Annotated in this window: 43 protein-coding genes, 2 pseudogenes and 1 riboswitch; of the genes and pseudogenes, 29 read left to right on the forward strand and 16 right to left on the reverse strand. The window is 54.0% G+C overall.

The features are described 5' to 3' along the window. The 6 genes and pseudogenes from ACHZB8_RS12505 to ACHZB8_RS12530 all read right to left on the reverse strand — a co-directional run. A partial coding sequence (locus tag ACHZB8_RS12505) for a TRAP transporter small permease subunit (RefSeq protein ID WP_316860786.1) occupies nucleotides 1–197 on the reverse strand: 197 nt, incomplete at its 3' end. Between the two features lie 154 nt (nucleotides 198–351). Next, the gene (locus ACHZB8_RS12510) at nucleotides 352–648 is read right to left on the reverse strand and encodes a hypothetical protein (protein WP_316860787.1); all 297 of its coding nucleotides are present in this window, start codon (nucleotides 646–648) and stop codon (nucleotides 352–354) included. Nucleotides 649–688: 40 nt separating this feature from the next. Then, nucleotides 689–1,030: pseudogene (locus ACHZB8_RS12515) on the reverse strand (hypothetical protein); the annotation flags it as partial. After that, entirely contained in the window at nucleotides 990–1,289 is a 300-nt protein-coding gene (gene dctP / locus ACHZB8_RS12520; RefSeq protein ID WP_316860789.1) for a TRAP transporter substrate-binding protein DctP, read from the reverse strand. The pseudogene ACHZB8_RS12515 and the gene dctP (ACHZB8_RS12520), both read right to left, overlap by 41 nt. A 120-nt stretch (nucleotides 1,290–1,409) precedes the next feature. Beyond that, a complete protein-coding gene (locus tag ACHZB8_RS12525; RefSeq protein ID WP_316860791.1) occupies nucleotides 1,410–2,396 on the reverse strand; it encodes a 2-dehydro-3-deoxygalactonokinase in 987 nt (328 codons plus the stop codon). 77 nt (nucleotides 2,397–2,473) lie between these two features. Further along, entirely contained in the window at nucleotides 2,474–3,646 is a 1,173-nt protein-coding gene (locus ACHZB8_RS12530; protein ID WP_316860793.1) for an L-rhamnonate dehydratase, read from the reverse strand. 379 nt (nucleotides 3,647–4,025) lie between these two features. Here ACHZB8_RS12530 and ACHZB8_RS12535 point away from each other — a divergent pair, with 379 nt between their 5' ends. Next, nucleotides 4,026–4,670, forward strand: coding sequence for a FadR/GntR family transcriptional regulator (locus ACHZB8_RS12535; protein ID WP_316860852.1), 645 nt, complete (start codon nucleotides 4,026–4,028; stop codon nucleotides 4,668–4,670). Nucleotides 4,671–4,815: 145 nt separating this feature from the next. Here the strand turns inward: ACHZB8_RS12535 and ACHZB8_RS12540 are convergent, their stop codons facing one another. Then, complete coding sequence (locus ACHZB8_RS12540; RefSeq protein ID WP_316860795.1) at nucleotides 4,816–5,727, reverse strand: LysR family transcriptional regulator; 912 nt, start codon at nucleotides 5,725–5,727, stop codon at nucleotides 4,816–4,818. Nucleotides 5,728–6,107: 380 nt separating this feature from the next. On the opposite strand from ACHZB8_RS12540, the gene ACHZB8_RS12545 reads away from it, so the two are divergent. Then, complete coding sequence (locus ACHZB8_RS12545; RefSeq protein ID WP_316860797.1) at nucleotides 6,108–7,397, forward strand: MFS transporter; 1,290 nt, start codon at nucleotides 6,108–6,110, stop codon at nucleotides 7,395–7,397. 13 nt (nucleotides 7,398–7,410) lie between these two features. After that, a complete protein-coding gene (locus ACHZB8_RS12550; protein ID WP_316860799.1) occupies nucleotides 7,411–8,232 on the forward strand; it encodes a DAPG hydrolase family protein in 822 nt (273 codons plus the stop codon). A 424-nt stretch (nucleotides 8,233–8,656) separates the two neighbouring features. Here ACHZB8_RS12550 and ACHZB8_RS12555 read toward each other — a convergent pair whose 3' ends face one another. Together ACHZB8_RS12555 and ACHZB8_RS12560 are read right to left on the reverse strand one after the other, a co-directional pair. Further along, a complete protein-coding gene (locus tag ACHZB8_RS12555; RefSeq protein ID WP_316860801.1) occupies nucleotides 8,657–10,195 on the reverse strand; it encodes a family 43 glycosylhydrolase in 1,539 nt (512 codons plus the stop codon). Nucleotides 10,196–10,418: 223 nt separating this feature from the next. Then, nucleotides 10,419–12,098 carry an IclR family transcriptional regulator C-terminal domain-containing protein gene (locus ACHZB8_RS12560; protein WP_316860803.1) on the reverse strand — a complete coding sequence of 560 codons (1,680 nt, stop codon included), beginning with the start codon at nucleotides 12,096–12,098 and terminating at the stop codon, nucleotides 10,419–10,421. A gap of 329 nt (nucleotides 12,099–12,427) precedes the next feature. On the opposite strand from ACHZB8_RS12560, the gene ACHZB8_RS12565 reads away from it, so the two are divergent. The 12 genes from ACHZB8_RS12565 to ACHZB8_RS12620 all read left to right on the forward strand — a co-directional run bounded on the left by ACHZB8_RS12565 (nucleotide 12,428) and on the right by ACHZB8_RS12620 (nucleotide 24,767). Next, nucleotides 12,428–13,564 (forward strand): enolase C-terminal domain-like protein, encoded by a 1,137-nt coding sequence (locus tag ACHZB8_RS12565; RefSeq protein WP_316860804.1) that lies wholly within the window; start codon nucleotides 12,428–12,430, stop codon nucleotides 13,562–13,564. Between the two features lie 89 nt (nucleotides 13,565–13,653). Next, on the forward strand, nucleotides 13,654–15,258 hold the full coding sequence (locus tag ACHZB8_RS12570; protein WP_316860805.1) for an ABC transporter substrate-binding protein: 1,605 nt from the start codon (nucleotides 13,654–13,656) through the stop codon (nucleotides 15,256–15,258). An 88-nt stretch (nucleotides 15,259–15,346) separates the two neighbouring features. After that, nucleotides 15,347–16,378 (forward strand): ABC transporter permease, encoded by a 1,032-nt coding sequence (locus ACHZB8_RS12575; RefSeq protein ID WP_394706189.1) that lies wholly within the window; start codon nucleotides 15,347–15,349, stop codon nucleotides 16,376–16,378. Next, nucleotides 16,375–17,307 (forward strand): ABC transporter permease, encoded by a 933-nt coding sequence (locus ACHZB8_RS12580; RefSeq protein WP_316860807.1) that lies wholly within the window; start codon nucleotides 16,375–16,377, stop codon nucleotides 17,305–17,307. Before ACHZB8_RS12575 ends, ACHZB8_RS12580 begins: the two co-directional genes overlap by 4 nt. Beyond that, nucleotides 17,282–18,160, forward strand: a complete 879-nt coding sequence (locus tag ACHZB8_RS12585) for an ABC transporter ATP-binding protein (protein ID WP_316860809.1) — start codon at nucleotides 17,282–17,284, stop codon at nucleotides 18,158–18,160. Before ACHZB8_RS12580 ends, ACHZB8_RS12585 begins: the two co-directional genes overlap by 26 nt. Then, a complete protein-coding gene (locus ACHZB8_RS12590) occupies nucleotides 18,157–18,930 on the forward strand; it encodes an ABC transporter ATP-binding protein (protein WP_316860811.1) in 774 nt (257 codons plus the stop codon). Before ACHZB8_RS12585 ends, ACHZB8_RS12590 begins: the two co-directional genes overlap by 4 nt. Nucleotides 18,931–18,966: 36 nt before the next feature. Then, nucleotides 18,967–20,031 carry an Ldh family oxidoreductase gene (locus ACHZB8_RS12595; protein WP_316860812.1) on the forward strand — a complete coding sequence of 355 codons (1,065 nt, stop codon included), beginning with the start codon at nucleotides 18,967–18,969 and terminating at the stop codon, nucleotides 20,029–20,031. Next, the gene (locus ACHZB8_RS12600; RefSeq protein WP_316860814.1) at nucleotides 20,028–20,864 is read left to right on the forward strand and encodes an alpha/beta hydrolase; all 837 of its coding nucleotides are present in this window, start codon (nucleotides 20,028–20,030) and stop codon (nucleotides 20,862–20,864) included. Before ACHZB8_RS12595 ends, ACHZB8_RS12600 begins: the two co-directional genes overlap by 4 nt. After that, nucleotides 20,845–21,696, forward strand: coding sequence for an NAD(P)-dependent oxidoreductase (locus ACHZB8_RS12605; protein ID WP_316860816.1), 852 nt, complete (start codon nucleotides 20,845–20,847; stop codon nucleotides 21,694–21,696). The genes ACHZB8_RS12600 and ACHZB8_RS12605 overlap by 20 nt, the downstream gene beginning before the upstream one ends. Further along, nucleotides 21,693–22,676, forward strand: a complete 984-nt coding sequence (locus ACHZB8_RS12610) for a beta-propeller fold lactonase family protein (RefSeq protein ID WP_316860818.1) — start codon at nucleotides 21,693–21,695, stop codon at nucleotides 22,674–22,676. Before ACHZB8_RS12605 ends, ACHZB8_RS12610 begins: the two co-directional genes overlap by 4 nt. A 71-nt stretch (nucleotides 22,677–22,747) precedes the next feature. Then, nucleotides 22,748–23,884, forward strand: coding sequence for a mandelate racemase/muconate lactonizing enzyme family protein (locus tag ACHZB8_RS12615; RefSeq protein WP_316860819.1), 1,137 nt, complete (start codon nucleotides 22,748–22,750; stop codon nucleotides 23,882–23,884). Nucleotide 23,885: 1 nt separating this feature from the next. Beyond that, nucleotides 23,886–24,767, forward strand: coding sequence for an amidohydrolase family protein (locus tag ACHZB8_RS12620; RefSeq protein WP_316860821.1), 882 nt, complete (start codon nucleotides 23,886–23,888; stop codon nucleotides 24,765–24,767). 251 nt (nucleotides 24,768–25,018) lie between these two features. Here ACHZB8_RS12620 and tsaA read toward each other — a convergent pair whose 3' ends face one another. Genes tsaA through ACHZB8_RS12640 form a run of 4 tightly spaced genes read right to left on the reverse strand, consistent with a single transcriptional unit; the run spans nucleotide 25,019 to nucleotide 28,475 of the window. After that, nucleotides 25,019–25,474, reverse strand: coding sequence for a tRNA (N6-threonylcarbamoyladenosine(37)-N6)-methyltransferase TrmO (gene tsaA, locus ACHZB8_RS12625; RefSeq protein WP_316860822.1), 456 nt, complete (start codon nucleotides 25,472–25,474; stop codon nucleotides 25,019–25,021). 42 nt (nucleotides 25,475–25,516) lie between these two features. Beyond that, entirely contained in the window at nucleotides 25,517–26,311 is a 795-nt protein-coding gene (locus tag ACHZB8_RS12630; protein ID WP_316860824.1) for an ABC transporter ATP-binding protein, read from the reverse strand. Further along, complete coding sequence (locus ACHZB8_RS12635) at nucleotides 26,311–27,384, reverse strand: iron ABC transporter permease (RefSeq protein ID WP_316860826.1); 1,074 nt, start codon at nucleotides 27,382–27,384, stop codon at nucleotides 26,311–26,313. The genes ACHZB8_RS12630 and ACHZB8_RS12635 overlap by 1 nt, the downstream gene beginning before the upstream one ends. Then, nucleotides 27,381–28,475 (reverse strand): ABC transporter substrate-binding protein, encoded by a 1,095-nt coding sequence (locus ACHZB8_RS12640; protein WP_316860827.1) that lies wholly within the window; start codon nucleotides 28,473–28,475, stop codon nucleotides 27,381–27,383. The genes ACHZB8_RS12635 and ACHZB8_RS12640 overlap by 4 nt, the downstream gene beginning before the upstream one ends. Before the next feature lie 177 nt (nucleotides 28,476–28,652). Beyond that, a riboswitch (cobalamin riboswitch) is annotated at nucleotides 28,653–28,858 on the reverse strand. A 438-nt stretch (nucleotides 28,859–29,296) separates the two neighbouring features. Here ACHZB8_RS12640 and ACHZB8_RS12645 point away from each other — a divergent pair. Genes ACHZB8_RS12645 through ACHZB8_RS12670 form a run of 6 tightly spaced genes read left to right on the forward strand, consistent with a single transcriptional unit; the run spans nucleotide 29,297 to nucleotide 36,561 of the window. After that, nucleotides 29,297–31,564, forward strand: coding sequence for an FAD-dependent oxidoreductase (locus ACHZB8_RS12645; RefSeq protein ID WP_316860828.1), 2,268 nt, complete (start codon nucleotides 29,297–29,299; stop codon nucleotides 31,562–31,564). 36 nt (nucleotides 31,565–31,600) lie between these two features. Beyond that, a complete protein-coding gene (locus ACHZB8_RS12650; protein WP_316860831.1) occupies nucleotides 31,601–32,884 on the forward strand; it encodes an ABC transporter substrate-binding protein in 1,284 nt (427 codons plus the stop codon). A 23-nt stretch (nucleotides 32,885–32,907) separates the two neighbouring features. Beyond that, the gene (locus ACHZB8_RS12655; protein WP_316860833.1) at nucleotides 32,908–33,876 is read left to right on the forward strand and encodes a sugar ABC transporter permease; all 969 of its coding nucleotides are present in this window, start codon (nucleotides 32,908–32,910) and stop codon (nucleotides 33,874–33,876) included. Between the two features lie 3 nt (nucleotides 33,877–33,879). Next, a complete protein-coding gene (locus ACHZB8_RS12660; RefSeq protein WP_316860835.1) occupies nucleotides 33,880–34,716 on the forward strand; it encodes a carbohydrate ABC transporter permease in 837 nt (278 codons plus the stop codon). Nucleotides 34,717–34,729: 13 nt separating this feature from the next. Further along, nucleotides 34,730–35,440 carry a hypothetical protein gene (locus tag ACHZB8_RS12665; protein ID WP_316860836.1) on the forward strand — a complete coding sequence of 237 codons (711 nt, stop codon included), beginning with the start codon at nucleotides 34,730–34,732 and terminating at the stop codon, nucleotides 35,438–35,440. Nucleotides 35,441–35,454: 14 nt separating this feature from the next. Continuing rightward, complete coding sequence (locus tag ACHZB8_RS12670) at nucleotides 35,455–36,561, forward strand: sn-glycerol-3-phosphate ABC transporter ATP-binding protein UgpC (RefSeq protein ID WP_316860838.1); 1,107 nt, start codon at nucleotides 35,455–35,457, stop codon at nucleotides 36,559–36,561. A 153-nt stretch (nucleotides 36,562–36,714) separates the two neighbouring features. Here the strand turns inward: ACHZB8_RS12670 and ACHZB8_RS12675 are convergent, their stop codons facing one another. From ACHZB8_RS12675 to dctP (ACHZB8_RS12685), 3 genes are all read right to left on the reverse strand, one after another. After that, complete coding sequence (locus tag ACHZB8_RS12675) at nucleotides 36,715–38,445, reverse strand: DUF2264 domain-containing protein (RefSeq protein WP_316860839.1); 1,731 nt, start codon at nucleotides 38,443–38,445, stop codon at nucleotides 36,715–36,717. A 157-nt stretch (nucleotides 38,446–38,602) separates the two neighbouring features. Beyond that, entirely contained in the window at nucleotides 38,603–40,561 is a 1,959-nt protein-coding gene (locus ACHZB8_RS12680) for a TRAP transporter large permease subunit (RefSeq protein WP_316860840.1), read from the reverse strand. A 105-nt stretch (nucleotides 40,562–40,666) separates the two neighbouring features. After that, complete coding sequence (gene dctP, locus ACHZB8_RS12685; RefSeq protein ID WP_316860841.1) at nucleotides 40,667–41,656, reverse strand: TRAP transporter substrate-binding protein DctP; 990 nt, start codon at nucleotides 41,654–41,656, stop codon at nucleotides 40,667–40,669. A gap of 292 nt (nucleotides 41,657–41,948) precedes the next feature. Here dctP (ACHZB8_RS12685) and ACHZB8_RS12690 point away from each other — a divergent pair, with 292 nt between their 5' ends. From ACHZB8_RS12690 to ACHZB8_RS12725, 8 genes and pseudogenes are all read left to right on the forward strand, one after another. Next, nucleotides 41,949–43,133, forward strand: coding sequence for a glycoside hydrolase family 88 protein (locus ACHZB8_RS12690; RefSeq protein ID WP_316860842.1), 1,185 nt, complete (start codon nucleotides 41,949–41,951; stop codon nucleotides 43,131–43,133). Nucleotides 43,134–43,211: 78 nt separating this feature from the next. Continuing rightward, entirely contained in the window at nucleotides 43,212–44,255 is a 1,044-nt protein-coding gene (locus ACHZB8_RS12695) for a LacI family DNA-binding transcriptional regulator (protein ID WP_316860844.1), read from the forward strand. Nucleotides 44,256–44,623: 368 nt separating this feature from the next. Further along, a complete protein-coding gene (locus ACHZB8_RS12700; RefSeq protein WP_316860845.1) occupies nucleotides 44,624–46,009 on the forward strand; it encodes a DUF3754 domain-containing protein in 1,386 nt (461 codons plus the stop codon). Nucleotides 46,010–46,265: 256 nt separating this feature from the next. After that, complete coding sequence (locus ACHZB8_RS12705) at nucleotides 46,266–46,643, forward strand: BA14K family protein (RefSeq protein ID WP_316860846.1); 378 nt, start codon at nucleotides 46,266–46,268, stop codon at nucleotides 46,641–46,643. A 497-nt stretch (nucleotides 46,644–47,140) separates the two neighbouring features. Beyond that, nucleotides 47,141–48,298, forward strand: coding sequence for a bifunctional enoyl-CoA hydratase/phosphate acetyltransferase (locus tag ACHZB8_RS12710; RefSeq protein ID WP_316860847.1), 1,158 nt, complete (start codon nucleotides 47,141–47,143; stop codon nucleotides 48,296–48,298). A gap of 2 nt (nucleotides 48,299–48,300) precedes the next feature. Beyond that, complete coding sequence (locus ACHZB8_RS12715) at nucleotides 48,301–48,555, forward strand: phosphate acyltransferase (RefSeq protein WP_316860848.1); 255 nt, start codon at nucleotides 48,301–48,303, stop codon at nucleotides 48,553–48,555. A 48-nt stretch (nucleotides 48,556–48,603) separates the two neighbouring features. Continuing rightward, nucleotides 48,604–49,812, forward strand: coding sequence for an acetate/propionate family kinase (locus ACHZB8_RS12720; RefSeq protein ID WP_316860850.1), 1,209 nt, complete (start codon nucleotides 48,604–48,606; stop codon nucleotides 49,810–49,812). A 329-nt stretch (nucleotides 49,813–50,141) separates the two neighbouring features. Continuing rightward, nucleotides 50,142–50,403: pseudogene (locus ACHZB8_RS12725) on the forward strand (MCD, Malonyl-CoA decarboxylase MCD); the annotation flags it as partial.

A 50,403-nucleotide genomic window follows, 5' to 3' on the forward strand; every position in this document is an offset into this window, starting at 1 on the left:
ATTCTTGGCTCCATAGCTGATTGCAATGAAGACAAGCCAACGAATATGTAGCGAGCGAGTTCTTCCGACCATGACAAGGAATGCTGGACGACGTAGCGCATGAAGACCTGTATGGCCATGACGATCGTCATGGCGCAAAGTAGGAAAATGCTGAGATAGAGTTCAAATTTTTCTTCGATGATCCGCAGGATGGACATCGGAACCTCCTGAAGCGAGATGCCGAGTTTGCCTCATGATTTGACGGAACCTGCATTCAATCGAACAGCAGCAGAAAACCCTCAAATATGTTGATTGCGCTCGACTTTGGTGGCTTGCGGATGCATTGATCACAATTCACCCGCAAGCAGTAGTTTATTGCATGATTTGATCAAGATAGTCGGGATGATCCATGTTTGATTTCACAAGATCGAAAATCTTGGCATCCTGAACAATCTTCTGCCATGCGGCTTTGTCTTCATCTGTCAGCTCAACAACGGTCGTGCCGGCTTTCTTGAACTTTGCCAGGATCTCTTTCTCCAGTTCCTGCGAGCGCTGGCGCTGGAAAGAGGTTGTTTCGGTGGCCGCCGTGCGCAGCAATTCCTGCTGTTCCTTGGTCAGAGACTCGAATTTTTCCAGATTGATCAGCATGGACATATGGCGTGTAGACATGCTGGGTCAGGGAAACATACTGCTGAACATCCTGGAACTTGTTGCCATCAATAATGCCTAACGGATTTTCCTGTCCATCGACGGCACCCTGTTGCAGGGCAGTGAAAAGCTCGACAAATGCCATAGGTGTTGGATTGGCCCCGAAAAGCCTTCCAGGCGGCGAGGTGTACCTGATTTTCCATGGTGCGGATTTTAAGGCCTTTCGTGTCCTCTGGGAGTTTTTACCGCAACCTTGCTGTTGGTCAGATCGCGGAAACCATTTTCCCAAAAGGTCAGGCCGAGTACACCTATTTTCCCTCATACCTTCCAGGATTGCTTTCCCCGTAGGTCCATCTAGCCGTTCATAAAGCCTGGGCGGGGTTGAGAAACAGGAATGGTGCATCAAAGAGATAGAAGTCTTTATAAACCGTCGCCATGTTGCTGGTCGAAATCACGGAAATGTCGATATCGCCAAACACAGTGGTTTCCGCCATCACGCGATCATCACCCAACTGATTGTCAGGGAAATAATTGATCTTGATTGAACCGGCGGAGCGTTCTTCAACGATTTTCTTGAAAAGCTCCCCTGCCTCTTTGGCTGAAGGGTTGGTCCCGTTGCCAAATTTAAGCGTAACATCGCCAGCAGAAGCCGAACATGTCATTCCTCCCGCCATGGCGATCATGGCCTGCCAGGGCTAATCCGAGCATCCTTTTCATACTACTTCTCCTATAAGTAAGTTGAATTTTCCATGCCAAAACGCAGAACCAAGAGATCTCCTCCATCAGGTTTTGACATCTGGAACCAAGCCAACAGCCACCGCAAAATCAAAGAGTCCAACAGGGGCTGTGTTATGAAGCTGACGTGCTCCCCTTATTCCGAAATATTCGAGAGCCAGTCCATATCTTTCCGCAAGATGGTCGGCACCGATGATAATGAGGGGAGACTTGGCCTCGATCGCCTCCGCCGCAAATCGGCGCGCATTGCAGACTTCGTGCCCGATAAGAAGACCGGACAGAAAATCGTTCAGGACATCCTTGTCGATTTGTCCCATCAGACCGCATGTTCTGGTCGCAAAAAGCAAATGGGTAAGATCGCTGCCAGCTGCCTGATCAGAGACCTGAAGTCCCCTTTTGAAGGCATCTTCAGCGGCAATTCTGCGATCCGTCGTCTTTTCGACCATGAGGCGCCCCAAGATGGAATGGTGGCGCAGGATTGAGAAAATCTCACCCGTCATGTATGTGGCGAAATTCATGATCCGGGCATTTTGAGTGATGATCCATTTGGAGTGCGTTCCCGGCAGGACCGCCAAAGAAGTCTCCCGTAGCTCCGGATGCAGATGAAGAGCTCCGGCGATCTGGATTTCTTCTCCCCGAATGATGTCGGGTGCCGAGCTTTCCGAGACTGACAAGACGCCAGGCGCGATGTGAATCTTCGAGTTGAAGGGACCGTCAAGTTCGATTGCCTGGCTGGCAAGCTTGGTCACATCAGCGGGGCAATCAACGTAAGGCGCTTCTCTCCATCCCTGAGCGCTGCCAACCATTCCTCCGGCAACGACCGGCAAGCCCGGAAAGTGCGTCAGCCAATCGGAACAGAGATCATTGAAGGCTTGCTCAAATCCACGAGCACCCGGCGCGGGCAAATTCTGAATTCCGTGGTCACTGGACCGCTCTTGCAAAATTTCACGTCCGGACCCCATCAAATAGCCGCGTAAACTGGATGTCCCCCAGTCCAGGGCGATTAGAGAGGGTTTCACGATTGTCTGGCTCATCACGGTTGCCCAATTTCTCGCAAACCCCTCACCGAAGGGTACCAAACCCTATCGGTGAGAGACCTGGGAGGAACCCCTTATTCGAAAATTTGGAAATGCTGGAGATGCTTGTCCGAGATTTCAATACCCAGACCCGGAAGCTCGTCATCAAGATTGATCCTGCCGTTGACCGGCAGTGGATCTCCCTCGAACAGGTAGTAGAAGAGTTCGTTGCCCACTTCCACTTCATTGACCGGAAAGAACTCCGAAATCGGGCAATTGAGATTGGCCATGGTCAAATGGTAGTTGTGCATCATGCCAGCGTGCGGAATGACAGGCACCTGATGTGCCTCTGCCAACTGATTGACCTTTTGTGCTGCGGTAATGCCCCCAACACGGTTTGTGTCATATTGAATGACGCTGATGGCACCGGCATCCAGCAATTGCTTGAATCCGAACAAAGTGAATTCATGCTCACCACCGGAAATGGGAATAGGCCCTTTAAGATTCAGTTTTGCATAGCCCGCTATATCGTCAGGCAACACCGGTTCTTCCAGCCATCGCACATTATATTCAGCGAGCATCGGGATCATGCGCTCGGCATATTCCAGCGTCCATCCCATGTAGCATTCGACCATGAGATCGATGTCGGGACCAACGACATCACGCACGGTTCTGAGAAGCTCTATATTTTTGCGCATGCCTGATGGCCCGTCCAGAGGCCCCCAACCAAAGCGCAGCTTCATCATTTGGAAGCCCTGGTCGAGATAGCTTTGCGCCTCTTTGGCCAAACTGTCCAGGGGCTGACTGTAAAGCTTGGACGCATAGACCTGAATGTCCTTCTTGGTCCGCCCTCCCAGCAACTTGAAGACAGGCTTGCCGACAGCCTTGCCCATGATATCCCAGATCGCGATGTCAACCGCAGATATAGCAGCCATTCCAATGCCCTTGCGCCCCCAAGCCATGGTGCTTCTGTACATGGCTTGCCAAATGGCCTCGAAATCAAAAGGGTCGCGTCCGATTGCTATTGGTGCAAGATACTGATCGATGATTTCCTTTGCAATCTTGGGTGCGAGTGCACAGTTGCCAATTCCGACTATGCCGTCATCGGTTTCGACCTCACACACCAGCCAGTCATGAAATCTGAACGATCCCATCGTGTCCGACAAACTGTTTAGCGCATCCATTGGATTGACGCTCAAATTCGGACGAGCTGGAGCGGTGGGTCCAGTCCATCGGTAAACTTTCGAGCGTATTGCTTTAATCTTCATATCTTTTCCGATCTTCAATGCTTGGGCTCTGCACTTCTGAGCAAGTGTCGCAAGACGAAGCTAGAACGAAGGGGAGGGTGCTGCTGTTGTGGAGGATCTCCATTTGCCCCAATCAGTATTGCCAGCAGAATGAGGCAAGCTGATTTGGGCGAGAAACCATGCCCGGCAACTCTCCCGCTTCGGCAACGGGCTTGGGTTGTTTGATGCTCGCAAGATAGAGAGAAAATATTTGTCTAACAACTTGGTATTATTACATATGTATACAATTGGTTATTAGACAAATAGATTTGAGGGATGAAACCGCTTCGGATTCGAGGAAAAAATGAGCGCTGGCAAAATACCCACCATGAGTAGAACCGAGATTCCTTCAACAATTGCGATGGATATTGCCAATCAGATCCGGTCGGGAATTTTGGTGGCGGGAGATAAGCTTCCGACAGAAAAACACCTTAGTAATCAATATTCTGTGAGCAGAACGGTTGTGCGGGAAGCTATTTCCCGGCTCAAGTCTGACGGTCTTGTTGTCTCCCGTCAGGGAAGTGGCGTTTTTGTTTCCACCAATGAAATGCGAAATTCTTTCAAGATCGACAACAGTGACATGAGCCGGTCGGATGTGTTGGCCCTGTTTGAATTGCGTCAAAATATCGAGGTTTCCGGGGCGCGTCTGGCTGCTGCGCGACACACGTCCAAGGACATAAAGGCCATAAAGCAGGCGCAAGAGGCCATTATTCTGGCCAAGCCTTGGAGTGAAGATGAGGTTCGTGCCGATCTTGATTTTCATTACGCCATCGCATTTGCAACCCAGAATAGCTATTATGCTGATTTTATGGCGTTTTTGGGCAGTGTCCTTTATGAAAATGTGAAGGCCGCGCGTATTGAAAGTGGTGATCCTCTCATCAAGAAAGTGACCGTAGAGGAGCATGAACGCATATTGCAGGCCCTGTTAAGGCGCGATCCTGAAGCGGCTGGCAGCGCAATGATGAGCCATTTGCAAGGGGCTATAGCGCGTATGGCGCACGAATGAAAAATTAAACTGACAAATTATTGGGGTCATGCGTTTGTCTTGAATTTGTCAGTTTAATGTGAGGGGGCGTATTTCGGGCCTATTTCACAAGAGCCAACAGGTTGGCCCGGCGGGCAATGCGCCCATCCTTTCTGCAACATTCATTTCATGATGAGAAGTCTGTTTCCAATCCTGCCGGGACGGCAGCTTGGCGGCACTCGACATTTTCCAGAACAAATCGCTTGAGTGCGCTATTTGCCTTGGACAGGTATTTTCCTCTCTTCCATGCAAGACTCAGTTCAACGTAAATCGGCTTCTCCAGCGGGCGGGTCGTGATGAGTTCTTCGTCTCTGACGCCCGATTCAAATATCGGAGAAATGCCGTAGCCCTGGCGAATGATATTCTTGATGAGGGGCAACAACTCGCTGGTAAAGGATATTTTCGGAACCACATTTTCAGTTTTGCTGATCTCTTCAATCAGCATCCTGTGATAATGGCTGAGAGCCAAGTCATGGGAGAGCAATTCTCTGGCGCTGATAGAGGAATTGGAAGCCAATGGATGATCGATCGCCATGCCAATAACGATTTCTTCGCGCAAGATGATTTCGTGATCGAGTTCAGGTGTAAGATACTGGCTGGCGACAACACCAATGTCCAACTCGTTATTGAGCAATTTGTCTCTGATATTCAGCGTCATGTCATCAACATCATTAATCTGGATATTGGGATATTTATGCCGGAAAGCCATCAGGATTGGCGGGAAAAAATAGGAGCCGATCATGCTTGGCATGCCGATTGTCACTTCCCCGACCGCCAACTCGCCAAGATATTTCATGGACAATTTGGCATCCTCAGCTTGCTGTAGGATCTGGTTACAATGTTGCAGAAATTCCAGACCTTCAAACGTTGGTGTCACGCCATTTTCCTTGCGATGCAGTAACTGGGTGTCAAGCTCGTTCTCCAGTTTCTTGATCGCCATGCTGACCGCTGGCTGAGCAACATGCAGGAGCTTCGCCGCTCCCGTAATCGACCCGGTTTTGGAAATTGCCGCGAAATAGACCAATTGCCTCAATTCCATAGCCACGCACTCCCTTACAAGTCTCTGATTCTTCTAGGCATAAACAAAATATTGTAGAGGCATAATTTATATATATTTTATTTATGATCAAGTATGAATTAGCTTTGTCTCGTGAGGAATAGAACGCCCGGCCAAATAAAGACCGGGTCTGGATAATAAAAAGAGCTCGGCGGGAGGAAAACGCTTATGTTCAAGGGAGTCAGCGCAAAGGCTTTCTGTCGCAGTTTGGAACCGACATCATGATGATGAGCGTGTTCAAAGACTAACCATCCAATATACGCATCCGCTTTAGTTGGCGTCATGGAATTCAGCGTCATCCGGAACGCATTGTTCTGGTTTGCCGTGCCTCTATGCGCAGCTGTGAGTAAGGAAACTTGGAAATGACAACAAAGACGACAGAAACACTCGTATCTCAAAGTGGCAAGGTGAAACTGAATGCAAGTCCGCGCGGATGGAGCATTCTGTTCATGTGCCTGGTGGCCTATTTTATTTCAGGTGCACTCAATACCGATGGACTGAATATTTTCGTGAGCGCGCTTAGCAGCGAACGAGGTTGGGCAAGGTCGGACATGCTGGTCTGGTCGACCTATGGCGGATGGATTGGTCTCATCTGTGCCTATTATTTCGGAGAAATCACCTCACGCTTTCAAAAAGGCGCTCAATGGGTGATGGTTGGAAGCCTCGTTGTTTCAGCCATCGCCTTCTATTTCTACGGCAATTCAGACAATTACACCATTTACGCAATTTGCGTGATGGCGTGCTCAGCCATGAGCCTTGGCTATTCGTTCGTCGCCGTCAACGTGATCCAGACCAACTGGTTTCCGAAGAAAAAGGGGTTGGCACTCGGGATCTCGACCATGGGCTTCCCGATTTGCACAATGATGTTCCCGGCAATTGCGCACAATCTCATCCATGCAGTGGGGCTCGAGGGCATGTTTACGGTCGTGGCGATTTTCGTGGCCCTGTTTGCCGTTGTAGCATTCCTGTTCTGCAACAGCTCTCCAGAGGAAGTGGGACAATATCCGGACAATGAGAAAGTCAGCCAGGAACAATATGCAAAGGACAAATTGGAAATAGCCACCTACCAAAGCCCCTGGACCGTCAGAAAACTGGCGCGTGAAAAAGTATTCTGGTGCGCCAACATCGGACTTGGACTGATGTGGATGGTGACCGTTGCCATTGTCAGTCAGTTGGTCGCAAGGCTTGTTGGTGCCGGATATGAACGCGGTGCGGCAATCGGCATGCTCTCCATAATGGGATTCTTCGGGATTTTCGGGTCTTATCTGTGGGGCTGGATCGACCAGAAAGTGGGAACCAGGAATGCTGGCCTGCTATATTGCACATGGTACGCCATTGCTCTGGTTCTGCTGATCTTCATGGCAAACGAGATCGTGATCTATCTGGCTGTCTTCATGGTTGGTGTCTCGGTTGGAGGCATCGGCAACCTGATGCCTTCAATGACAGGAACCATTTTTGGCCGGAAAGACTTCGCAGCAGCCAACAAACTGGCCAGCCCGATCCAGTCGGGCATCCGGTCCTGTGCCTTCCTGTTTGTGGCAATGAGCCTGAAAATCACAGGCGATCTGACCGGTGCCTATATTGGTTTGATTGGCATCTGTGTCCTCTCGTTTCTTCTGATTTCACAAGTCAAACCAATCAATGAACAATAGAGGAATACTGAGTATGACTTTGTCTGAGTTTGAAAGAACCAGGCCGTACGCCAAATATTTTGATCTTCCATATCCCGATTTACCCGATGAAGTCATCGAGAAGATGTCGAGCCCCATGGATCCTTCTTTGGCACTCCGGCTTGATGACAGAAACAAATTGCTTGACCCCGGCTACATGCCGGGGGAAATCGGCTATTGCATTATGCCGGACGGCAGTGGCTACATCGCTTCCCTGACCAAAATGCCGGGTGTCACATTGCAGATGCTTGAATGGTGGTTTGCCTGGCACGGTATTGAAAGTCTGCGCTACAAGATCTGGGATCCGAGAGATCACTACAAGGCCAGAGTTGCTCCCGAACATTTGGCCAGGCGACTCGACAATTCGCTGAGCTGGAAAGAACGCAACTGGAATACATCGGATTTCGTTGTTGAGAATGTCGGTGATGGAACCCTGGCGCTAAGAATTTCGTTCCGCTCGCCGGAATCATTCGGATTTGACATGCAAAGGTTCAATAGTCTCCCCGTGACGGCCATTTGTGCACATTCCGGTCCTCCCCAATGGGATATTCCGAGAACCACCTTCATCCATTTTGCGCGCGAAGTGGAAGGTGGCATCGAGCTCAGGAGCCGCTTCTGGCTGGGTTGGATGATCGTCAATGGTCGGGCCGTGCGGACAGATTTTGAAGTGGATGCAACGCGAGTAAAAGGGCTGTCCAATCATTCGCCTCAGGAATTCCATCGCCTTGCAGCCATGCTGCCAGCGCTTTGCAGAGAAAATCATGATCGTCAGGACAAGGCTGAAGACTTCGAGATGCTTGACTTCTGTAACGCCTGACCCCTGATCTGCTTCCCCCAGATGTGGCAACTTCTGGTCCTTTGATACCCCAGTTTCACAGCATCACAAGAGCCACAAGACGTCTCCTCTCGACAAGGCAGCATAGGTCGAGAGGGGATTTCCGTTTTCGAAAAGCCGGTGTCCAGACCGCGATCTGGCACAAGTGGAAAATCAGTTTCTGACCAACATGTCGATAAGGCTGGGGCCAAGATTGTCGTCTATCAAGCGGCAATCGGCGAGGAGATCCCTGTCGCACAGAAAGAACAGCTCAATTGCAACAGGGCTATTCTGAGGAGGGCGTCATCAAAAGGCTGGTATCCATTATCTTCCGCCAGAGGTTCGTGGCTGTCGGAGAAGAGAAGACTGGACGCAAAAAGGGCGTGTGCCGCAGCCGTGCGACTTCTGGCCTGATCACCGTCCGCGCTCAAGGAAAGGCGCGGAAGGTGAACTTTCTGAAGATGGCCTTGGTGCCTTCTCCGGTCGCATAGATGGCCGGTTTGAGCATTTGAAACCCGCCGGACACATTATGGTGATAGCCCGACACTTCCATTCCGCGATCAAAACGCTGCCAAGTCTCCCCGTTTGACGAAGTGTAGATACTCACAATATGGCGCTGATTGCGCAGGCGGACAAAGAGCCGCAAGCCATATTCGTGCTGAACGCGGGTTCTTTCGCGTCCGTATTGATGCGTCACGAAATGATCTTCGCGAACGCCGATTCCGCAATAAAGGCTGCTATTGTAGAAAAGCAGCAATCCCGCCCCACCTTCTGGCTCGATTTCGATCTCGCAATCGACCTGATAGGACTGGTCGCCAACGATACAGGTCAGCGGCGATGAATTGCTTGGAGCCGTTCCCCGTCCTGCCAGTTCCAGCGCGCTATTGTGATAGCGCATTCGTTCCTTTTCATCGGGAGCGGGATTGAAGAAACACCATTGAATGCCATATTTGTTGATGAGGAAGGTGTCTGACAGCGGGAAGCCATGAGGCCTGTCGATTGTCCTTTTTGCGGCAGGAAGCGGCACGGGAAGCGGTGCAGACAGATCGTCGCCACCAAATTCCGGCCAACCGTCCTCTGTCCAGTAAACCGGTGCCAGCAGCGTTTGCCGTCCCAGGGTCCAGAACCCGTTTTCGTATCCGTGCAGAACCGACCACCAGTCTCCATTTTGGAGAGAGACAAATGTTGCATGGCCTCTCGACCACCATTTTTCTTCGATATTCTGCGTTCGGACCACCGGATTTCTGGGGTGATTCTCCCAAGGGCCGTGAATGGACTTGGACCGTGCGACGATCACCATATGGCCTGTCGGAGGCCCCGCCGTGCCACCAACTGCGGAGATCAGGTAGAAATAGTCGCCATGCTTTGCGATCTTTGGCCCTTCCTGCGCATAGCCCTCCACATCCCAGTCATCGGGGTAACGCCAGCCATCATAGACATGTTCCGCCAGTCCGACCGTTGCAAGCCCGTTGTCGGACAGGCGAATGCGATCGCCTCGCGACAAAAAGAGCCATCGGGATCCATCCTCGCCAACAGCATGACCGGGATCGATATGGGTCGGCAAGTGCAGGTCGATTGGATCCGACCAGGGCCCCTCGATATCATCGGCCCATATCACCCAGTTTGTCTTTTTGCTCGAGGGGGATGAGGTCGGCTTGGTGGCGATGTAAATGTAAAACCGACCATCATGCTTGATCAGCTCGGGTGCCCAGACGGACCCCACATTCTGGTGCAGGGCCGAGGTGAGAGGTTGCCAGTTGATCAGGTCACGCGAATGCCAGATCGGTAGACCCGGATAGGTCTCGAACGTCGAGTAGGTGAGGTAAAAATCATCCCCGTCGCGAAGAATGGACGGATCAGGGTGATCCCCCGATAGGATCGGGTTGAGAAAAGTACCATCGCCTTGATCTGCTTTTCTTTGACCTTCAAATCCGGGGGATTGCCTCCCGGAAAGGGGTTGATTCATGACGAATGCTCCCATTTGTTATTGACCTGCCCTCACGCCGTTTCATGCCACATCATGAAGCATCGCGAAATAGTCTCCACACTCTGCGTTGACTGGTTCAGAGCGGAAAAACAGGTTTGTTTGATATGCTACACTCTTTCTGCAAACAGGCAATCAGCAGATTTTTCACCTTCATTCCACCCCTTGAAGACATGGTCGCAACATTGAAAATATCTTTTTAATATCAGCTATTTGAGATTTTTTCCGCCAGTTGGGTGCTCATGTCTGTGCAGAGGGTAAAACCCGAAAGCTTGGCATTTCCGATCACGTCACGCCCGACCCCGAGGCGCGCACTCGTAATATAGAGATTATTGAGGTCTCCGCCTGCAAAAACAAGCCCTGTCGGATGTGGGACCGGCAAGGGCAAGACCTCCTCGATCTCTCCGGTTTCGGAAAGGCAAGCGATCCCCCAGCCATCCTTGAGTGCGATCCAGACCTGATCATGCTTGTCCATCGTCAGGGCACAGGGGTTTCCTGACCCCCTTGGAATGCGTCCCAGTATCAGCGGAGCATCGCGCCCTCTTCTCATCTGATAGATCAGGCCTTCGTCCCGGCTGAGGGCATGCAGAAACTTCCCGCTGTGACTCCAGAGCATGGCGTCGATTTCCCGCGAGACAGACCAGTATTCGACAAAGCCGCCATCAAAGGAAAGAGTCCCGATCCTTGTCTGATCATCCTGATGCTTGCAGGCCCAGAACTGACCATTCCTTGCAATACAAAGCGCATGATACTCTTTCCAATACGGCCGATCGATCTGCTGGCACCCGACATCGACTTCCGCATGATACCAACATCCTTCGCTCACAATCTCGATGCCGCCTTGGCTGACAGGGACCACCTCGACAATCGGTCCTGGCAGGATGCCAATCGGCTGCGGATCTTCACCCATTTTCATGGCGTAAACGGTCGGGGCCAGTCGATCGACCCAATACATGCAGTTTTCCGCCTCGATCCATTGCGGCTTGTCGCCATAGAAAAGAGCATCTCCAAGCGGAGTTACTGAAACTTCAGAGCTATGCTCTGCTCGTGACTTGTGATTTTGCACCAGAAGACTGATCGCACGCCCTGTCTCCATCACTTCCGGGGCTAGCTGCTCTATCCTTTCCTTTGTCATGCGATAGGTCGGCCCGGCTATGCTGATCGACGCCACGGCATTGCCATTCACATCCAGAATTGGCACACCAATACAGCGCATGCCTCTCACATTTTCCTGATCATCAACGGCAAATCCACGCTGTCGGATGATGTTGAGACTGAGCCTGAGAGCATTCTTCTCGACAATCGTGTGCGGGGTTCGCTGTGTCAGCTCGAGCGTCGAGAGCATATGCTCCTGTTGCTGAGAGGGCAGAAAGGCCAACAGGGCTTTGCCCTGACTGGAGCAGTGCACCGGGTTGGTCCCGCCGATATCACCGGCCGATCTGTTTGCATGGGTGCCAAGAGACCGTGCAAGAGAAACCATTTCATGCCCGATCAGCGTTCCAAGATAAGTGGTCTCACCTGTAATTTCGCGTAGTCTGCGCAATTCATCTGCCGCTATGCTGGCCAGATCCTGCTTTGCCCAGACATTCTGCGCAAGATCAAGGAAATGAAACCCCAACAGAGGACCGGCGCACCCCTGTTCCATACGAATGAAACCGCGTGCATTCAGGGCCGCAATGATGCGATAGACCGTCGATTGAGGAAGTCCCGTGCGTTTGCCCAGTTCTCTGGCGCTGAGTTTTCCCGGTGCCGTGCCAACAAGATCAAGTATATCGCAGGCCTTGTTTATGAGCGCGGCTCCCCTGACATCCTTGCTCGAAGAGGATTTCAAGCCAACGGCATCGGGCTCCTTCCTGATCGTTTTTTCTTCTGGCTCTGTCGCCATGGACCCAACCTCACCTGTCAGCATAAGCGCTTTGTCTTTCACGTGAGAATAATCTGCTCTTGTAACTATTCCTATTCGACCAAAAAATAAAATTTGGAAAGCATTCTCACATCGTGAGAAAATCTCAAAAAGAAATTCACCGCAGCCCACCGTCACACCACTATGTGATTGACCAATTTCAACTTCTGAGCTGATGTTCCGGAGGTGCCGACGTTTGGTTTTTCATTGCTCCAGATGTGGCGCGAGGTCTGGAGGACAAACTCCAGGGCACTCATACAAAGATGGCGGCAACAGTTTGCAGCGCAGGTGTCAAGGTTCGGGAGAGATTGGTGAAAATCGAAAGAATAGACGTGACCTACTTTTCTTACGAAGCCCCAAAGGCAAAGAAAAGCCCGGTTGACACCATGGTTCAACACGCCTTGCTGACGCTGGTCTCATCCGATGGTCATGAAGGGTATGCTTTTCAGAGCCCGGATGTCATCCGCCCTGCGATTGTCAACGAATTCATTCGCCCAATCCTCCAGGGAGAGGATGCCTTTGCCCGCGAGATGATTTGGCAGGCATTGCAGCGCAAGCAACGTGGAAGTGCTGGCCGCATGACAGACAAGGCGCTCAGCTGTGTCGATCAGGCCATGTGGGATTTGGCGGGCCGTGCCCTGAACCAGCCGGTGCACAAGCTGATCGGACAATACCGCGACAAGGTTCCGGCCTATGCAAGCATTGCCGGTGGCGACAATATTCCCGGTAGTCTGGCGACACCTGAGGATTATGCCCGATATTCGGTTGAGCTGGTGGCCAAGGGCTACAAGGCGATCAAGCTGCACAGCTGGACCCCTTCCATCAACGAACTTCCTGATCGCAAAAGAGAAGTGGCGGCATGCAGCGGCGTGCGCGAGGCCGTAGGGCCGGACATCGTGCTGATGCTGGATGGCTATCACTGGTACAGCCGCAAAGACGCTCTTTATATCGGTCACGCCCTGGAAGAGCTTGACTTCCTGTGGTTCGAAGAACCCATGGAAGAGGCAAGCATGTCATCCTATGCGTGGCTTTCCGACAAGCTTTCCATTCCGGTGATCGGTCCTGAAACAATGACCGGAAAATACCACACCCGAGCCGAATGGGTCCGGGCCGGGGCCTGCGACATCCTTCGGGCAGGCTTCTTGCGCTCGGGAGGATTGACCCCGGTTCTCAAGACCGCCCATCTGGCCGAAGCCAATGGCATGAATTGCGAGTTGCATGGCAGCGGTGCCGCCAGCGTGTCGCTGCTCATGTCGATTCCCAACTGCGAATATTACGAGCGAGGGCTGCTGCATCCTGCGAGCGACTATGATCGCCCGCCACCTTATCTGAATGCCACCGCAGATCCCATGGACAGAGAAGGTTTTGTCCATGCCCCCACCCGGCCGGGTTTGGGGGAGGATATCAATCTGGATTACATAAAGGCCCATAAAATAAAGGAAATTTGAGGAGGTACTATCAAGACCATTGGGAAGTCTGAAGTGATTTCCCAGTTAACCGAAACGAATGATCTCTGGGAGGAGATCGGGAGGATATAATGAATTTGAAGACTCTGCTTCAGGCAGCAGGTTTGGCCACAGTGATGGCCATGACGCCGTTGGCTACACAAGCGGCGACTCCGAGTAACCAGCTCGTTGTTGGCGTCTCTCTGGTTACCATGGTTTCCCTTGATCCGGGCGCAATGAGCGGCCGCCAGTCCGTCGAGGTCAACACCAACGTCTATGACACGTTGATCACCGCCGACTCGGCCCAAAAGGGTGTTTTTCACCCGAGCCTTGCCACGAACTGGGAGCTTAACGAAGCCCGCGACGCCATTACGTTCCATCTGCGCAAGGATGTGAAATTCCACTCCGGCAATCCGCTTACCGCGAAAGACTTTGTTTTCTCGATGAAGCGGGCCATGGAACTCGGTATTGGCGGCTCCAACGTTCGCGTCTTTGGCTATAACAAAGACAATATCGACGCCATGATCGAGGCTCCGGACGACTATACGGTCATCGTCCATTTTCCAAAGCCAACCGACCCCAACCTCATTCTGGGCGTGATCGCTGGCAAGGGCGTTTGCATGGTCATCGATAGCAAACTCGCCATGCAGAACCAAAAAGATGGTGACTATGGCCAGGCTTGGTTGACCACGCACAGTGCAGGCTCAGGCCCGTACATTCTGGACCGCTGGGACGCCAACAGCATGGTCATTCTGAACCGGAATGATGCCTATTGGGGCGGCAAACCGGAGATGAAACGCATCATCTACCGTCATATGCCGGAAAGCCAAACCCTGCGTCTTGCCCTCGAACAGCATGACATCGATATTGCATGGGGCATGTCGGTTGCTGACCTGAAAGCGGTTCAGAAAGACGAAGAGCTGGTTACTGCGAAAGTCCCGAGCGGCCATGTCTTCTATCTTGCCATGAGCATGAAAGACGAAAAATACGCCAAGAAGGAAGTGCGCGAAGCCGTTCGTCATCTGATCGACTATGAAGGCATCAATAACACCATTCTGCCTTTCACCGGCACGCTCTATCAGCGTCCGATTCCGGCAGGATTGCCTGGCGCTCTTCCAAATCCGATGTATAAGTTCGATCCGGATCTGGCCAAAAAGCTTCTTGCAGACGCTGGCTATCCTGATGGGTTCAGCACTTCCATCCGCGTTTTGTCCACCTCGCCATTCGTGAATGTCGCAACAGCACTTCAGGCATCGCTGGCAAAAGGTGGCATCAAGGCTGAAATCATGACCGGCAACGGCGATCAGGTCTATGGTCCTATGAAAGCCCGCAAATATGAAATGATCGTCGGCCGCGGTGGTGACCGCACCGGTGCCCATCCATATACCAGTCTGCTTTCCATCGTCTATAATCCGGACAACTCGGACGAAGCCAAACTCTACACCTTGCAGGCATGGCGCACATCCTTCCAGGATACGGCCATCAACGAAGAACTGCAAAAAGCACTTCTGGAGCCAGATGAGAAAAAACAGGCAGACATGTATGCCGATATCCAGAAACGCTTCGAGGAAGACATCCCTGCTCAGCAGATCATCTCCATGGCCTATGACACGGTTGTCTATCAGAAGGATGTCAGCAATTTCATCGGACATCCTTATCAGAACACCAGCTATCTTGAAGTAAAAAAAGAACGATAAGCCAGCTACCGGGGCGGTCTTCTGACCGACCCGGTTCCCATTGACCGCAGGGTCCGCAGGGACTGTGCGATCGCTCAGGAGTTCAGAAATGAAAATCCCCTCAATGCCGGGACGGGTCGGAGGTGTTATCAGATTTGTCGTTACGACGATCATAACACTTCTGCTGCTTGCAACCCTTACCTTCTTCCTTGGGCAAGTCATGCCGGTTGATCCGGTTGCCCATCTGGTAGGGCCCGATGCCGATTATGAAACCTATCACGCAACCTATCTCCGACTTGGTCTGGATCAACCGATCTGGGTGCAGTTCAAGCTCTATCTCGGACGTATTCTGACAGGCGACTTTGGCACTGCCTTTCTGACCGGCAATTCCGTTCGTGCGGATGTCATTCGTGTTTTCCCTGCAACGATAGAACTGGGCACACTGGCTGTCATCATCGGGGCTGGCCTTGGCATTCCCCTGGGCGTGTTGGCTGCTGTCCGCCGCAACCGGCTTTCTGATCACATCATTCGCGTACTAACCCTGCTTGGCCACTCGGTTCCGATTTTTTGGCTGGGCATGATGAGCCTTCTGCTTTTCTATTCCCACCTGCACTGGGTCGGCGGTTCAGGGCGTGTCGATATCTTCTATGAAGGCATGGTCCCAACCCGCACGGGCCTGCTGCTGATCGATTCCGTCATGGAAGGCGACTGGGAAGTCTTCGAAAGCGCGGTTCGCCATATCATTCTGCCTGCCGCCGTGCTCGGGTATGCCTCCATGGCGTCTCTGTGCCGGATGACAAGATCCTTCATGCTCGAACAGCTTGGCCAGGAATATATTATCGCAGCGCGCGTCAAGGGGCTTTCCAACTGGCGCGTCATCTGGGGGCATGCCTTCCGCAATATCCGGGTGCAACTGCTTACGATCGTGGCGCTGACCTATGCGGCCATGCTCGAAGGTGCTCTGCTCATCGAGACAATCTTCTCATGGCCCGGCTTTGGTCAGTATCTCACGCATAACCTTCTCATGGGCGACCTGAACGCCATGATGGTTTGCGTCCTTCTTGTCGGCCTGATTTTCATTACGCTCAACATCATCACAGACCTTTTCTACAAGGTCTTCGACCCGAGGACCGCACGATGACCTCGCAAATAACAACCGCAGAAGACTTGCAGGAACAAAAAAAGAAGAAATCCTTCCTGCTCAGAACAGCCCGCTCACCCAGAGAGGCACTGTTGCAGCGTGTGGCGCTCGGCTTTCTGGAATTTACCTCCAACAAGCTGGCATTGATCGGTGCATTGATTGTCATTGGCCTCATCATTGTTGCCATTTTCGCACCGACCATTGCGCCCTTTGATCCCAATGAACAAAATCTTTCCATAGCCCTACAGGCGCCTTCGTCGGCCCATTGGTTCGGTACCGACGAATATGGTCGGGATATTTTCAGCCGTATCGTCTTTGGCTCAAGGATCACGCTCTATATCGTGACGCTGGTTACGGTGACGGTCGGCCCGATCGGCTTGGCAATCGGAGCGTTCTCCGGCTATTACGGCGGCATTGTCGACGTTATCGTCATGCGCATCACAGACCTGTTCCTCTCGTTCCCCAGCCTCATCCTGACACTGGCCTTCGTGGCCGTGCTTGGTCCGGGGCTTGAGCAGGCCGTGCTTGCAATCGCCCTCACTGGCTGGCCTCAGATTGCCCGCCTTGCCCGCGTTGAAGCCCTGACCATTCGCAAGACAGACTATGTTGCAGCCTCCCAGCTACAGGGTGCGTCCGATTCCCGGATCATCTTTCGCGACATCATTCCGATGTGTCTGCCAAGCGTAGTCATTCGTGTCACGCTGAATATGGCCAGCATCATCCTCACAGCGGCGGGGCTTGGCTTCCTCGGTCTGGGTGCCCAGCCACCGGCGCCCGAATGGGGCGCCATGACCTCCACCGGAAGACAATATATGCTCGATAGCTGGTGGGTCGTAACTTATCCCGGGCTGGCCATTATGGTCGTCAGCCTTGCCTTTAACCTCTTTGGCGATGGATTGCGTGATGTCCTTGATCCCAGAAGTAACTGATCACTCCCCTCTTATCGAGGTCGAGAATTTGTGGGTCCGCTACAAGATGCGCCACCTCACAATGAACGCTGTCCGAGGTGTTTCCTTCCACCTCGGGCGGGAGAAGCTGGCAATCGTGGGGGAGAGCGGATCTGGCAAGTCGACGGTTGGTCGCGCCTTGCTCCAGCTTCTTTCGGACAATGCCGATGTGACAGCTGATGTCATGCGCTTTGGTGATTTTGACCTCAGAACGGCGAGTGAAAAGCAGATGCAGAAAATTCGGGGTGCGCATATCTCGATGATTCTGCAAGATCCGAAATATTCGCTCAACCCCGTCATCACCGTCGGAGAACAGATTGCAGAGGCCTATCGTGTACACACCAGGGCCAGCCGCAAGGAAGCCAAGGCCCGCACCATCGAGATGATCAAGGCCGTGCAGATCCGCAATCCTGAAAGGGTCTATGATCTGTATCCGCATCAGGTTTCGGGCGGAATGGGACAGCGCATCATGATTGCCATGATGCTGATCGCTGAGCCGGACATCATCATCGCGGACGAACCGACCTCGGCACTTGATGTGACCGTGCGGCTTCAGATCTTGGCCATTCTGGACGATCTGGTTCAGGATCGGGGCATCGGCTTGATGTTCATCAGCCACGATCTCAATCTTGTGCGCTCTTTCTGCGACCGGGTGATCATTATGTATGGCGGCCAGATTGTTGAAACGATCGCCGCCAAGGATCTGGATAAGGTGCAACACCCCTACAGTCAGGGACTGTTGAATTCCTTGCCATCTCTGGAGCATCAGCGTGAATTCCTGCCGGTTCTGGATCGTGATCCGGCATGGATGCAACAGATGGAGGTCAGAAAATGATTGAATTAAGCCATCTTGATCTCAGTTTCGGAGAAGGGTCGAGTGCCCAACAGGTCCTCTCTGACGTCACATTCAATGTGCTGGACGGTGAGGTTTTCGGCCTCGTGGGTGAATCCGGTTCAGGCAAATCAACCGTGCTGCGCTGCATCGCCGGGCTTTACGATCACTGGACAGGCACCATCACGGTCGATGGCCATCCGGTCGATAAAAATCTCGGCAAGGAGCATTACCGTAAGGTGCAAATGGTTTTTCAGGACCCTTACGGGTCTCTGCATCCAAAGCGATCCATCAATTCGGCCTTGATTGCTCCGTTGCAGATCCACAAGATTGGAGATGAAGACAAACGCATTAACGAGGTCCTCGATCAGGTCGGCCTGCCTCGTTCCTCTCGTTTCCGCTATCCCCATCAGCTTTCGGGTGGGCAACGCCAGCGTGTCGCCATTGCACGCGCTTTGATCCTTGAGCCTCAATTGATGCTTCTGGACGAACCCACCTCGGCACTGGATGTTTCGGTACAGGCCGAAATCCTCAACCTGCTTGTCCAGATCCGCAAGGAACGTCATCTCAGCTATGTCATGGTCAGCCATGATCTTGCGGTGATCACCCATCTTTGCGATCGGCTGGCAGTCATGCGTCAGGGCTGCATCGAAGAGGTTCTGAGCAAGGAGGCCTTGCTCACTGGCAAGATGAAAGTGGATTACACCAAAACCCTCTATGAGGCCAGTCGCAGCTATGACCGGGCCATGGCCAACCAGTTGGAAACAGCCTGAGACAACAATCGAGACCGGAGCTTAAGGAGAAGAAATATGAGCGACCAAGCCAAGCTATATCAAGCCGATAGTCTTCGGTCCTTTGCCAGGGAACTATTACAAGCTGCCGGCTTGTCGGCCTCCCTCAGTCCGTCTGTTGCTGCGGTTCTCGTTGAGGCCGATCTGATGGGACACGACACCCATGGCCTCGCGCTTTTGCCAGCCTATCTGGCCTCGGCCACATCTGGCGGCATGACACTGGATGGAACGCCGGACGTCATCAGTGAAAAACCAGTGGCCGCTTTGTGGGATGGCAAGCTCCTTCCCGGGCCATGGCTGATAACGGAAGGCTTCCGACAGGCCATGGACAAGGCCGCAGACTATGGCACCTATTCTCTGGCCATTCGCCACAGCCACCACTCAGCATGTCTTGTGGCCTATCTGGGGCCGGTCATCGAGCGGGGAATGATCGGCCTGCTGACCGTGTCAGATCCATCAGAGCGGTGTGTCGCTCCTTTTGGCGGCTGCGCCCCGGTGCTCTCGACCAATCCGATGGCAATCGGCTTGCCTGCCGAAGGAGGGGCAATCATGCTCGACATGGCCACCTCTGAAACAACGAACGGCATGGTGAAACGGTTCTATACCGAGAATAGGCAATTTGAGCATGATTGGCTGATCGACACAGAAGGCAATCCCTGCCGAGATCCCGCCATCCGCTTTGCAGAAACGCCAGGAGCTATCATGCCGCTTGGCAACTTCTCTTCCGGCCACAAGGGCACCGGCCTTGGTGTGATGGTGGAAGCGCTTTCCCATGGCTTGTCCGGCAATGGACGCCATGTCGACCCGAAAGGCTGGCAGAACAATATCTTCCTGCAAGTCATCGATCCGTCCGCCTTTGCCGGATTTCCGAGCTTCAGTTCTGAAATGGGTTTCCTGAGCAGGGCCATTCAATCCTGCCCTCCTGCGGATGCAAAAAAGGGGGCTCCTCGCGTGCCCGGACAAAGAGGTCTCGCCATGCGTAAGGAGCGCCTTGGCAACGGCATCCCTCTGTCTGACACCATTCTGTCTGAACTTCTGCCATGGGCTGACAAACTTGGCGTTTCCGTGTCGGGGGTGAAATGAACGATATGTGGGCGCAAGAGCAATATATGACCGCTTCTGACGGAGTAAAAATTCACTTCCGGGACAGTGGTGGTTTTGGCATCCCGGTCCTGTTCGTCCATGGCTTTACCGCCAGCATTGGTGGTCAGTGGGGCAAGCCCGGGCTTATCGCAGGCATGCGTGAGAAAAACTGGCGAACCATTGCGTTCGATTTGCGTGGTCATGGAAAAAGTGACCGTCCCCATGGCTATGAATTCTATGCCGGAGACCGCATGGGGCTGGATGCTTTCGAACTGCTCGACTATCTCGGCATCAGCACGGCTCATATTGTCGCCTATTCCCTGGGTGCTCATATCATGACCTCAGCTTTGCAGGACCGCCAACACTGGGCGCAAACACTCTGTCTGGGCGGCTCTGCCGGTCGCTGGAACTGGTCTGAAGAACTGACCAGATTCAGCTATGAAGATGCGGATGAGCTGGAAACCGGCCATATCACCAAACATATCCTCAGGCAGATGCCAAAGGACAAACCCAAACCAAGCGCCGAAGAGCTTGAGGCCTTGTCAGTCAAGAAGCTTAAAGGAATGGATGCCGTGGCACTGGCCGGTGTCAAGCGCGCGATGCCCGATCAGGCGATCACACGCGAACAGATGACCCGGCTGTCTATGCCCATCTTGGGCATCGTTGGCACCAATGATCCTCAGCTAGCGGCATTTCGTGAATTGGCTTCCTTCCACAAGAAGGTTGAATTGGTGGAAGTTGAAGGAGCGACCCACGGCAATTGTCCGGGTCGAAAAGAAGCGCTGGACGCTCTCGACCGGTTTTTGAAAAGACATGATGAAAGAAAGGCCTGATGCGATGCGGCGTATCTTATTGACCGGCGCGGCTGGCGCTATCGGCAGTGTTCTCGCAAAACAGCTCCCGAAGGAAAATGAAATCTGGCGTTTGAATGATATCAAACAACTGGGCGAACCGGGTGCGGATACCATCGAACATATGTCAGGGGATCTGACAGACTATGATTTTGTGCTGGAGCTGTGCAAGGATGTCGACACGATCATTCATCTGGCAGGACAGCCGAAAGAAGGGCCATGGCCGAGCCTTTTGGGTCCCAATATCATCTGCTCGGCGAACCTTTGGGAAGCTGCCCGCGTTAATGACGTCAAGCGGATCATCTATGGCAGTTCCAACCATGTGAATGGCATGTATCCCACGACATCGATTCTGCATGGCAACGAGTCGACCCGACCGGACTCCCGTTACGGTGTCACCAAAGTGTTCGGAGAAGGGTTGGCGAGCCATTATTCAGACAAACACAATATTTCCACTTTCGTGATCAGGATCGGTTCCTTTCAGCTCAAGCCACGTTCGCTGCGAGAGCTATATACCTGGATATCACCAAGAGACATGTGCGCCCTTGTTCGTACCGGACTTGAAGCCAAATATCGACATGCCATTGTATTCGGCATCTCTGGCAATAGCCGATCCTGGTATGACAATTCGCTGGCTTTCTCACTTGGCTACGAGCCAACGGACAATTCAGAAGAGCATGTTGATTGCATAGCCAATCTGGTTGTTGATCCGGCCAATCCAATTGACATGCTTCAGGGAGGGGGATCGAGCGGGCGCGAATTCGAGGGAGACCTTCCATATCTGCTAAATCGAATGGCCGCGAGGGAATTATGAAAAGACTGTTTGTCTGTGTGAACTCGGTATCGGCTGATTTGCGTCTCTATGAACTGGACATGACGGATGACGCCAACTGGACGGTCTCAGAAGTGGGCCAACAGCCGATCCTCGGCGTGGAGGGCAATTCTGCCGCCATGTCGGCGACATGCTTTGGCGACCATCTCTACCTCGCCTGGCGCGGCAGCAACCCGGCAATCCTGACCTACAGAATGGATCCCGCCAAGCGCAGCTTTGACCTGATCGGGAATTTGCCCATCAAGGAGAGTTGCTGTTATCTCTCCACCAGCCAGGACGGTCGTTTCCTGTTGGCGGCGGGAGACGACAAGGCACTTTCTATTCGAATTTCCAGGACCGGCGTCGCAGAAGAGCTGATTTCCCGCACCCATCTTGGCTCCATGGCGCATTGTCTCATTGTCCATCAGGATCGCGCTTTCGGAACGGCCTGCCGCGATGACCTGTTAAGAGCCTTCTCCTTTGATCGGGAAAAGGGCACACTGACGGAAACCGGCAGTCTTGCCTTCCCAAAGGAAAGTGGCCCAAGGCACATTGCCATTGCCCCGGAAGGCGACAGGCTGTTTGTCGTTACTCAGGAAGGTGGCTCTGTCGCAGTCATCTCGACAAGCGACGTCTCCAGACTGTCTCACAATGTGAAACTGACCCGGGATGACACGGAGCCGCTGGCTGGAGACATAGCCATTTCGGAAGATGGACAGTTTCTCTTTGTTACCGAACGGACAACCCAGTCCATCTTTTCTCTTCGGGCAGGCAATCAATCCCAGGCACCGAGCCTGATCAGCCGGACTGTCTCCCCCGAACATGCGCGCGTTGCGTGCCTGTCTGAAGATAACAGCTTTCTGATCGCCCTCGGCTTCAGGGATCAGACCGGTCGCGTCTATGCGGTGGAATCAGACGGTAGCCTGTCACAAAAGGTCGATTTCTCAACGGGAGACCGGCCAAGCTGGGTACTGGAGCTGTAAATCCCGCCGCATCAGGCAGGTCATCGGATAATCAGCCAAAGCATAGCTGCATAGGAGAGAGGAAAGTCCGGATGCGCATTATTGATGTCAAAACCCACCTTCTGGAGCATCGCCTTGACGTCGCTTTCGAAAGCGCCACCATGCGTTTTGACAGGCGTATCCACCTGCTTGTTGAAGTCATCTGCGACAACGGCCTTGTCGGTTGGGGGGAAACACTCGGGCCTGCCCTGCCAAACAGGGCCATGGTAGAAGCCTACAAGCCCTTTCTGATCGGCTGCGACCCGCTTGAAACCGAGAAGATTTGGGCCACGCTCTATAATGCCCTTCGCGATCAGGGCCAGCGCGGCATCACGATCACTGCCCTTTCGGGCATCGACATCGCCCTTTGGGACATCAAGGGCAAGCATTTCAACGCTTCCATCTCGGTGCTGCTCGGTGGCCGTTATCGTGAAACCGTGCGCGCCTATGCCACCGGCAGCTTCAAACGCGATGGAGTGGACCGCGTGGCCGACAATGCCGAGGAAATGGCAGGACACGCCGCCGCCGGATTCCATGCTGTCAAAATCAAGATCGGCTTTGATCCGCGCGAGGATCTTGACGTCATCCGCGCGGTGCGTGAGGCCATTGGACCGGACGTCCGGCTGATGATCGATGGCAATCACGGCTACAACGCTTCCGAAGCGATCATGGTTGGTCGCGCTGCCGCAGAGTATGATATCGACTGGTTCGAGGAGCCTGTGGTGCCCGAACAACTGGACGCCTATCGTACCGTGAAGGCCGGGCAGCCCATTCCTCTGGCCGCTGGCGAGACATGGCATACCCGCTGGGGCATGCATGAACCCTGTGCCACACGAGCCATTGACATCATTCAGCCCGATCTTTGCGGTTGTGGCGGCTTCAGTGAGGCCACCCGCATCGCCACCATGGCTTCTCTCTATGGCATACGAGTGGTGCCTCATGTCTGGGGCACAGCGGTTCAGATCGCCACCGCGCTTCAGTTCATGGCGGCACAAATCCCCGACCCTGTGCGCAACCGGCCGCAGGAACCGATCATGGAATTTGACCGCACCGAAAACCCGTTCCGGCAAGCCGTGGTCAGCAAGCCGCTTGAGCATACTCATGGTATCATGACAATCCCCGATGGTCCGGGGCTGGGCATAGAGATTGACCGAAACGCTCTTGCCGCTTTCAAGATGAAGGAGCAATAGAATGATCAATCGCAAACTGACCGGTGAAAAACCGAAAATGACGCTGCCGGCAGGCGCAATCGACACCCAGATGCATATGTATCTGCCGGGGTTTCCTGCCATGCCCGGCGGCCCCGGTCTGCCACTCGATCCTCTGCCCGATGATGACGCCTATCGCAGCCTCATGCAGTGGATCGGGATAGACAGGGTTGTTATCACTCAAGGTAACGCTCATCAGAAAGACAACGCCAACCTTGTTGCCTGCCTAAAGGAAATGGGACCAAACGTGTCGCGTGGCGTGGCAGTTATCTCCGGGCAGACCCCTGCCGCCGAACTCAAGACCCTTGCCGATGCCGGCGTGACCGCGGCCAGAATCATGGACCTGCCGGGTGGAGCAATAGGCCTTGACGCTCTGGAAGAGGTTGATGCCATCTGTCTCGACATGGGCTGGGCCATGGCCGTTCAGTTTAACGGCAGCGATCTCTCCACCCACTATGACCGTCTTGCCGCCTTGCGATCCAACTGGATCCTCGATCATCACGGCAAGTTTTTCAGGGGTCTCCTGCCCGAAGATCCCGAAGTCACACTTGTCAGGAAGCTGATCGACAAAGGCAATTGCTATTACAAATTTGCTGGTTGCTACGAAAGCTCGCTCAAGGGAGGCCCGGATTATGCAGATATCGCCGCAATTGCCCGGGTGATTGCAAGCCACGCCCCGGAGCGTCTGATCTGGGGAACCAACTGGCCGCACAATATGGCTCAGAAAGAAGAGGACTATCCCGACGATGCTCTCTTGCTCGACACGGTTCTGGGCTGGCTGCCCGATGAGCAGAGCTTGCAACTGGCTCTCGTGGACAATCCCGAACGTCTGTTCGCCTTCGAACCATGGGATCAGGCAAGATAACAGAGCGGGTGGCAAGTCAGACAGCTTGCCACTCTTGCCGCAAGTTCAGTCAAGAGGCCTGGCGACGAACGCATCGATCCCATCTTAGACCCTCAAGAAGAGATGCGCCGTTCAAAAGCCTCTTGGCTGCTTCCTCCGGAACAGGCCAAAGGAAAATGTGCATTGCTCATTGCGCCGTAAGCACAGGCCGATGCTCAAGGGTCTGTTCCGCCTATGAACAAGACAGCAAGACAGTATTACAGCTTGTTTCTTCAGGGCTTGTTCGACCATGGCAGAGATGTCAAAGCGTCTTGCGGCGCGTCGATCATCGGCACATAGATCTTGATATCAAGCAGCGGCGTGCCATCGATGCAGTCAAGTCCACTGACCGTGAGTTTCGTGCCATCAATGGCAAGGATTTCAACGGCGCTCAGGGCAATCGGATTGGGTCGGTGCGGAGACCGGGTTGTAAACACACCATATAGTTTGTCGGCATTGGGCGGGGTTGTTTGCAGTTTTGTTCTGTCCGCCTTGTCGAACCAGTAGAGGACGGCTATGTGGCGCCCCACTTCCAGACCAAGAAAGGCATCAGCATAGGCGGGGTCGACTTCTATGATGCTTTGGTTCTTGTTGAACCGACTATTGCGAGGGCACTCTTCCCGGCTTTTGAAGCCAGTCCAGATCTTGCCAATCGGTTGCAGGGTGAATGGAGGAAGGTGATTTGACATGGTTTTCTTCCTTTCTCGAAATCAATGGATCGCATCATGGCCTCACTCTGCCACAATGGATTGCCTGACGGGAGACGCGATGTCTGATGGTTTGGGAACGACGACGGGGGCTCCATCAATGAAGTGAATGCTGACCGGGATGTCATAGGTTGCTTCGATCAACTCGGCAGAAATCTCACGGACGTCGCCGCGCGCCAGAACCCGCCTGTCTTTCAGCAACAGAAACTCATCGGCGAAGCGAAGAGCGGTGTTGAGGTCATGCATGGTTACCACGGTGGCTGTCTGGCGCTCCTTCACGACAGAACACAAGAGAGACAAGAGTTCGAACTGATTGCGCATATCAAGAGCGCTGGTCGGTTCATCAAGCAGCAACAGACGTGGTTGTTGCACAAAGGCTCTGGCGATAGAGACCTTTTGCAACTCCCCTCCAGAAAGCTCGTCAAGATAACGCAGACTCAGCGCCTCAAGGCCCAGACGTGCAATGGTTTCCCCAACCATTGCCAGATCGCGGTCCTGCACACGCCATCCCATATGCGGCTTGCGCCCCATAAGCACCGCATCGAACACGGTCAAGCGGGCCGTTTGCGATTTCTGTGCCACATAGCCAACCTTTGCGGCGAGTTGTGGCGGTGTCAGGGAAAGCAGATTTTCGCAATCGAGCAGAACGCTTCCGCCTTTCGGTTTCTGAATTGCGTTAAGGCATTTGAGCAAGGTTGTCTTGCCCACGCCGTTGGGGCCGAGAATGACCAGAATGCGTCCGGGTTTGAGGTCAAAAGCGATATCGTTCAGAATGGCTCTGTTGCGATAGGCAAAATGGATGTCCTGAACGTCCAGCATCAGTGTCGTCCTCCGCGCAGAATGAGCCATAGGAATACAGGAACGCCAAGAAAGGACGTCAAAACAGAAACCGGCAGAACATTGGGTGCCAGCACCAGACGTGCCGCCGTATCGGCAACCAGCAACAAAAGCGCACCGCCAATCAGGCTGGCAGGCAGAAGAAAGCGATGGTCGGCACCAATGACCCTGCGCACCATGTGAGGCACCACGAGCCCGACAAAACCGATGATCCCGAGAAAAGAGATTGACACGGCGGTTAGCAGGGAGGCCGCAAACATGCTGATGAGGCGCAGGCGCTCTACTCTTACCCCGAGCCCCTGAGCGGTTTCATCTCCGGCGTCGATCGCATTGTAGTTCCAGCATTGGGCAGCAAAATAAATCGAAATCGGCACGGTGACAGCCGCAATCAGGCCGATATCGCGCCAGGTTGCCCGGGCCGTGTCGCCAAAGGTCCAGAAGACCATGGCGGCCAATTGCACATCATCTGCGAAGAATTGCAAAAACATCGTGCCTGCCGTGAAAAGAGAGCCGAGGGCAACCCCTGTCAGCACCATGATTTCTGGAGAGGCTCCGCGTACACGGGCGATCAGAACAATCATGGCAGCGGCAAGAAGACTGAAGCCGAAGGCGGAAAGCGTGACGGCCACCGGATTATAGACGGCGACCGTGCCTCCCTCCGCCGAGGGGATCTCCATGGCTCCCACAGCCATGACGCTCAAAGCAGCACCAAAGGCCGCAGCATGAGAGATGCCGAGTGTGAAGGGAGAGCCAAGAGGGTTGCGCAGGACCGACTGCATGGCAGTCCCCGAGACAGCAAGCCCGGCACCCGCAAGCATGGCAGCCACAGCCTGTGGCAAACGAATGCTCCAGACAATGATGTCGCTCCGGCGCGGGGCGTCTGCTCCGGTCAGGGACAACACCACGTCCTTGACCGGGATTGAGGCCGCCCCCAGCGAGAGGGCGGCAATCAATGCAGGCACAAGAGCCAACAACAAAAGTGCAATAACCACTGTCTTGCGACGGATATAAAGCGCATAGCCACCCAAGTCGGTATCACAAGTCTTCAGCATCATTGCACTGGCACTCGACGGAAAACCAGTTCGTTGAAAATGGAATTCATTTCGTTGAAGACTGGTTTGCCGAACAGGAAGCTGTATATTTCATCGGCTTTTGATGCAGGATCAATATCCTCGAAACTGTCTGGATAGACCAGTTTACCGATGAAATAGGCATCCGCAAGAATGGAGCCATAATTCTTGGTATAGAGCGCATAAGGCAGCACGCCCCAGACCTGCCCCTTTTCTCTGGCAGAGAGAATTTGATAGGCGGGATCATTCTTCAATTCAGCTTGTCCACCTGCATCAGGACCAAGTTGTAGGGTTGCCAGATCCAGCAAAATGATATCCGGGTCCCATTCAAGCAGTTTTTCCTTTGCGATGGTGGTGGCATGGCCCCCGCTTGCTTCTGTCTTTGATGCCGCAAAATTTTGAAGCCCCAATGCAGAAAATGGCGCATAGGCCGGATCCGTGGATGCAAGCCCGCGAGATCCCCGATAGGAGATGCCTCCGACAAAGATGCTTGGTGCCTGTTGCTTGGATGCCGAGGCGCGTGTTTCAAGATCGATCCTTGTTTCCTTGAAAAAGGCGATCAGTTCGGCTGCTCTCTCTTTGCGGTCCAGCGCTTCTCCCATGATTTCCAGCGCCTGATAGAACTGGTCACGTCGACTGTCAAGATCTCCATATTGTATGGCGATTACGGGAATCTGCGTTTTCTGTTCGAGCGTTTCCGGCTTCAGTCCTGAAGACCCAACGGCCTTGAAAATGACTTGCGGGGCAGGATCAAGAGCCATGATCAGTTCCGGATTGTCCCGTCCCAGATGCTGCCCGAACAGGGGCAGGTTCTTGTATCCGGGGTTGGCCAGCGCATAGGGGCGAGAGTCAAAGGGGGACTTGCGTTTTTCCATTCCGTCTACCCCGACAACACGATCTTCGACGCCAAGATAGGAGAGGAGCCGCAAGCACCCCGCTCCGGAACAGATGACGTGATCAACCGTGTCTGGGATATCATGCGCTACGCCCAGGGCATCGTTCACAACACGAGCCGAGGCAGGAAGACTGAAAGAAGCAAGTGCCAAAGCTGTGGCAAATAGAAATCGAATTTTCATGACTTGTCCATTTTCAAGGAATGGGGAGAAGAATTCACACAGATCCCGAGGTTGCCTGCAAGGAAGGGACACCGGACGCCACCGTCGCCTCCCATGGCAGCAGGCAGACCCAAAAAGATTGCGGTCTGAAAAAGGGAATACATAAAAAGACCTTCCTCCGGAGCACCCCGCCCAGATCTGAATGAGTGACATGCCGGCAGGTCTCCTGGCTTGCAGGTCAATATGCTTTTCCACCTTCCCGGCATAAAGCCAGTGGCAAAACAGAAAGGCATTCTCTGCTTACAGTTGCGGGGGCAGCTCCGGATTCACAACAAGGCACGAACCTTGCCACTCACCGGATTCCCTTTTCATTCCTTTTGGAAACCGACACCCAACTTCTCGTGTAATTACCGTGGCCTGTCAATTGACAGATCAGCGCAGCTGAGCATTTTCTGGCCTGAGTGATCGTGTCACATCAACCCGGAAGCGGCGCAACTTTGGCGATCGTGTCCAATGGCTTCCGTATCGCACTATCCTGTGAGGGACCGCGCAAGAGAGCGTCTTTTCACAGAATCGCTTCTCTGTTCCTATTGTGCGAATGAGCACGGCGCTTTGCCGCGCCAGCCAGATCGGGACAACGATTTCGGCTCTGCGATTCCTTCTCATGGAGGCGTCCGGATGTCAGGACGGGCTGAAAATCCCCAATGTCTCCAAGCTCATAATGGGCTCGAAACACCGGCTTTAGCCCACAAGACAGGGTGCTGGACCTGTCACGGGCGAAAAAAGGCTTGACTAAATGATTTCTATTATAGATATTTCAATTATAGAAATTGGAGGAAAGCATGATTTTGGAGGATGCCACAGGTCCACGAGGCCTCAAGACAGTGACGCTTGAGGCTGGTCTTGTTGTCGTCGGGGGAGGCCTGTCAGGAACATGCGCTGCCATAGCGGCAGCCAGAGAGGGCGTGAAGGTGCTTCTGGTACAGGATCGTCCGGTTTTGGGTGGTAATGCCTCGAGCGAAGTCCGGCTCTGGATTCTGGGAGCAACGTCCCATGGCGGTAACAACAACCGGTGGGCCCGTGAAGGTGGCATCATCAATGAAATCCTCATGGAAAACCAGTTCCGCAATTCAGGTGGCAATCCGGTTATCGTTGATACCATCATTCAGGATTGGGTGGCCCGTGAGAGCAATATCACCGTCTTGGTCAATACCGTCGTGTTTCACGCCGAGATGGACGGCAACCGCGTAAAAGAAGTCCATGCCTTCAATTCACAAAATGGCACGATGTACCATCTGCGCGGCAGCTATTTTGCCGATTCAAGCGGCGATGGCATTCTCGTACATCTCACAGGCGCGGCCTATCGCATGGGGGCTGAAGAGGCATCCGAGTTTGATGAACCCATGGCTCCGGGGGATGACTATGGGGCTTTGCTGGGCCATTCACTCTATTTCTACTCCAAGGATGTCGGCCATCCGGTCGATTATGTTGCACCGGACTTTGCCTTGCGCGATGTCGAGAAGCTGATCCCCCGCTACAGAAACTTTGTCGCTTCCGAGCAGGGCTGCTCGCTCTGGTGGATCGAATGGGGTGGACGGCTGGATACCATTCACCAGTCCGAAGAGATCAAGGCAGAACTGCAAAAGGTCGTCTATGGCGTCTGGGACTATATCAAGAATTCCGGCAACTTCCCCGAAAGTGCCAATCTGACGCTGGAATGGGTTGGCACCATTCCCGGCAAGCGCGAAAGCCGTCGCGCCGAAGGGGACTATATCATGCGGCAGCGCGACATCATCGAGCAAATCGAGCATGAGGACAATGTCAGCCACGGTGGCTGGTCCATCGACCTGCACCCGGCAGATGGTGTCTTCAGTCAACGAGGTGGCTGCAATCAATATCATGCCAAGGGCGCCTACGGCATTCCTTTCCGCAGCATGTATAGCCGCAACATCGACAATCTCTTCACCAACGGGCGATTGCTCTCGGCTTCGCATGTGGCCTTTGGCTCAACGCGCGTAATGGCCACCTCCTCGGCTGTTGGTCAGGCCATAGGCACCGCAGCCAGCCTTTGCATCAAACAACAGATCACGCCACGAGCACTTGCGGATTCGCAGCATATCGGACGTCTGAAATCCCGCCTGTCGGCCAACGGTCATTTCGTGCCGAACTATGATGCCCTTAAGGATGACAATCTTGCGCGGAGTGCGAGCCTTGTAACCTCAAGCGAATTGGCCCTTGTGAGTTTGCCGCATGATGCAGGCTGGAAGCCTCTGGTTGCCGACTATGCGCAATTGCTACCCGGTCCTCTGGATCATGTTATCAGGGTGCCTGTTCTGGCTGATGTTGATACGGAACTGAGCGTCGAGTTGCGCCTGTCGCAGAAGGCAAGCAACCATACACCCGAAGCGCTTGTGAGCAGCCATCGCTTTGCGCTCTCGAAAGGTGAAAACCATATTGATATTCCGCTCACCACCAAAGGCAAGGCGCAATATCTGTTTGTCTGTTTTCTCAAGAATGAGCATGTCTCTGTCGGCCAGAGCAATGCCCTGCTGACAGGGCTCGTCCTCGTCAAGAAGGGGGGACTGAAACAGGTCAGCACTCAAGCCCGGCAGGAAGCTCCGGATGGCATGGGCGTTGACAGTTTTGATTTCTGGGTGCCTGAACGACGCCCCAAAGGCAAACTTATCGCCTTTGCCTCGGACAAGCATCAGCCGCTTCATGTCTTTGCCAAGGAGAACCTGCTCAACGGCCCCTTGCGCCCGACCTCAGGCCCCAATGCCTGGATTGCCTCACGGGAAGACAAGGACGCAACCCTTGCGCTGGAATGGCCAACCCCCGTGAAGGCCCGAACGCTGTTTCTCTATGCCGATTGTGATTACGATCACCCGCTTGAGAGCGTTCAATATCACCATCACGACCGCGTCATGCCGCATCTGGTGCATGAAGGCGAAATTCTTGCCGATGGAGAGGTCATCGCACGTTTCGCCGACAATCGACACGCGGTTCTGCGCGTCAGTCTGCCAGATGACCGTCCGGTTCAGCGGCTAGAGGCGCATTTACGTAACAATCAAGGCCAACCGGTTGCCCTGCTCGGTTTGCGGGTAGAGTAATCCAATCCAACAAACTCTCGGGAGGAGTATTGGGAGATGAAAAAGACAAACTTCACCAAGCTTGCTGCAACGGCTGTTCTGTCAGTTCTGGCTACTGGAGCATTCTCTGCTGTGGCGTCAGCCGCTGATGAGGTGACCTTCCTGAACTGGGTCACGGCAGAACCAAGCAATGCCGCCATCGTACAAGGGCTGATCGACCAGACTGGCGTCAAGGTCGATGTGCTGTCCAGTTCATGGGGTGACATGCAGAAGAATGTTTTCCTGCGCGTGCGGACCAAACAGGACCTTGATGTCTTCCAAAGCTCGGCCAAATGGCTGCCGACCTTTGCGCAATTGCCAAGTCTGGTAGATTTCAACGAACTATACGGCAAGGACTATCTGGAAAGCATGTTCCCGGCTGCCGTTCTGGCTGCGGGGCAGTTCAAGGGCAAACAGTTCGGGATGCCATGGAACATTGGCTCCATAAGCCTTGTCTCCAACAAGGCCGTTTTGTCTGCCGCAGGTGTCGAGGCATCACCCAAAACGCTGGATGAATTTGTCGCCGACCTCAAAAAGGTCAAGGCTGCGGATCCAGAGAGCACGCCTTATGCCATGATGACCAAGGATAACAACCTGATCTCCAGCGACTTCCAGCTCTGGCTCTGGGCGCATGGCGGTTCCATTTTTGATGAAAATGACACTCTGACCATCAATTCCGACGCCACCGTGGCAACGTTGAATTTCATGAAAGGCCTCATTGACGACAAGCTCGCATCGCTCGACACAGACCGCGGCGCAGCAAGACGCCAATTCGGTCAGGGCAAGACAGCTTTCTATTTTGATGCTCCGGTTGCCAAGGGCTTTGCCCGCGATTTCTCTGGTCAGGGCGAAGCCTATGACGTCAATGTCTATCCGATCGAGACTCCGGTTCTCAAGGAAGGCATGACACCGCATTCAATGGAATGGGGTCACCTGCTGATCATGCTGAAAACCGACAAGGCCAAGGTCGACGGAGCCTTTTCCAAGGACAGTCTTGCCGCCAAATTCGTCTCGGGCCTCACCATGAATGACGCGGTTCAGCTTGAATATTTTGCCAAGCTCGGTGCCATTCCTGTCACCAAAACCGCTCGATCCGCTGAAGCCGTGACCAGCAACCAGTTCATCGTCGACTGGAACAACTCTCTGGGCTTGCCAAAACGCAACGAATTGTCTCCACTCAAAAACAGCTCCAACTATGTGGCCATAGTGAGCGAAGAGGTGCAGTCGGTCATTCTGGGCAAAAAGGACGCCAAAGCAGCTGCTGCTGACATGGAACAGCGTATCAAGCGGATCATGAAATAGGCTTGGTGAGACAGGGAGGATCCATGGACATGGTTTCAGACAACAAGGCAAAGACTGACAGCACAAGGGGCCTGCCATCCGGCAGCAACCCCGGTCAGTCTTCTGGCAGAAAAAGGGGCAGCCTGAAGCGGACGGACAGGCTTTTCGCCTATGTCATTCTGGTGCCTGCCATGATCGCCTTCGGAGTGATGGTCGCCTATCCCTTCATCGACGCCATGTCCATGGCCTTCTACCAGTATACGATCTATGACGTGGAGCCGACCTTCATCGGCTTCGACAATTTCGTCACCATTCTCACCGATCCTTACGTGCTCGGGTCATGGGTGACAACAGCAATCTTCGTGGTCGGTACAACGCTGCTGACCATGATTCTCGGGCTCTGCTGGGCGCTGCTGATGTATCAGGATTTTCGCGGGCGCGGTGTCTTGCGCACCATGACCTTGCTGCCGTGGATCCTGCCGTCAACCGTCTCTGCCTTCATCTGGGCGTGGATGCTCAATGGCAAATACGGCATCGTCAATGTCATGCTCTTGAGCATGGGAATCATAAGCGATCCGGTGCAGTTTCTCTCCAATGATGTGGGGGCGATGATGGCGGTCATCCTCACCCGTTCATGGATTTCCATCCCGCTGTTCATGTCTTTCTTCCTGGCAGGATTGCAAGGCATGGACTTTCAGCAGATCGAAGCGGCCCGCATTGTGGGGGCCTCCAATTTTACAATTGTCCGTCGATTGATCTTGCCACATCTGAAGCCGGTTTTTCTGGTCACCGGTGCGCTTGGCATGATCGGCAACCTGCAACAGTTTGACATCATCTATGCCCTGACTGGCGGCGGCCCGGTCCGCGCCACTTCGGTGCTGTCGATTGAAGTGTTTCGGCAGGCCTTCGAGAACTGGGATCTGGGCATGGCCAGCGCCATCGGCGTGCTCTGGGTGTTCACCCTGATGCCCATCGTTGTCTACTATCTACGCAGCCTGTTCAAGGAGGACTGAGCCATGTTTGAACTGCGTACATGGAAAGAAAAACTCGGCTTTTCCGCCCTGCTTGTCCTGATTGCCTTCTTCCTGTTCTTCCCCGTCTATTGGGCGCTGATCAGCGCCTTCAAGGACAATGGCGAGCTTTACAGTCTGCAACCGACCTTGTTTCCAGCCCATCCCTATCTTGGCCATTTTGTAACGGCCATCATGGAAGGAAACATCCTGCTCCAGTTGGGCAATTCGCTGATCACGTCCAGCTCTTCGGCGCTGCTCAACGCCATTCTGGCAGCCCTCGCAGGCTATTCCTTCGCCAAGTTCGATTATCCGGTCAAAAAGCCGCTGATGCTGCTCATCCTGTCCGCGCAGATGTTTCCTTTTGGCGTGCTTCTGATTTCCATCTATCCGATGTTGCAAGCTGTGGGATTGCTTGATACCCGCCTTGGCCTTACGGTTTCCTATATCGTCTTTGCCCTGCCGGTCTCGACCTATATGATGTATAGCTACTTCAAGCAGGTGCCAAATGAACTGATAGAAGCCGCCAGAGTGGATGGTGCCAGCAATTTCAGGATTTTCCGCCGCATCGTGATGCCGATTTCCCTGCCTGCCTTCATCACGGTAACGCTTTACGCTTTCATGTGGTCCTGGAATGATCTGCTCTATTCCATGACGCTGGTGACCTCTGAAGAAAACAGAACCATTGGACCGGGCCTGTTGCTCCGATATATCAATGAGAATAACGCCGACTGGGGTGGAGCAATGGCAGCTTCCTTCCTTGCCGCAGCGCCGGTCGTGCTGGTCTTTGCCATCCTGCAAAAACAGTTTATCGGTGGTGTCACATCGGGCGCAGTGAAATAACCAAGGGGATATCATGTCGTCTCAACCCAATCAAAGTCTCATCGACGGAATCCGCTGCTTTCAGGAACTGACCATCGCCGGACGGCCGCTTGGCAACAAGGAATTGTCGGAGAAACTCGACCTCAATATCATCAAGGTCAACCGTCTGCTACGCACATTGAAAAGCATTGGCATGGCCGAGCAGAATGCCCAGAAGAAATATATGCCCGGTCCTGTGGTCCATGTGCTGGCGGCTCAGAGCTTTCATTCCTCCTCCCTGTTCCGCGCAGCGACCAAGGTGGCGATCAACACGCCCTTCGATGACAGGACACTGGCAATCGGTATCCTCTGGCAGGATTCCGTTGTCTACATGTATCACGCCCTTGCCCATCAGGATCCGGCAGATGGTCTTGGTGGTTATCATCTCTATCCGTCGTCACAATCGTCGATCGGCATGGCTCTGCTGGCCGAGATGGACGATGCAGAGCTGGCCCAGACCATCGATCATTGGCAGGCAGAGCAAAAGGCCGCGATGTTTGCTGCCGTCTCAGACGTCCGCGCCAAGGGCTACGCCACTTGTGTTGGGCCAAACGGAAAGGTCAACAATATTGCCAGCACCTTCTTTGTTGGCGGCGCCAAGGCAGCCATCGCCTTCACCGACTTCGAGGTGGAAGCCGACGAGCTGGACGAGCGCGTGGCCGAGCTCAAGAAGCTGGTGGCGAAAATTGAAAATCATGATCAATAAATGGGAGGAACTCCGTGGCTGACGTAAAGCTGGAGACGGTGGTTAAGCGCTTTGGTACCGTCGAGACAATTCATGGTGTCGATCTGGACATCAAGAATGGAGAATTCATCGTCTTTGTCGGCCCGTCAGGATGCGGCAAGTCGACCTTGTTGCGGCTCATTGCCGGGCTTGAAGAGGTCACTGAAGGCGACATCTTCATTGATGGCGACTGCGTGACCGATGCCAAGTCCAGTGCCAGGGGCATTGCCATGGTGTTCCAGTCCTATGCCCTGTATCCGCATATGACCGTCTATGAAAATATGAGCTTCGGACTTGAAGTGGCAGGCAAGAGCAAGGATTTCATCGAAGAACGCGTCAATGCTGCGGCGGACATTCTCAAGCTGAATGAGTTGCTGGATCGCAAACCGCGTCAGCTTTCGGGCGGTCAGCGCCAGCGCGTGGCAATCGGGCGCACGATTGTTCGCCAGCCCAAGGTTTTCCTGTTTGACGAGCCTCTTTCCAATCTGGATGCCGAATTGCGCGTCCAGATGCGCATTGAGATTTCCCGTCTGCACGAAAAGCTCGGCAACACCATGATTTACGTGACCCACGATCAGGTCGAAGCCATGACCATGGCCGACAAGATTGTCGTGTTGCGGGATGGTTCTGTGGAACAGATCGGCACGCCGATGTCGCTTTATCACACGCCGGCCAACAAGTTCGTTGCTGGCTTCATCGGGTCGCCCAAAATGAATTTCCTGCCCGTTACCATCAAGGCGCTGGACGATCAGGCCATTACACTGACGCTCCCGGGCAGCGAGGAAATGACGCTGGCAGTTGAAACCGATGGGCTGAAGCCGGGACAAAAGCTGGAATTGGGCATCCGGCCCGAGCATCTGACGACGGGACGTTCGGGCGATATTTCGCTTTCTTTCCCCGCAGAAGTGGTCGAGGAACTGGGTGGCACGACCTATGTCTACGGCACGCTCAATGGGCAAAACCTGATTGCCGAGCTGGATGGAGATGCCAGAATTCATAAAGGCGACATGGAAGAGTTCAGCTTCAACAAAGCTCGAGCCCATCTTTTCACGGAAGATCAACGGGCGATCACGATCAGGGAAAAACGTTTGCCATCATATTGACATAAAAAAGGATGTCCGAGCCTGGAGGCTTCTCCGCAACAGACAGGATCATTCCATGTCCCTCTTGCAGCGAGCCTTCAGGCCCCAAACCTCCAAACCTCGGTTCCACATCGTTGAAGCAGCAATGCGCAGTCCGATTTTTGCGCTGACTTTTCACATTGCTTTGAGCTGAAATGCATGGCTTATCCGATGGCTGCCCGGCTCGAGGGACAGCCTGAAGCCCGGTATACGGGTGCGCGGAGAGGCCATGTTGGAATTGATACGCAAGCTGTCAAGCGGCGTTCGGGCAAGAGCATCATTGGCGCGTATGATAGACAGCGCATTGGTGCCTTTCATCATCACCGCCTGCTCATCAAACTGGAGCCGAACCGCCTCTTCATACCACTGGTCAACGGCGAAACCTGTCTCGACAACTTCCGCAGACTGGGCCAGTTCAAAGCAGTGGGTGCGGGTGAAGCATCCATCGTCACCGGCCTGAATGAGGGTTGTCACCTCTTGAGAGCCAGAGGTCCAACGCACCTCCAACTCCGCCTCGCGCACCTTCACATCAAGATTGCGCTGCCGCATCTGCCAGTTGGCTCCCTCATCGAAACTGAGGGCAAGGATATTGTCTCCGAAAATCCCGACATGGGCATATTGCAGGCTCATCACGTCGAACCCGCAGAGTGTGGAGTAGGCGAACTTGTTGTATTTGTCCATTTGCAGCCATGTGTGGATCGGCGCAGCAAAATGGGTGATGGCGTGCCCGTCGGTGCGCTGAAGCAGGCTGTCGGCATGGGGCATGGCACAGATCTTCTTGCGTTCGGGCAGGGGCTTCTCTTCGGCCTGCCAGAAATCGCTGTCTTCATCCAGCGCCAGTGGCATGAAAGCCTTCATGGCCCAATAGGGCGAGGTTGGTGAATTGTAGAATTCGCAGACATGCAGGTTCGGATAGGCATAGCCGCGCGACAACACGCCATCGGGACGGAAAATCGGTCGGTTGCACCATTGCCGGATCTGGCGCGCCCACAGCCCCTTGATGACCCCGGCCTCCATCGGGCGCAGGCCGGAGGCGGCCAACATGCCCCAATAGGCGGAGGTTGCAAAGCGATAGGTGAGGGACCGCCCCTGTATCATGCTCTCGCCATTGTCGGCGAACCAGTGACTGAAGGGTTCGGCAAAGGCAGCGGCACGCTCTTCGAACAGGCAGGCGAAGGGATCGTCCTGTCCGCGCTTCAGCATGGCATAGAGCATGCCATAAAAATGCATGGCAAAACCGCCATAATGATCCACGGCGCCCGAGCCACCATCCCCATACCAGCCATCGCCGCGATACCAGTCGGCAAGCTGTTGCAGATGGGATTTTTCCAGTTTATCGTCAACGAGATCGGCACGCCCGACCTTTCTCAGCCCTTCCTGCACCAGCACCGTGAAGAATTTCCAATTGTTGGCCGATACCTCTCGCTGTTGCAATCCGGCGAGCCAATGGGCCAGATTGTCCTTTTCCTGTTCACCCAGCGGTGCCCAGCCTTGTTCGGGCAACAAAGCCAACAGAAACCCGATAGCTGCCATTTCCACGGCCCGTTGGTCCACTTCGCCCACCGGTCCCCATCGGTTTGGATGGTCCGGGCTCGTTCCTTCCACAAGAGCGCGCCGGAAGAGATCCCAATGCTTAAAGGAACCACCACCAAGGGCAAGTGGCACCAGCCCCCAGAAGGGTCGGGCCACGCCTTCGAGATAGCTGGCGCGCATGTCGAAATTCGCCGCGCCTTCTTCCAGATCCAGCGCGGCGCCGTCACGCTCAAGGAAAGGCACCAGCGGCTCGACGAGTGAGCGGGCCGCCTTTTGAAAGTCTGCACGGGACTGCATTGGATTGTCGGAAAAGCCGGTAAGCAGAAGGGACATGGTTTTACGCTCGCAGGGAATGGAATTCGAAAAGGAGGCAATCAGGTTCATCGGAACCAAGTTTGGATGCCCGTTCCCTGAAGGAGAGGAACGGGCATTTTAACATCTGTCCCAACAGAATTTCCGGGGCAGACGAAGGATATCTATTCAGCTGCGCCTAGACACCAAACAGCCTTGGCAGCGCCAGCGAAAGCGCAGGAACGAAGGTAATCAGAAGCAGACCCGCGATCTGGACAAGGAAGATCGGCAAAAGGGGCTTGATGACCTTGGTTATCTTTTCGCCCGATATGCTACAGGAGACGAACAGCACCGTGCCCACCGGCGGCGTGACGACACCCATCGACAGGTTATAGACCATGATCACCCCGAAATGGACCGGATCGACCCCGAGCGCTGTGACCACCGGATAGAAGATCGGCGTAAAGATCAGCTGCGCCGGTGCCATGTCCATGAACACCCCGACAATCAGCAGCGAGATATTGATCAGCAGCAGGATGACATATTTGTTGTCGCTGAGGCCGGTCAGCATCTCCCCGATGGTATCGGGAATGGAGGCGAAGGTCATGCTCCAGCTCATCAGATTGGAACAGGCGATGAGGAACAGGATGATACCGGTGGCCGATGCCGTATTGAGCAGCACACGATAGAGGCTTTTGGGCGTCAGTTTGCGATAGACGAGCGCCAGAATGATCGAGTAGAGAACAGCGATGCCGGAGCCTTCGGTTGCCGTGAAGATACCGAAGATGATACCACCGATCACCACCACCACCAGCATCAGGCTGGGAGCGGCCCGCAGGAAGGTTGCCATCATCTCGCTCATGCGGAACGGGCTTTTATCGACCGCATACTTGCGACGGCGGGCATAGACATAGGCGACCACCATCACGCTGAGGCCCATGATGATGCCCGGCACATAACCAGCCAGGAACAGGGCCACGATGGAGGCGCTGCCGCCGGTGATCAGTGAATAGACGATCAGCGCACCGGATGGCGGGATCAGCATGCCGCAGGGGGCAGATGCCGCATTGACCGCTGTGGTGATCGACATGTCATATTTTTCTTCGCGCGCAATGGGCGAGACAATGCCGCCAATGGCCGTGGCCGCCGCGATGCCGGACCCCGAAAGCGAGCCGAACAGCATGTTGGCCAGCGTGTTGGTCTGCCACAGACTGCCCGGAATGCGTCGCCCGATCAGCATGGCAAAATCGATGAGGCGGCGGGCGATCCCGGCCTCGTTCATGATGTTGCCTGCCAGCACGAAGAAGGGCAGGGCCAGAAAGCCGAAACTGTCAAGCCCGCTGAACAGTTTCTCGCCCGTGGTCGAGAAAAGCGAGCCCATGTCGATCTGAAGGCTGAGCGTCAGAATGCCCGAGAAGGCAAGACCGATGGCAACCGGCGCGCCGAGGATAAGCAGCAGGAACAGGGTTCCGAACAGAACCAGCGTGGAGAACAGCTCCAGATGGTCATCGACCCAACCGATATAGAGATCGCTGCCGCGGAACAGTTCCACACCATAGATGATTGCCGCCAGAACCAAGGCGATGACGATGACGTCGACATATCGGTCTGCACGGTGGCGGACAATGTCGGCCAGCACCACGACTTGTGACAGACAAATCAGCAGCCCAGCGATGAACAGAACGCTCTGTAGGGTTCCGATCGAGATATGCAGCATCGGTGTTGTCGTGGCAGCATTGGCATACATGGAATTGTAGCCACCCCAGGCCAACAGGGCTCCGAACAGAAGGCTGAGCAGGGCGTTGAAGAGCTTCAGCCGGCCTGCATTGCGGTCCTCAAGCGCATCCACCAGCAAAGGCAGATTGAGATGTTGGTTGAGCATGAAGCAATAGGCAGAGCCGACAACTCCGAGCCAGATCAGGGAGTAACGCAGCATTTCCTCGGACAGGCTGCTTGGTGCATTGAAGAAATAGCGCGCAATGACCTGATAGGAAATGAGTATAGCCATAATGCCGAGCAGAATAGCCAAAAAGAAGCCAACGCCCTTGACGAGAGCCTGGTAGGCACGCTTGGCCGGATTAAGAGGAAAGGGGGCCTGAATTTGGCCGGAAGCTGGGCTCGGAACGGTAGCCGGAGCCTTCTCGCTGTTCGTCTGCATGTGAATTTCCCTGCGTAAGCAGGGACGGTTCCCATACCCTGCTCTGACCTGCATTGGACAGAACGGTCGCCTGTGGCATCAACCGCAGGCGACCGAATGAAAGGACTATTCGAAGGTGCGGCCTTCGATTGAGAAGATTGCGTTCAAAAGCGCTGCCTTCGCCGGGTCTTTCATGGCTTCCTTATACATCGGTTCGACCGATTTCATCAGAGGTGCCTTGTCAACATCCACGACCTTGACACCGAGACTGTCAATGGCCTTCTGCAGGTCGCGCGCTTCGCTCTCGTCAGCCCATGCAACAGACTTTTCAGAAATTCCGGCAAAGACCTCATTGACGATCTTGAGATCGTCCGGGGAGACGGATTCCTGGAATTTCAGGCTGGTGAGAACGAAATCGGTAAGGCGGGTCTGTTCGGTCTTGAGGGCATATTTGGCCACTTCACCGAACTTGGCCGACCACAAACCGGCGAGGCCGCCTTCAGCTCCGTCAACAACCCCTTGCTGCATGGCGGAATAAAGCTCACCAAAGGAAATCGGGGTTGGTACGGCACCGAAATTTTTCAGCATTTCGATGTAGGTTTCACTGCTCATGGTGCGCAGCTTTTTGCCCTTGATGTCATCAACCGAGGCAATCGGCTTGGTCATGTAAAGCGAGCGGAAGCCGCTGGACATATAGCCGAGCGGTGCAAAATTGTGTTTGGCAGCTTCTTCAAACAGTGCCTTGCGCACACCTTCATCTGCCATCACGCTGGCATATTCTTCGGATGTGCGGAAGATATAGGGCAGGTTGACCACGCCATAGGCCGGAATGACATTCTCAAGGGCCGCACTGTTGACCAGCCCCAAATCGACAACGCCCTTCTGGATTTGCTGGAAATAGTCCATTTGGCCGCCAAGCACGCTATTGGCGAAGATTTTGATCTTCACGCGACCATCTGTTTTTTCCTCCACCGTCTTGGCGAAGTCGGCAATCATTTCACCGGCTGTGCTCTTTTCCTGAACGTTGGTAGCCATCTTGAAGGTCTTGGCATAGGCCCCCGTGGACATGACGGCCAGCACACAGGCCAGACCGAGGATTTTTCGCGAAAGTTTCATTGTTTCCTTCCCTGATTTTCTACAACTCCCTGGCGGCGGACTGTGTCTTCTGGCTGCGGTCACTGCGCCTCTTGCTCGAGAGCCTAGTGAAATCCTGAGGGTATCTCTAGAGGATACAGCAGTTTTGTCCACCACATCTGCCCATGAGGCTGCAAATGAACAAGCAGGAGCCCTGGCAGATGCCCCGTAGCCTACGCTTATCCAGATCGAAACGTCAACTAAAAATTTATCTATTGACGAAATTTTCTTTTTTTACGAAAATGGCGATCAAATAAATCTGGAGGTTCTTACGATGAATGATGTTGCGGATTCGTATTTCGCACAGGAACAACATGTGCCGAGAGAGGAAAGGCTCGAACAAGTGCTTTTGCGCTGCGTGGCCCGTCTGCGTGAGCAGATGCCGATCCATGGCTTGCGCAATCCCAAGATCGGGACAACGGGTAATCGCTGGATTTATTGCGATGGACCCGACTGGGTGATGAGCTTCCTTTCGGGACAATATTGGCTGGCCTATCAACTGACCGGCGATGTCGCTTTCCGCAATGCCGTGCAAGCCAGACGCCCGGACTTCCGGAAGATTCTGGAGCATTACCGGTATCGGGACCACGATCTGGGTTTCCAGTTCTCGTTGCACTCGGTTGCCGACTGGCAATTGACCGGCGACAGGGAGGCGCGCGAAATGGGGCTGAAGGCTGCTTTTGCACTGCTCAACCGGTTTCGCCCGGAAGGAAACTATATTCAGGCCTGGTCGCCAACCGGACCCCATGATCGCGCCAAGGCCGCCTTTGCCAATGGCCGCATTATCGCTGACACCATGCAGAATCTTGGCCTTCTCTACTGGGCAACGCGGGAAACCGGTATTGGCGAATATGAGGAAGTGGCCGAAGCCCACGCAGCGACCAGCGCCAGTACGCTGGTTCGCGCCGATGACACCTCTTTCCACACCTATCTGTTTGATCCCTCGACCGGAGAACCCTTGCGCGGCGAAACCCATCAGGGGTTCGCGGATCAGTCCTGTTGGGCGCGCGGGCAGGCCTGGCTGATGCACGGCTTTACCCAATGTTATGTGAATGGAGGCAATCGCGCCCATCTGGATGTCGCCCGACGTCTCTGCGCCAAGGCAGAAGCCATGATCGGTGACGCCATCGTTCCTGTGTGGGATTTCAACCTTCCCGACTCGTCCGAACCCTATATCGACAGTTCCGCAGCGGCGGTCATGGCGTCCGGTCTCTTGTTGCTGTCCCGTCAGGATATTGACCCTCAAGAGGCCCAGCGCTGGCGCGCCCTTGCCATTCGGCTGTTGAATGGTCTGGTCGAGCAGTGCGACCTCACGCGTGACCCGCAAGCACAGGGTTTATTGGCCCATGGTGCCGCCCATGTTCCCGCAGGTCGCTGCGATGCCATGTTGCCCTATGGGGACTATTATTTCATGGAAGCCCTGATGCGGGCACAGGGGCACGAGAGATTCTTCTGGTAATTTCAGTTATGTCTTCCTATAACGGATAGCGAAAATTTCGCGTATTTTCGCAAATCACATATATAGAGGACAAACCGGATGGACAGAAGAAGCGAAGGAGCGCCAACACTCAAGGATGTTGCGGCCGCTGCGGGCCTGTCCATCGCGGCCGTTTCCAAGGTGTTCAACAATCGTGAAGGCGTCAGCGCCGCCAACCGGGCGCTGGTCACCAAGATAGCCGAGGAAATGGGCTATGCCGGCATCAGTGGCAGGGCGGCCGCAAACAGCCACCTGCAACGTGCCGTCATTGCCACCCTCGACAAATATGTGACCAATGACGCCTTCTACGGACAGATCATCGAATCCGTCCTCGAATTCTCTCGCAGCGAAAATATCGAAATCAACCTGTCCATTGTCTCGTCGCAAGATCTTGAACAGGCCGATTTTCGCCATCTTCTCAAGACCCCGTCGGATGGCATTTTCCTTGTCGGGCTCGACGGTCCGGCAGTGGTCAATGCGGTGCGCTCGATCGGCTGCCCGGCGGTGCTGGTCAATGGCATGGACAGTCGCATGGAGCTGTCCAGCGTCTCCCCCGACAATTACTTCGGCGGTCGCGATGTGACCCGACGCCTTCTGGAACTGGGGCATCGCGAAATCGTTCATATCACTCATCCTCACAGGGAATCCCTGATGCGGCGTCTCATGGGTTTCCGCGAGGCGATGGAAGGAGCAGGCATCCCCTTTTCCTTTGAGCAGAATATTTTCGATGTGGGTGACCCCGACATGCTCAGTCTGTCCTGTCACGACAAGGTCGCGGCGTTTCTGCGCAAACGATCACCGCTTCCCACCGCTTTCTTCTGCGCCAACGACATGGTGGCGCTGGGTGTCCTCAGGGCCATCGAGAATGTCGGCCTCAAGGTTCCTCAGGATATATCTGTCATCGGCTTTGATGGGCTGGCCGTTGGAGCGCACGCCTCACCGCCGATCAGCACCATGGCAATCGACGGGCGGGAAATGGCCTTCCATGCTGTCCAGATGCTTCTCGACATCGCGCGAAGCGAACGACAATGCGTCCGCCGCCTCAGCCTTGGTGTGCGCTATATCGAACGCGAGTCGACCAGGACTCTCGCGCCTGCGGAATGACCAGACTCGCGCGGACTGAACTTTGAGCAAATATGCAGATGGTCTTCATCCGTTGACACGGAGGCGTCTCAGAGGGGGGGCGTTTGGCCGAAACAGAAATTGCACTTTCTCCGGAGCCCGTCTGGCCTTGACATCTTGCTGCAAACAAAAGGGCGGCAAATATTAAAAGTTCCTATTGTTGTATTTCAAAATCGACCGGCTTTATTCTATTGTGAATGGGCACGAAAGCGAAATTGGGTTCGCTGTTATTACCATGTTGAAGTTTCAAATTATTGATAGGCAAGACCGGGCATTTGCTTTCTGACGGTTCAACATCAGAGGATCAGGGTGCCACTTGAGATTTTTATCAGAGTTTTTTGGAGGTCGGAATGCTCATGGAAGAAAACCGGAGCAACGGGGAAACCGAGCTTATAGGTCACAAGGATGAAGAGTTCCATCAGGAGCGTTTCATTCCCGTCACACGCTTTGCACTGGTTGAACATCTGAAGCGGTATGAAGAAAAAACAAACGCTGCCGACAAACAGGCCGATCGGGACATGGCGTCTTGTGCCGATCTTTTCCCGCTGATGGCCTTGTGGCGGCACTATTGTTATCAGCAGCAGCTTGAAAAGGTGCGGGGGCTTTATCTTCCTTTCAGCCCGGACCGTGACACCTTGCGCATGCTTCCCTACTCCGACGAGCAACTGTCAGAGATGAAGGATCAACTCATCGACCATATCTGTCATCTGCTCGAACGGGCAAATTATGTCAAAATCGATGAGGACAAGCTCGAAACCCTGCTTCAGGCCAATTCCGCCCACGGGCTGGAACTCAATGTGGATCTGTCCGAATTTGACGAGTTGCTGCTTTACTCGCGCGGCCATGAAACCACGATCATTGAAAAGCGGACGCCCAACAAGCTCTATCTGGTGAAAGAGCGGTTTGAAGTGCCTGTTTATCGGCGGATCTTCCTCCTGCTCAACATGAAAAGCGAAGAAACCCGGCTTCAGGAAATCATGCAGGAGAAGCATGTCGGCAAAGCGCGCGCCAAGAGGATTTTGCGACACAAGCGCAAGAATCTGCCCAAAGACAGCAACTTTGTGCATTTGCGCCTCTTCAAGAATATTCCGCAGGAAGATCTCGAAATGATGTTCCCCAATACCGAGGTGCGCCTGAAGCTGTTTGACAAGATCAAGCTCGGCGTGACCGCAGGTGGCGGCACTGTGGCGGGAGTCGGCAGCGCTGCGAGCAAATTGATGGCCGCGATTGCCGCAGCCAACCCGATTACGCTGGCCGCGACGATAACCGGGGTTATCGGATTGATCTCACGACAGGTCATGAAGGTGTTCAATACGCGCACCAAATATATGATGCAGCTTGCACAGCGTCTGTTTTTTCATGCTCTTGCAAACAACCGTGGGGCCCTGATGCTGCTGTCCGACAGGGCAGAAGAAGAGGATTTCAAGGAAGATATTCTTCTCTATTTCTTTTTGCTGCGCCATCCCTCACATCGTGAGGATCTGAAGGAGCATGGTCGGCTGGATCGCATCATCGAGGATTTCATCGCAAACGAATTTTCCGTTGACGTCAATTACGATCTTGAAGATGCGGTAGACCGACTTAAGCGGGATGGCATTGTCCGCGAGGACCAAGCCGGACTATTCACGGCGCTGGACCCGGAAGAGCTCAGGGAAATTCTAAAAAAAAAGTTGCTTGATCTGATTTCCGCGATCAGCGAGACACCTCAGGAAACGCTGGCAAGCATCGACGCATGAGTTTCTGGCATGCTTTTCGGGAAGCTTTGCTCCGAAGGTGTCGGCTCTGTCTGGCAAATGCACAGCGACAGGTGCCTGGGTCGCTTCTTTGTTCTGGCAAAAAAGGTATCAGTATATTGGTCGGCTTAAAATCGCCTCAATAGTCTGATATAAAAAGCGTGATAATTCAGAGGCATCAGAAACAATTTGAAATGGTTTGTCCTTGGATTTCACAAAGTTCGGGTGTGACGACCTATTTAGCATTGGGGAAATGACAATGAATATCAAACGTACAATGATCGTGGTTGCGATCGCATTGGGTTTGGGGGTTACTGGCCTGCCAATGAGTGGGTTCGGTGTCGCTTCCGGGTTGTATGGGGTTTCCAAAGCGAGTGCGCAGCCTCGTCCACGCTACTATCCACGTCGCCCGCCAAAACCGCGTTCAAACTCGAATGTTGGCGTCGGTCTTGCCGCCGGTGCGATTATTGGCCTGGCTGCTGGCGCAATTGCGGCCAGCGCAGCGCAGAAAAGGGCTTATCCGCAGGCACCAAACTGGTGCAATGTTCGGGCCTGCTCCCAGCGCTACAGAAGCTTCCGTGCCTATGACTGCACCTTCCAGCCATACAACGGACCACGTCGTTACTGCCGCTATTAGTCCTCGGTGAAAGACGCGCGGCTGAAAAGGCGCCCTGTCTTTGCCCGCAGCCTGTTTGACGAAAGCAAAAGCCACTGAGATGATCTTCGGACAATGGTGGCTTTTTCTGTCAACGTCTCTTGTAAGCCTGCTTGACAGGGGACATGGGCAAGGAGAAGGCTGTGAGGGATCCGGGCTTGTCAAATGACAAAGCGTGGTGACTGGCTTTCTTTGGGAAGACTTTAGACCTAAGCAAGAATACGTATTTTATCATATGGACCGGGCTGTTGAACCGTCTGGCGATACTGCATTATTGCATGTGAGCTATGCGCTCTGTCCGGCTTGTGTGAAAGCAACAATTTATTGGAACTATTAGAATTCTTCCAATTTTGATGGCGCCACGCCGAAATGATAACCTTACCAACAGGTCTGCGCTATATGAATAGGTCTTGGCCTAGACTTGCGTTAAGCGCGAGTGATATACGAAAGTTTATTTTCCCCAGCTTGACGAAAACGCCATGACCGCCCATTCCCCTTTGACCCAGCCGCTCGCCAAACTCACCAGTTTGACTTATGACGAGCTGGAAATCGGCCAGTCGGCCAGCATCACCCGACCGTTGACCCTGACGGACGTCAATCTGTTTGCCACAATGTCCGGCAATGTTGATCCGCTTCATTTTCCCGAAGGGGTGGACAATGCCATCTTTTCCCAGCCGGTCGGCCATGGAATGTGGGCCGGTTCCCTGTTCTCGGGTCTGTTGGGTACGCAACTGCCCGGCCCCGGCACGGTCTATCACAAGCAAAGTCTGAAATTCAAAGCGCCCATTCCTCTTGGGGCCATGGTGACCGCCACCATCACGGTGGAGAAAAAGAAAATCACGGGTAACGGGCAAAAGCTCGTTACGCTCGATTGTTGCCTGTGCGATCAGAAAGACAAAGTGCTGGTCAAGGGAACCGCTGTTGTTGTCCCGCCCAGCCAGCATCGTGACCAGGAAGGTCACGTGTTGCCCGAGTTGCAGTTCATAGCGCACGACCAGCTGGATATGCTGACGGCCAAGTGTGCCAGTTTGGCCCCTCTGCCAACAGCGATTGTGTTTCCTTGTGACAGCACGTCCCTGCAAGGGGCTTGCGATGGCGCAAGGCTCGGGTTGATCGATCCGGTTCTGGTCGGGCCTGAAGAACGTATCAGGGCACTGGCCGAGGAACATGGGCTCGACATATCCCCGTTCCGCCTTGTCGATGCGATGCATGAGAAGGACGCGGCAGCCAAGGGTGTTGCTCTGGCCAAGAAGGGCGAGGTCGGAGCCGTGATGAAAGGGTCGCTGCATACCGATGAATTGATGGGGGCCGTGGTCAAGCGCGATATCGGATTGCGCACCAAGAACCGGATCAGCCATGTATTCGTGATGTCCGTTCCGACCTATCCCAAACCTCTCCTGATCACCGATGCGGTGGTCAATATCACGCCCTCAGCCGACGACAAGGCCCACATTATCAACAACGCTGTCGGGCTTGCGAACGTATTGGGAGTGGAAACTCCGAAGGTTGCCATTCTCTCTGCCGTGGAACAGGTCAACCTGAAGATCGCCTCCACGGTTGATGCCGCCATTCTTTGCAAGATGGCGGATCGCGATCAGATCAAGGGGCGCGATTCTCGACGGTCCGCTGGCCTTTGACAATGCGATATCCAAGGGAAGCGGCAGTCACCAAGGGCATCAAGTCGGAGGTGGCCGGAGATCCCGATATCCTGCTGGCTCCCGATCTGGCTTCAGCGAACATGCTGGTCAAACAGCTATCCTTTTTGGCGCATGCGGACGCTGCGGGCATCGTTCTGGGGGCGGCTGTGCCGGTTATCCTCACCAGCAGGGCAGACAGCCTGCCTGCTCGCTTGGCCTCCTGTGCGCTGGCTGTGCTTTTGGCAAACAACAAATAAAGAAATCGGCTTATTCAGCCACTCAGTCTAATGGAAAGAACTGACACAATGACGGAAAGTAAAAAGAAAAAAGGGGCCTTGCTGGTTCTCAACAGCGGCTCTTCCAGCGTGAAATTCACGATCTTCAAAGTTGGCGGCGATACCGGAGAGAGCACACCGCTTTTCGGTGGGCAGCTTGACGGGATTGGCACTGCGGCCAAGCTCAAGGTGAAGACCGCGCAAAAGGAACTGATGGCCGATGAATCCTGGAAGCATCTTGATCAGGGCACCGTTCCGGCCATTCTGCCGCATCTGCTCGAATGGATCGAGAGCAAACTGCCTGAAGATCTGCCCCTGATCGGTGCGGGCCATCGTGTTGTCCATGGTGGGGAAAATTTCGACAAGCCGGTGATCGTTGAAGGCGATATCATCGAGCAGCTGTCCAACCTTGAGCATCTGGCTCCGCTGCATCAGCCGCAGAATGTGGCTGCGATCAAGACCCTGGCGACGAGCCGTCCCGAGCTGCCACAGGTCGCCTGTTTCGATACCGCTTTCCATCGCACCATTCCGGCGGTCAACAACACCTTTGCCATTCCAAAGGAATATACCGATGCGGGCGTGCGCCGTTATGGTTTCCACGGCCTGTCCTACGAATATATCGCCCACAATCTGCGCGAAAACAAACCGGATCTCGCAAAGGGTCGGGTTGTTGTTGCCCATCTTGGCAGCGGTGCCAGCATCTCGGCACTGCTCGATGGCAAAAGCGTTGACACCTCCATGGGCTTCTCTGCCCTTGACGGTATTCCTATGGGCACGCGTCCCGGCAGCATGGATCCCGGCGTTCTGATCTATCTGATCCGCGAATATGACATGAATGCCGATGATCTCGAAAAGCTGCTTTATTACAAATGCGGCCTGTTGGGCATTTCGGCCATTTCCAACGACATGCGCGACATCGAGGAAAATGAAGAGCCGGGTGCAAAACTGGCACTCGATATTTTCTGCAACCGCGTTGCCAAACAGATTGCGACCTTCGCAGTTTCGCTCCGTGGTCTTGATGCTCTGGTCTTTACTGCCGGGATTGGCGAAAACGGTCCGATCATCCGCGACAAGGTCTGTGCCGAGCTGAAATGGATGGGCATCGAGCTTGACGAAGGCAAGAACAACACCCGTGGTGAAGAAAAGATCTCGACCGAAAGCTCCATTCCGGTGCTTGTCATTCCGACCGATGAAGAATTCATGATTGCCCAGCATTCGGTGCGTCTGCTCAACGCATGATTTTTCTGGTCAATCCAGCAATTTTGAACCGGCTGCTGTTTTCAGGAGCCGGTTTTTTGTTATCAGGGATTTGCGTTGCCGCAAGGGCCAGCCGTTCTGCTCGCTTCGGGCCATGAAGCCCGCTCGGCTGTGAAAAGCCCTGTCGGGGTCTGTCAAGCCGCAGATCGGATCCCCATATCAACGGTTGGGGCGTTTGTCTCGCTCAGTGAAACAAAGAGATAACTTGTTCACTTGCCTTCATGCGTCCTAACGTGCGGGTGCAAACCCGCCACTTGTTTCTCAAGTGCCCGTCTTGATCAATTTGAAATGAATACCATTGGGGAGTTAACATGGCTGCAAAAAGCTTTCTTGGCGACATGCTGCAACGCATAGCAAATGCAGGACCGTTCCTGTCTGCCAAAAATGCAATGACTTATGAAGGGCTCATTTCTCTTTGCAAGGACCTGGTCGGGGACAAGGGGGAAGCCTCGGGTCTGAAAAACGCCGTCAAAATCCTGGATATCTACGAGACACTATCCAAGGAGGAAAAACACGACTTCTTCGTCGCGATTTCCGAGCAGTTCGATGTTAATCATGATGCGGTTGAAAAGG

Origin of the sequence: uncultured Cohaesibacter sp. (assembly GCF_963556055.3) — a bacterium.
Lineage (GTDB): Bacteria > Pseudomonadota > Alphaproteobacteria > Rhizobiales > Cohaesibacteraceae > Cohaesibacter.

Coding starts and splice junctions, on each gene's coding strand:
- ACHZB8_RS12510 (WP_316860787.1), bottom strand. CDS start 648: ATGTCTACACGCCATATGTCCATGCTGATCAATCTGGAAAAATTCGAG.
- ACHZB8_RS12600 (WP_316860814.1), top strand. CDS start 20,028: ATGAACGATATGTGGGCGCAAGAGCAATATATGACCGCTTCTGACGGA.
- ACHZB8_RS12570 (WP_316860805.1), top strand. CDS start 13,654: ATGAATTTGAAGACTCTGCTTCAGGCAGCAGGTTTGGCCACAGTGATG.
- ACHZB8_RS12665 (WP_316860836.1), top strand. CDS start 34,730: ATGTCGTCTCAACCCAATCAAAGTCTCATCGACGGAATCCGCTGCTTT.
- ACHZB8_RS12620 (WP_316860821.1), top strand. CDS start 23,886: ATGATCAATCGCAAACTGACCGGTGAAAAACCGAAAATGACGCTGCCG.
- ACHZB8_RS12700 (WP_316860845.1), top strand. CDS start 44,624: ATGCTCATGGAAGAAAACCGGAGCAACGGGGAAACCGAGCTTATAGGT.
- dctP (WP_316860789.1), bottom strand. CDS start 1,289: ATGACATGTTCGGCTTCTGCTGGCGATGTTACGCTTAAATTTGGCAAC.
- ACHZB8_RS12690 (WP_316860842.1), top strand. CDS start 41,949: ATGAATGATGTTGCGGATTCGTATTTCGCACAGGAACAACATGTGCCG.
- ACHZB8_RS12590 (WP_316860811.1), top strand. CDS start 18,157: ATGATTGAATTAAGCCATCTTGATCTCAGTTTCGGAGAAGGGTCGAGT.
- ACHZB8_RS12640 (WP_316860827.1), bottom strand. CDS start 28,475: ATGAAAATTCGATTTCTATTTGCCACAGCTTTGGCACTTGCTTCTTTC.
- ACHZB8_RS12695 (WP_316860844.1), top strand. CDS start 43,212: ATGGACAGAAGAAGCGAAGGAGCGCCAACACTCAAGGATGTTGCGGCC.
- ACHZB8_RS12555 (WP_316860801.1), bottom strand. CDS start 10,195: ATGAATCAACCCCTTTCCGGGAGGCAATCCCCCGGATTTGAAGGTCAA.
- ACHZB8_RS12720 (WP_316860850.1), top strand. CDS start 48,604: ATGACGGAAAGTAAAAAGAAAAAAGGGGCCTTGCTGGTTCTCAACAGC.
- ACHZB8_RS12635 (WP_316860826.1), bottom strand. CDS start 27,384: ATGATGCTGAAGACTTGTGATACCGACTTGGGTGGCTATGCGCTTTAT.
- ACHZB8_RS12645 (WP_316860828.1), top strand. CDS start 29,297: ATGATTTTGGAGGATGCCACAGGTCCACGAGGCCTCAAGACAGTGACG.
- ACHZB8_RS12705 (WP_316860846.1), top strand. CDS start 46,266: ATGAATATCAAACGTACAATGATCGTGGTTGCGATCGCATTGGGTTTG.
- ACHZB8_RS12655 (WP_316860833.1), top strand. CDS start 32,908: ATGGACATGGTTTCAGACAACAAGGCAAAGACTGACAGCACAAGGGGC.
- ACHZB8_RS12605 (WP_316860816.1), top strand. CDS start 20,845: ATGATGAAAGAAAGGCCTGATGCGATGCGGCGTATCTTATTGACCGGC.
- ACHZB8_RS12535 (WP_316860852.1), top strand. CDS start 4,026: ATGGATATTGCCAATCAGATCCGGTCGGGAATTTTGGTGGCGGGAGAT.
- ACHZB8_RS12585 (WP_316860809.1), top strand. CDS start 17,282: ATGTCCTTGATCCCAGAAGTAACTGATCACTCCCCTCTTATCGAGGTC.
- ACHZB8_RS12675 (WP_316860839.1), bottom strand. CDS start 38,445: ATGTCCCTTCTGCTTACCGGCTTTTCCGACAATCCAATGCAGTCCCGT.
- ACHZB8_RS12680 (WP_316860840.1), bottom strand. CDS start 40,561: ATGCAGACGAACAGCGAGAAGGCTCCGGCTACCGTTCCGAGCCCAGCT.
- ACHZB8_RS12545 (WP_316860797.1), top strand. CDS start 6,108: ATGACAACAAAGACGACAGAAACACTCGTATCTCAAAGTGGCAAGGTG.
- ACHZB8_RS12540 (WP_316860795.1), bottom strand. CDS start 5,727: ATGGAATTGAGGCAATTGGTCTATTTCGCGGCAATTTCCAAAACCGGG.
- ACHZB8_RS12610 (WP_316860818.1), top strand. CDS start 21,693: ATGAAAAGACTGTTTGTCTGTGTGAACTCGGTATCGGCTGATTTGCGT.
- ACHZB8_RS12660 (WP_316860835.1), top strand. CDS start 33,880: ATGTTTGAACTGCGTACATGGAAAGAAAAACTCGGCTTTTCCGCCCTG.
- ACHZB8_RS12580 (WP_316860807.1), top strand. CDS start 16,375: ATGACCTCGCAAATAACAACCGCAGAAGACTTGCAGGAACAAAAAAAG.
- tsaA (WP_316860822.1), bottom strand. CDS start 25,474: ATGTCAAATCACCTTCCTCCATTCACCCTGCAACCGATTGGCAAGATC.
- ACHZB8_RS12630 (WP_316860824.1), bottom strand. CDS start 26,311: ATGCTGGACGTTCAGGACATCCATTTTGCCTATCGCAACAGAGCCATT.
- ACHZB8_RS12575 (WP_394706189.1), top strand. CDS start 15,347: ATGAAAATCCCCTCAATGCCGGGACGGGTCGGAGGTGTTATCAGATTT.
- ACHZB8_RS12525 (WP_316860791.1), bottom strand. CDS start 2,396: ATGAGCCAGACAATCGTGAAACCCTCTCTAATCGCCCTGGACTGGGGG.
- ACHZB8_RS12550 (WP_316860799.1), top strand. CDS start 7,411: ATGACTTTGTCTGAGTTTGAAAGAACCAGGCCGTACGCCAAATATTTT.
- ACHZB8_RS12650 (WP_316860831.1), top strand. CDS start 31,601: ATGAAAAAGACAAACTTCACCAAGCTTGCTGCAACGGCTGTTCTGTCA.
- ACHZB8_RS12615 (WP_316860819.1), top strand. CDS start 22,748: ATGCGCATTATTGATGTCAAAACCCACCTTCTGGAGCATCGCCTTGAC.
- dctP (WP_316860841.1), bottom strand. CDS start 41,656: ATGAAACTTTCGCGAAAAATCCTCGGTCTGGCCTGTGTGCTGGCCGTC.
- ACHZB8_RS12560 (WP_316860803.1), bottom strand. CDS start 12,098: ATGGCGACAGAGCCAGAAGAAAAAACGATCAGGAAGGAGCCCGATGCC.
- ACHZB8_RS12530 (WP_316860793.1), bottom strand. CDS start 3,646: ATGAAGATTAAAGCAATACGCTCGAAAGTTTACCGATGGACTGGACCC.
- ACHZB8_RS12710 (WP_316860847.1), top strand. CDS start 47,141: ATGACCGCCCATTCCCCTTTGACCCAGCCGCTCGCCAAACTCACCAGT.
- ACHZB8_RS12715 (WP_316860848.1), top strand. CDS start 48,301: ATGCGATATCCAAGGGAAGCGGCAGTCACCAAGGGCATCAAGTCGGAG.
- ACHZB8_RS12595 (WP_316860812.1), top strand. CDS start 18,967: ATGAGCGACCAAGCCAAGCTATATCAAGCCGATAGTCTTCGGTCCTTT.